50 protein-coding genes and 2 pseudogenes are annotated in these 57,671 nt (G+C 62.0%); 35 read left to right on the top strand and 17 right to left on the bottom strand.

What is annotated here, in order from left to right:
* The first annotated feature begins 69 nt into the window (after nucleotides 1–69).
* Both K7H91_RS18590 and K7H91_RS18585 read left to right on the top strand, forming a co-directional pair.
* Nucleotides 70–306: a helix-turn-helix domain-containing protein gene (locus K7H91_RS18590; RefSeq protein WP_230721730.1), complete on the top strand. Its 237-nt coding sequence runs from the start codon at nucleotides 70–72 to the stop codon at nucleotides 304–306.
* A 329-nt stretch (nucleotides 307–635) separates the two neighbouring features.
* Complete coding sequence (locus K7H91_RS18585) at nucleotides 636–1,055, top strand: hypothetical protein (RefSeq protein ID WP_230721725.1); 420 nt, start codon at nucleotides 636–638, stop codon at nucleotides 1,053–1,055.
* Between the two features lie 28 nt (nucleotides 1,056–1,083).
* Here the strand turns inward: K7H91_RS18585 and K7H91_RS18580 are convergent, their stop codons facing one another.
* Entirely contained in the window at nucleotides 1,084–2,001 is a 918-nt protein-coding gene (locus tag K7H91_RS18580) for a LysR family transcriptional regulator (RefSeq protein ID WP_230721724.1), read from the bottom strand.
* 116 nt (nucleotides 2,002–2,117) lie between these two features.
* Here K7H91_RS18580 and K7H91_RS18575 point away from each other — a divergent pair, with 116 nt between their 5' ends.
* From K7H91_RS18575 to K7H91_RS18540, 8 genes are all read left to right on the top strand, one after another.
* Nucleotides 2,118–3,143: a D-cysteine desulfhydrase gene (locus K7H91_RS18575; protein WP_230721723.1), complete on the top strand. Its 1,026-nt coding sequence runs from the start codon at nucleotides 2,118–2,120 to the stop codon at nucleotides 3,141–3,143.
* Between the two features lie 15 nt (nucleotides 3,144–3,158).
* A complete protein-coding gene (locus tag K7H91_RS18570) occupies nucleotides 3,159–4,361 on the top strand; it encodes a DegT/DnrJ/EryC1/StrS family aminotransferase (protein WP_230721722.1) in 1,203 nt (400 codons plus the stop codon).
* Nucleotide 4,362: 1 nt separating this feature from the next.
* On the top strand, nucleotides 4,363–5,058 hold the full coding sequence (locus tag K7H91_RS18565; protein ID WP_230721721.1) for an aspartate/glutamate racemase family protein: 696 nt from the start codon (nucleotides 4,363–4,365) through the stop codon (nucleotides 5,056–5,058).
* A 104-nt stretch (nucleotides 5,059–5,162) separates the two neighbouring features.
* Nucleotides 5,163–6,134: a taurine ABC transporter substrate-binding protein gene (gene tauA / locus K7H91_RS18560; protein ID WP_230721720.1), complete on the top strand. Its 972-nt coding sequence runs from the start codon at nucleotides 5,163–5,165 to the stop codon at nucleotides 6,132–6,134.
* A gap of 62 nt (nucleotides 6,135–6,196) precedes the next feature.
* On the top strand, nucleotides 6,197–6,985 hold the full coding sequence (locus K7H91_RS18555) for a taurine ABC transporter ATP-binding protein (RefSeq protein ID WP_230721719.1): 789 nt from the start codon (nucleotides 6,197–6,199) through the stop codon (nucleotides 6,983–6,985).
* Nucleotides 6,986–7,050: 65 nt separating this feature from the next.
* On the top strand, nucleotides 7,051–7,878 hold the full coding sequence (locus K7H91_RS18550; RefSeq protein WP_230721729.1) for an ABC transporter permease subunit: 828 nt from the start codon (nucleotides 7,051–7,053) through the stop codon (nucleotides 7,876–7,878).
* Between the two features lie 54 nt (nucleotides 7,879–7,932).
* The gene (hisD, locus tag K7H91_RS18545; protein WP_230721718.1) at nucleotides 7,933–9,240 is read left to right on the top strand and encodes a histidinol dehydrogenase; all 1,308 of its coding nucleotides are present in this window, start codon (nucleotides 7,933–7,935) and stop codon (nucleotides 9,238–9,240) included.
* A 5-nt stretch (nucleotides 9,241–9,245) separates the two neighbouring features.
* On the top strand, nucleotides 9,246–10,007 hold the full coding sequence (locus K7H91_RS18540; protein WP_230721717.1) for an alpha/beta fold hydrolase: 762 nt from the start codon (nucleotides 9,246–9,248) through the stop codon (nucleotides 10,005–10,007).
* A gap of 141 nt (nucleotides 10,008–10,148) precedes the next feature.
* Here K7H91_RS18540 and K7H91_RS18535 read toward each other — a convergent pair.
* From K7H91_RS18535 to K7H91_RS18505, 7 genes and pseudogenes are all read right to left on the bottom strand, one after another.
* Nucleotides 10,149–10,277, bottom strand: a pseudogene (locus K7H91_RS18535) (argininosuccinate synthase); the annotation flags it as partial.
* Nucleotides 10,278–10,758: 481 nt separating this feature from the next.
* Entirely contained in the window at nucleotides 10,759–13,854 is a 3,096-nt protein-coding gene (locus K7H91_RS18530; RefSeq protein WP_230721716.1) for an alpha-mannosidase, read from the bottom strand.
* 66 nt (nucleotides 13,855–13,920) lie between these two features.
* On the bottom strand, nucleotides 13,921–15,360 hold the full coding sequence (locus K7H91_RS18525) for a CehA/McbA family metallohydrolase (RefSeq protein WP_230721715.1): 1,440 nt from the start codon (nucleotides 15,358–15,360) through the stop codon (nucleotides 13,921–13,923).
* Nucleotides 15,347–16,453, bottom strand: a complete 1,107-nt coding sequence (locus K7H91_RS18520; RefSeq protein ID WP_230721714.1) for an ABC transporter ATP-binding protein — start codon at nucleotides 16,451–16,453, stop codon at nucleotides 15,347–15,349. Before K7H91_RS18520 ends, K7H91_RS18525 begins: the two co-directional genes overlap by 14 nt.
* Nucleotides 16,454–16,468: 15 nt before the next feature.
* Nucleotides 16,469–17,299 carry a carbohydrate ABC transporter permease gene (locus K7H91_RS18515; RefSeq protein ID WP_230721713.1) on the bottom strand — a complete coding sequence of 277 codons (831 nt, stop codon included), beginning with the start codon at nucleotides 17,297–17,299 and terminating at the stop codon, nucleotides 16,469–16,471.
* A complete protein-coding gene (locus K7H91_RS18510; protein WP_230721712.1) occupies nucleotides 17,296–18,207 on the bottom strand; it encodes a carbohydrate ABC transporter permease in 912 nt (303 codons plus the stop codon). Before K7H91_RS18510 ends, K7H91_RS18515 begins: the two co-directional genes overlap by 4 nt.
* Before the next feature lie 64 nt (nucleotides 18,208–18,271).
* Nucleotides 18,272–19,633: an extracellular solute-binding protein gene (locus tag K7H91_RS18505; protein WP_230721711.1), complete on the bottom strand. Its 1,362-nt coding sequence runs from the start codon at nucleotides 19,631–19,633 to the stop codon at nucleotides 18,272–18,274.
* A gap of 296 nt (nucleotides 19,634–19,929) precedes the next feature.
* Here K7H91_RS18505 and K7H91_RS18500 point away from each other — a divergent pair, with 296 nt between their 5' ends.
* The 7 genes from K7H91_RS18500 to K7H91_RS18470 all read left to right on the top strand — a co-directional run bounded on the left by K7H91_RS18500 (nucleotide 19,930) and on the right by K7H91_RS18470 (nucleotide 28,133).
* The gene (locus tag K7H91_RS18500) at nucleotides 19,930–20,979 is read left to right on the top strand and encodes a LacI family DNA-binding transcriptional regulator (protein ID WP_230721710.1); all 1,050 of its coding nucleotides are present in this window, start codon (nucleotides 19,930–19,932) and stop codon (nucleotides 20,977–20,979) included.
* A 37-nt stretch (nucleotides 20,980–21,016) separates the two neighbouring features.
* Entirely contained in the window at nucleotides 21,017–22,966 is a 1,950-nt protein-coding gene (locus K7H91_RS18495) for a DUF5054 domain-containing protein (protein ID WP_230721709.1), read from the top strand.
* 671 nt (nucleotides 22,967–23,637) lie between these two features.
* Nucleotides 23,638–24,843, top strand: a complete 1,206-nt coding sequence (gene repA / locus K7H91_RS18490; protein WP_230721708.1) for a plasmid partitioning protein RepA — start codon at nucleotides 23,638–23,640, stop codon at nucleotides 24,841–24,843.
* Nucleotides 24,844–24,916: 73 nt separating this feature from the next.
* A complete protein-coding gene (gene repB / locus K7H91_RS18485; RefSeq protein ID WP_230721707.1) occupies nucleotides 24,917–25,903 on the top strand; it encodes a plasmid partitioning protein RepB in 987 nt (328 codons plus the stop codon).
* A gap of 157 nt (nucleotides 25,904–26,060) precedes the next feature.
* Complete coding sequence (gene repC / locus K7H91_RS18480) at nucleotides 26,061–27,377, top strand: plasmid replication protein RepC (protein WP_230721706.1); 1,317 nt, start codon at nucleotides 26,061–26,063, stop codon at nucleotides 27,375–27,377.
* Nucleotides 27,378–27,459: 82 nt separating this feature from the next.
* On the top strand, nucleotides 27,460–27,702 hold the full coding sequence (locus K7H91_RS18475) for a type II toxin-antitoxin system Phd/YefM family antitoxin (RefSeq protein WP_230721705.1): 243 nt from the start codon (nucleotides 27,460–27,462) through the stop codon (nucleotides 27,700–27,702).
* Nucleotides 27,702–28,133 carry a type II toxin-antitoxin system VapC family toxin gene (locus K7H91_RS18470; RefSeq protein WP_230721704.1) on the top strand — a complete coding sequence of 144 codons (432 nt, stop codon included), beginning with the start codon at nucleotides 27,702–27,704 and terminating at the stop codon, nucleotides 28,131–28,133. Before K7H91_RS18475 ends, K7H91_RS18470 begins: the two co-directional genes overlap by 1 nt.
* A gap of 216 nt (nucleotides 28,134–28,349) precedes the next feature.
* On the opposite strand, the gene K7H91_RS18465 is transcribed toward K7H91_RS18470, so the two are convergent.
* The gene (locus tag K7H91_RS18465) at nucleotides 28,350–29,429 is read right to left on the bottom strand and encodes a tyrosine-type recombinase/integrase (protein ID WP_230721703.1); all 1,080 of its coding nucleotides are present in this window, start codon (nucleotides 29,427–29,429) and stop codon (nucleotides 28,350–28,352) included.
* Nucleotides 29,430–29,575: 146 nt separating this feature from the next.
* On the opposite strand from K7H91_RS18465, the gene K7H91_RS18460 reads away from it, so the two are divergent.
* From K7H91_RS18460 to K7H91_RS25880, 3 genes and pseudogenes are all read left to right on the top strand, one after another.
* Nucleotides 29,576–30,529 carry a DUF1403 family protein gene (locus K7H91_RS18460; protein WP_230721702.1) on the top strand — a complete coding sequence of 318 codons (954 nt, stop codon included), beginning with the start codon at nucleotides 29,576–29,578 and terminating at the stop codon, nucleotides 30,527–30,529.
* Between the two features lie 2 nt (nucleotides 30,530–30,531).
* Complete coding sequence (scpB, locus tag K7H91_RS18455; protein WP_230721701.1) at nucleotides 30,532–31,251, top strand: SMC-Scp complex subunit ScpB; 720 nt, start codon at nucleotides 30,532–30,534, stop codon at nucleotides 31,249–31,251.
* A 39-nt stretch (nucleotides 31,252–31,290) separates the two neighbouring features.
* Nucleotides 31,291–31,531, top strand: a pseudogene (locus K7H91_RS25880) (transposase); the annotation flags it as partial.
* 194 nt (nucleotides 31,532–31,725) lie between these two features.
* Here the strand turns inward: K7H91_RS25880 and K7H91_RS18450 are convergent.
* On the bottom strand, nucleotides 31,726–33,882 hold the full coding sequence (locus K7H91_RS18450; RefSeq protein ID WP_230721700.1) for an acetate--CoA ligase family protein: 2,157 nt from the start codon (nucleotides 33,880–33,882) through the stop codon (nucleotides 31,726–31,728).
* Nucleotides 33,883–33,955: 73 nt separating this feature from the next.
* Nucleotides 33,956–34,936 (bottom strand): Bug family tripartite tricarboxylate transporter substrate binding protein, encoded by a 981-nt coding sequence (locus K7H91_RS18445; protein WP_230721699.1) that lies wholly within the window; start codon nucleotides 34,934–34,936, stop codon nucleotides 33,956–33,958.
* 254 nt (nucleotides 34,937–35,190) lie between these two features.
* Between K7H91_RS18445 and K7H91_RS18440 the strand changes: the two genes are divergently transcribed.
* Genes K7H91_RS18440 through K7H91_RS18415 form a run of 6 tightly spaced genes read left to right on the top strand, consistent with a single transcriptional unit; the run spans nucleotide 35,191 to nucleotide 44,138 of the window.
* Nucleotides 35,191–38,487, top strand: coding sequence for an acetyl-CoA carboxylase family protein (locus tag K7H91_RS18440; RefSeq protein WP_230721698.1), 3,297 nt, complete (start codon nucleotides 35,191–35,193; stop codon nucleotides 38,485–38,487).
* Between the two features lie 24 nt (nucleotides 38,488–38,511).
* A complete protein-coding gene (locus tag K7H91_RS18435; RefSeq protein ID WP_230721697.1) occupies nucleotides 38,512–38,958 on the top strand; it encodes a tripartite tricarboxylate transporter TctB family protein in 447 nt (148 codons plus the stop codon).
* Nucleotides 38,959–38,967: 9 nt separating this feature from the next.
* Nucleotides 38,968–40,509: a tripartite tricarboxylate transporter permease gene (locus K7H91_RS18430; protein WP_230721696.1), complete on the top strand. Its 1,542-nt coding sequence runs from the start codon at nucleotides 38,968–38,970 to the stop codon at nucleotides 40,507–40,509.
* Nucleotides 40,502–42,571, top strand: a complete 2,070-nt coding sequence (locus tag K7H91_RS18425; RefSeq protein ID WP_230721695.1) for a 3-hydroxyacyl-CoA dehydrogenase NAD-binding domain-containing protein — start codon at nucleotides 40,502–40,504, stop codon at nucleotides 42,569–42,571. Before K7H91_RS18430 ends, K7H91_RS18425 begins: the two co-directional genes overlap by 8 nt.
* 5 nt (nucleotides 42,572–42,576) lie before the next feature.
* Entirely contained in the window at nucleotides 42,577–43,743 is a 1,167-nt protein-coding gene (locus tag K7H91_RS18420; RefSeq protein ID WP_230721694.1) for an acetyl-CoA acetyltransferase, read from the top strand.
* The gene (locus K7H91_RS18415; RefSeq protein WP_230721693.1) at nucleotides 43,740–44,138 is read left to right on the top strand and encodes a Zn-ribbon domain-containing OB-fold protein; all 399 of its coding nucleotides are present in this window, start codon (nucleotides 43,740–43,742) and stop codon (nucleotides 44,136–44,138) included. The genes K7H91_RS18420 and K7H91_RS18415 overlap by 4 nt, the downstream gene beginning before the upstream one ends.
* Before the next feature lie 60 nt (nucleotides 44,139–44,198).
* On the opposite strand, the gene tcuB is transcribed toward K7H91_RS18415, so the two are convergent.
* Genes tcuB through K7H91_RS18395 form a run of 4 tightly spaced genes read right to left on the bottom strand, consistent with a single transcriptional unit; the run spans nucleotide 44,199 to nucleotide 48,516 of the window.
* A complete protein-coding gene (gene tcuB, locus K7H91_RS18410; protein WP_230721692.1) occupies nucleotides 44,199–45,299 on the bottom strand; it encodes a tricarballylate utilization 4Fe-4S protein TcuB in 1,101 nt (366 codons plus the stop codon).
* Nucleotides 45,289–46,674, bottom strand: a complete 1,386-nt coding sequence (gene tcuA / locus K7H91_RS18405; protein WP_230721691.1) for an FAD-dependent tricarballylate dehydrogenase TcuA — start codon at nucleotides 46,672–46,674, stop codon at nucleotides 45,289–45,291. The genes tcuB and tcuA overlap by 11 nt, the downstream gene beginning before the upstream one ends.
* A 4-nt stretch (nucleotides 46,675–46,678) precedes the next feature.
* The gene (locus K7H91_RS18400) at nucleotides 46,679–47,560 is read right to left on the bottom strand and encodes an NAD(P)-dependent oxidoreductase (protein ID WP_230721690.1); all 882 of its coding nucleotides are present in this window, start codon (nucleotides 47,558–47,560) and stop codon (nucleotides 46,679–46,681) included.
* Nucleotides 47,557–48,516, bottom strand: coding sequence for an SMP-30/gluconolactonase/LRE family protein (locus K7H91_RS18395; RefSeq protein ID WP_230721689.1), 960 nt, complete (start codon nucleotides 48,514–48,516; stop codon nucleotides 47,557–47,559). The genes K7H91_RS18400 and K7H91_RS18395 overlap by 4 nt, the downstream gene beginning before the upstream one ends.
* A gap of 118 nt (nucleotides 48,517–48,634) precedes the next feature.
* On the opposite strand from K7H91_RS18395, the gene K7H91_RS18390 reads away from it, so the two are divergent.
* Genes K7H91_RS18390 through K7H91_RS18355 form a run of 8 tightly spaced genes read left to right on the top strand, consistent with a single transcriptional unit; the run spans nucleotide 48,635 to nucleotide 55,926 of the window.
* Entirely contained in the window at nucleotides 48,635–49,009 is a 375-nt protein-coding gene (locus K7H91_RS18390; RefSeq protein WP_230721688.1) for a hypothetical protein, read from the top strand.
* Nucleotides 49,006–49,863: an alpha/beta fold hydrolase gene (locus tag K7H91_RS18385; RefSeq protein ID WP_230721687.1), complete on the top strand. Its 858-nt coding sequence runs from the start codon at nucleotides 49,006–49,008 to the stop codon at nucleotides 49,861–49,863. Before K7H91_RS18390 ends, K7H91_RS18385 begins: the two co-directional genes overlap by 4 nt.
* 33 nt (nucleotides 49,864–49,896) lie before the next feature.
* Complete coding sequence (locus tag K7H91_RS18380; RefSeq protein WP_230721686.1) at nucleotides 49,897–51,066, top strand: ABC transporter substrate-binding protein; 1,170 nt, start codon at nucleotides 49,897–49,899, stop codon at nucleotides 51,064–51,066.
* Nucleotides 51,067–51,124: 58 nt separating this feature from the next.
* On the top strand, nucleotides 51,125–51,988 hold the full coding sequence (locus tag K7H91_RS18375) for a branched-chain amino acid ABC transporter permease (RefSeq protein WP_230721685.1): 864 nt from the start codon (nucleotides 51,125–51,127) through the stop codon (nucleotides 51,986–51,988).
* Nucleotides 51,985–52,959 carry a branched-chain amino acid ABC transporter permease gene (locus tag K7H91_RS18370; RefSeq protein ID WP_230721684.1) on the top strand — a complete coding sequence of 325 codons (975 nt, stop codon included), beginning with the start codon at nucleotides 51,985–51,987 and terminating at the stop codon, nucleotides 52,957–52,959. Before K7H91_RS18375 ends, K7H91_RS18370 begins: the two co-directional genes overlap by 4 nt.
* The gene (locus K7H91_RS18365; protein WP_230721683.1) at nucleotides 52,956–53,732 is read left to right on the top strand and encodes an ABC transporter ATP-binding protein; all 777 of its coding nucleotides are present in this window, start codon (nucleotides 52,956–52,958) and stop codon (nucleotides 53,730–53,732) included. The genes K7H91_RS18370 and K7H91_RS18365 overlap by 4 nt, the downstream gene beginning before the upstream one ends.
* Nucleotides 53,722–54,435, top strand: a complete 714-nt coding sequence (locus tag K7H91_RS18360; RefSeq protein WP_230721682.1) for an ABC transporter ATP-binding protein — start codon at nucleotides 53,722–53,724, stop codon at nucleotides 54,433–54,435. The genes K7H91_RS18365 and K7H91_RS18360 overlap by 11 nt, the downstream gene beginning before the upstream one ends.
* A 15-nt stretch (nucleotides 54,436–54,450) precedes the next feature.
* Nucleotides 54,451–55,926 carry an aldehyde dehydrogenase family protein gene (locus K7H91_RS18355; protein ID WP_230721681.1) on the top strand — a complete coding sequence of 492 codons (1,476 nt, stop codon included), beginning with the start codon at nucleotides 54,451–54,453 and terminating at the stop codon, nucleotides 55,924–55,926.
* Nucleotides 55,927–56,034: 108 nt separating this feature from the next.
* On the opposite strand, the gene K7H91_RS18350 is transcribed toward K7H91_RS18355, so the two are convergent.
* Together K7H91_RS18350 and K7H91_RS18345 are read right to left on the bottom strand one after the other, a co-directional pair.
* Nucleotides 56,035–56,772 (bottom strand): IclR family transcriptional regulator, encoded by a 738-nt coding sequence (locus tag K7H91_RS18350; RefSeq protein ID WP_230721680.1) that lies wholly within the window; start codon nucleotides 56,770–56,772, stop codon nucleotides 56,035–56,037.
* Nucleotides 56,773–56,854: 82 nt separating this feature from the next.
* Entirely contained in the window at nucleotides 56,855–57,172 is a 318-nt protein-coding gene (locus K7H91_RS18345; protein ID WP_230721679.1) for a hypothetical protein, read from the bottom strand.
* A gap of 16 nt (nucleotides 57,173–57,188) precedes the next feature.
* Here K7H91_RS18345 and K7H91_RS18340 point away from each other — a divergent pair, with 16 nt between their 5' ends.
* Entirely contained in the window at nucleotides 57,189–57,638 is a 450-nt protein-coding gene (locus tag K7H91_RS18340) for a hypothetical protein (protein WP_230721678.1), read from the top strand.
* Nucleotides 57,639–57,671 lie beyond the last annotated feature (33 nt).

Raw genomic sequence — 57,671 nt, 5'->3', positions numbered from 1 at the left:
GCGAAATCGCCGCCATATGATGAGTATACTCCGTGGAAATATACTCATCAAGTCTCGAATGTCCAGATCATGGACATCAGGGAGCTCTTTGCGAAAAACCTAAGGCAAGCCCGAAAGGAAAAGGGGCTGTCGCAGGAGGAGCTTGCGCACCTTGCGGAAGTCGACCGAACCTATGTCGGCGCACTGGAGCGTCGTCGCTATAGCGTGTCTATTGATGTGCTGGATCGTCTCGCAACTGTGCTCGAGGTCGAGGCTTGGCAATTGCTCTTGCCCGCCAAAACTGCAGACGACTTCAACCGCCCCTGAAGGCTGCCACAAAAGCGTGCGTGTCTATACCGCGCACAACGTCCGTGATGACATGTTCAGGAGCGTGTGAGTGTCGTCGCCTGGTGGCTGTTTAGACTTGGGCAATTCGCTGGAACGTGGTGATTGCGATACGAGCGCGACTTCCACTTCATGCACGAATTACGGACAGCAGGAGGATCGGAAATGCGCTAGGAATGTCATTGGCACACATTAAAATTTGAGCTGTCTGTGGCCATTCCGGTTTCCTCAAAGCGTCATAATAAGGGTATTGAGCGCCTTACCCCTTATTATAACGCCTGAAAAAACCAATCGTCGGTGAAAGCTTACAAATGAACTTCACCCAGCAGGAGACGGTCAAAGGTCATGATTGGTCGCGGTTCTGGCGGTGGACAGTGCACATCATAAAGGCACAGATAATGCATCTGGGGACCGATTTCCGCAAAGCTATAGAATTGCTGAATACCGGCGTTGAAGGGGTCGAAATCGAAAGTGAAGCAGGCGCCGATGAGATTTCCGCGGCGCTTCATGCGGAAATGCCTTGGATGGCGCCGGCGACAGTGGTTTTCTGCCAGGCGATGCAACAGTTTGTGGGGTCCGGCATGCTGGTTTCCGTCTTCCGGAGGGTTCAGCATAGCGCGTTTTGGGGAAACAAGCGTTTGGCACGAGGCAGCCTGGATGAGCTAACGAATAGCTGTGTGCGAAAAAAACAGTGTTCAAATCCTGCCCTGGGACCCGGCGTGAGATTCTGACTGCAGTCGTCCGGCCAAGCAAGACGAGTCAATTACGATCGTCCTGCTTTGGCCAGCGCATAGCATTGATCTCCTCCCACAACAGGTTCTGCACTTCGGTGTGCGCGCCGGCAATGCGGACGGCTACCACCGTCAGCATCGTGTAGGGCAGCACGTTGCGGAGGTCAAAAATCAGGCCTGAGCGGATCGCGTCTTTCGCTATGCTTTCCGGAACCCAGGCAACGCCGACACCGCTGATGGCAAATTGCAGCGCGGCGAGCGTCAGGGCGGTTTCGACCTTGCGATGGACGAATTCGCCGCTCTGAATGGAAGGCATCACCTCCTCGTTGAAGATGCGACCGAGAAATGCGTCGCTTGGGTATGCGATCACCGGCAGCTCGCCGCGCCCGTAGCTTTCGTTCAAAAGCTCGAGCCTATGCGAGGCGAACACCGGTATGAAGGCCTCCGTGCCTAGATTGATGCGTTCCAGATAGTCTTCGGAGTCCGAACTGGCTTCGCCGCCGGACTGATAATTCAACAACAGGTCGGCCTGTTTGGTCATCAGCAGCGCCAGACATTCGTCGCGATTGGCCGAGCGCAGGCGCACGCTGACATCGATCGCGTTCGAAAATGTCTCGATGATGGCCGGCGCGCGCGACGTGGTGATCGCGTGCTGGCTGACGATCACGATCCGGTTGTTGGCCTCCCTGCCCTGCCTTCGCAGTTCGTAGAGAAGATCCTTCATCTCGGATACCAGCCGCTTGATCTCCTCCTGCTCCGCTGAGATGGACGGCTTGAGGCCGACGGGCTTGCGGTCCCGATCGAACAATTCGGCGCCGACATAATCCTCGATCGCACGGATGCGGCGCGAGAAGGCCGGCTGGGTGACGTTACGCCGCGCGGCGGCCGCATTGAACGAGCCGGTCTCCACCACCGCCAGGATATCCTCAAGCCATTCCAGCCGCACGTTGAGCCCCCCCTAATATGCAATATTTGCATTTTATCGCGCGAAAACGGCATTTGATCAATGAAAAGAAATGCGCAAGATTTGAAATCACGCAATTTGATCAAGGTTGGTTTTCCATGCATCTCGCCCGTTTTCCCCGCGTTCATCTGGCCCACCTGCCGACGCCTCTGGAGCGGCTCGACCGCCTGACGGCGGAACTCGGCGGCCCCGAAATCTGGATCAAGCGCGACGACTGCACCGGGCTTTCGACCGGCGGCAACAAGACCCGCAAACTCGAATTCCTGATGGCCGAAGCAGCGGCGATGAAGGCCGATGTGGTCATGACCCAGGGTGCCACCCAGTCCAACCACGCCCGTCAGACGGCAGCCGCTGGCGCGAAGCTCGGCATGGCCTGCCACATTCTGCTGGAGGACCGCACCGGCTCCAACGATCCGAACTACAATGAAAACGGCAACGTCTTCCTCGATTACCTCCACGGCGCGACCGCCGAAAAGCGTCCCGGCGGGCTCGACATGAACGCCGAGATGGAAGCGGTCGCCGACGAAGTCCGCAAGACCGGCAAGACCGTCTACACCATCCCGGGCGGCGGCTCGAACCCCACCGGCGCGCTCGGCTATGCCAATTGCGCGCTGGAACTGGTCTACCAGGCCAATGAGCGCGATCTCGAGATCGACCATCTGGTGCACGCCACCGGCAGCGCCGGCACCCAGGCGGGCCTGATCGTCGGCATGAAGGCAATCAATGCGCAAATCCCGCTGCTCGGCATCGGCGTGCGCGCGCCGAAGCCGAAGCAGGAGGAAAACGTCTACAAGCTTGCCATTGCGACCGCCGAAAAGCTCGGCTGCCCGGGCGTCGTCGCCCGCGAGGATGTGATCGCCAACACCGATTATGTCGGCGAGGGCTACGGTATCCCCGCCCCTTCCACGATCGAGGCGATCGAGATGTTTGCCCAGATCGAAGGCATCCTTCTGGACCCGGTCTATTCGGGCAAGGGCGCTGCCGGCCTGATCGATCTGATCCGCAAGGGCATGTTCAAGAAAGGCGAAAAGATCGTTTTTCTCCATACCGGCGGTTCGGCGGGATTGTTTGGCTATACAAGCGCGTTCGCCTTCGATCATACTGCCACCGTCGCCGCCGAATAGAAGGTTATTTCCTTTATGGCACCGAAACCGTTTGCGGGCACGTTTACCCAGCAGGAACCGCTTGGCGAGGCGGCGATTACCGCGGCTATCCGCGTGCTCGAAAGCGGCAGGCTGCATCGCTACAACACGGTTGCCGGCGAAACAGCGGAGGCGGCGCTGTTCGAGGCGGATTACGCCGGCTTTCAGGGCGTGGATTACTGCCTCGCCTGCGCCTCCGGCGGCTATGCCATGCATATCGCGCTGATGGCGGCGGGTCTGAAGCACGGTGAGGCGGTGCTGACCAACGCCTTCACCCTGTCGCCTGTGCCCGGCGCGATCGTGAACGCCGGCGGGCGTCCTCTGCTGGTCGAATGCACGCGCGATCTGGTGATCGATCTTGACGATCTGGAGCAAAAGGCCGGGAGCGCCCGCTTCCTGCTCCTCTCCCACATGCGCGGCCATATCGCCGACATGGACCGGCTGATAGCGATCGCAAACCGCCACGGCATTCAGGTGATCGAGGATTGCGCTCACACGATGGGGGCAGACTGGAACGGCACGAAAAGCGGCAATTTCGGCCTCGCCGCCTGTTTCAGCACCCAGACCTACAAGCACATGAATTCCGGCGAGGGTGGGTTGCTCACCTCCAACGACCCGGCCTTCATGGCCCGGGCCATCATTCTCTCCGGCTCCTACATGCTCTATGAGCGCCATGGCGCGGCGCCCGACAAGAGCCATTTCGAAAAGGCGCGGCTTGAAACGCCCAATTGCTCGGGCCGGATGGACAATCTTCGCGCCGCGATTTTGCGCCCGCAGCTTGCCGGGCTCAAGACCAATATCGAACGCTGGAACGAGCGCTATAGGACCATCGAAACCGCGCTGAAGGCCTCCGGCCTGTTTTACCTGCCAGAGCGCCCGGCGGCCGAGCATCCCGTCGGCAGCTCGATCCAGTTTCTGATCGAGGGCATCGCGCCCGACGCGGCCCGCGCCTTCGTGGCCAGTGCAAAGGCGCTCGGCGTCGAGCTCAAATGGTTCGGCGATGCCGATCCCGTGGCCTTCACCAGCAACCACCACAGTTGGAATTTCATCGCCGATCAGGCGCTGCCGAAGACCGATCAGGTGCTTTCCGGCCTTTTCGACATGCGCATTCCGCTGACCTTCAGCATCGATGACTGCGCTCATATCGCCGCGATCATCATCCATTGCGGTGAGCAACTCCGCCTGAAGGGAGCTGCCTGACATGCGTCGGATCGGGATTATCGGCGGCATGGGGCCGGAAGCGACGGTGCTTCTGATGAGCCGCATCATCGCCGCCACGCCGGCCAGGGACGATGCCGATCATGTGCCGATGATCGTCGACAACAACCCGCAGGTCCCTTCGCGCATCAAGGCGCTGATCGAGGGCGATGGGGAGGACCCCGGCCCGGTGATTGCCGGCATGGCGCAAAAGCTCGAGGCCTTCGGCGCGGAGGCGCTAGCCATGCCCTGCAACACCGCCCATCATTATGCCGATGGCATTCGCAACGCCGTTGCCATTCCCTTCATCGATATGGTGAGGCTGACAGTCGAGGCGATCATTTCGGAGACGCGGCCCGGCGCGAAGATCGGCATGCTGGCCTCGCCCGCCGTGCGCATCACCGGCGTTTTCACCAACGCCTTTGCGGACACCGGGCGCGGTCCGCTTTACCTTGCCAACGACGCGCCGCTTCTGGAGCTGATCCGCCACATCAAGACCCGCGGCGCCGACGACAATGCCCGCGCTCAGATGACGGCGGTCTCCCACGCGCTGATGTCCGAAGGCGCTGACATGCTGCTGATAGCCTGCTCGGAATTGTCGCTGGTCTCCAACGCCGTCGATCCGGCGGCCCATGCCATCGATACGATCGATCTTCTGGCCGGAGCATGTATCTCATTTTCAACCGGGCAGGAGAAGTGACAGAATAACGGCTGAACATGCAATGCGGGAAGCGGTCTCAGCCTCAACAACAAGAACAATCCCCGCCTAAACCAAATCTGGAGAGTGGAATGTTGAAAACTTTGATGACTGGCGTAATCGCTGGCTCGGTCACCGTGCTAATGTCAGGCGCCGCATTCGCGGAAACGGTGATTATCGGCCATTTCGGCAACCCGACGCCGATGCAGCTTCTGGCCTCGTCCGACGCCGTTGAACAGGCGACCGGCTGGGATGTCGAGTGGCGCAAATTCGCCGCCGGCACGGATGTGATCGCTGCCATGGCCTCGGGCGACGTGGTTCTGTCCGAACTCGGCTCCTCGCCGCTCGCAATTGCCGCGAGCCAGGGCGTGGATCTGCAGATGATCGCGTTCTCGGATGTGATCGGCAAGGCCGAATCCCTGATCGTTTCCAAGGATTCCGGCATCGAGACGCTGGCCGATCTCAAGGGCAAGCGGATTGCCGTGCCGGTCGGCTCGACCGCGCATTTCTCGCTGATGGGCGCGCTGAAGCATGAGGGCATCGCCGAGGGCGACGTCACCATCATGAACATGCCGCCGGATCAGATTGCCGCCGCCTGGGAACAGAACGCCATCGACGCCGCCTGGATCTGGCAGCCCGTGCAGGCCCAGATTTCCGAAACCGGAACGCTACTGATCGGCGCGGATGAAACCGCCGCCTGGGGTTATCCGACCTTCGACGCCTGGGTGGTCAACACCGAATTCGGCGAAGAGAACAAGGAACAGATCGTTGCCTTCCTGAAGGAAGTCGACAGGGTCAACAAGGAATATCTCGCCGATCCGTCGAAGTGGACGGCCGACAGCGAGCCGGTAAAGACGCTTGCCGAGGCGACCGGCGCCGATCCGTCACAGGTTCCCGGCATCCTCGAAGGCTTTGCCTTCCTGCCGCTGTCGGAACAGGTGACCGACACCTGGCTCGGCGGCGCGGCCGAAACCATCAAGGGCACGTCCGAATTCCTGAAGTCCGCAGGCCGCATCGATAATGTTGCCGACGACTACACGCCCTTCGTCAACGCCGATTACGCCGAAGCCGCGAAGTAAGCCTGGCAATCTCAATATGACGCCCCCGGCCGAAAGGTCCGGGGGCAGATGGGACCACGATCATGGTGTTGGAAATCAACAGGGCTTCCGTCGTCTATCCATCCGCCAGCGGTAACGCACCGGTTGAGGCGCTCCGGGAGATAGACCTTTCGCTCGGCGAGGGCGATTTCGTCGTGGCGCTCGGCGCGTCCGGCTGCGGAAAATCGACGCTCCTCAATCTCATCGCGGGTTTCCTGTCGCCGACCAGCGGCGAGATCCTGCTCGACGGCCACAAGGTCGAGGGCCCCGGCGCCGACCGCTCGGTGGTGTTTCAGAAACACGCGCTGATGCCTTGGCTCACGGTGCGTGAAAACGTCGCCTTCGGGCTGAAGCTGCAGGGCCGGCCCAAGGCCGAGCGCGACCAGATCGCCGAAAAATTCATAGCGCTTCTCGGCCTGACGGGTTTCGAGGATTCGCCGATCTATGCGCTTTCGGGCGGCATGCAGCAGCGCATCGGCATTGCCAGGGCGCTGACCTGCGACCCGCGCGTGCTGCTGATGGACGAGCCGCTGGGCGCGCTCGACGCGCTGACGCGCGAAAAGGCCCAGGAACTCATTCTCAAAATCTGGGACAACACCAGAAAAACTGTGTTCTTCATTACCCACAGCGTCGAGGAAGCGCTCTTCATGGGCACGAAGCTTATCGTGATGTCGCCGCGCCCCGGCCGCATCACCCATCGCTTCGACCTGTCCTTTTCACGCCAGTTCATCGAGGGTGCCAAAGCGCGCGAGGTCAAGGCTTCGCCGGAATTCATCAAACTGCGCGAGGAGGTGCTGTCCATCATCTTCGCCGACGAGGAAGACGCGGCATGAGCGATATCACCAAGACCAAGCCGGCGGAGACGGAAGCACCCGCGCCGCGCAATAAGAGCGGCGGCCTGCTCTCGCGCCTTTCCAAGGGCCGGGCGACGCGGCCGGGCGAAACCTATGGCGTGCCGGGTTATGGCGATACCATGATCCTCAGCGTCGTCACCATCGTCCTGCTGATCGCGATCTGGTGGGGCGTGACCGCGCTCGGTCTGGTCAAGCCTCTGTTCGTGCCCTCCCCCGTCGCGATCGTGGCGAAGTTCTTCGACACGATGCAGAACGGCTTCACCGGTACGCCGCTCTACGTCCATATCCTGATTTCGGCGGCGCGCGTGTTCAGCGCCTTTCTGCTGGCCTGCCTGATCGGCATACCGCTCGGGCTTGCCATGGGCATGAGCCCCATGGTGCGCGGCATTTTCGATCCGCCGATCGAGTTCTACCGGCCGATCCCGCCGCTTGCGTATCTGCCGCTGATGATCATCTGGTTCGGCATTGGCGAGACCTCGAAGGTGCTGCTGATCTTCCTGTCGGTGTTCGCGCCGGTGGCGCTCGGCGCCCGCTCCGGGGTCAAATCGGCGGCGATCGAGCAGATCCACGCCGCCTATTCCTTTGGCGCCAGCCGCTGGAAGGTGATGCGCTACGTGATCCTGCCGTCTGCCCTGCCGGAAATCCTGACCGCCATGCGCATCGGCATCGGCTTTGGCTGGACGACGCTGGTGGCCGCCGAAATGGTCGCCGCCACCAAGGGCATCGGCTACATGGTTCTGTCGGCCTCGCAGTTTCTGCAGACCCCGACGGTGATCATGGGCATTATCGTGATTGCCGCGATCGCCTATGCCTTCGACATGCTGATGCGCTTTCTCGAGCGCAAGCTGGTGCCGTGGAAGGGCAAGGCGTAGACCGCCTGCCCGCTTTCCGTTTCCTGTATTATCCCGAAGTGAGGGGGGTGTTTCGTGCCGCGTACATATCTGAAAAAGGCTCTCAGGACCGCTGAAAGCGATGCGGCCTCCGTCACCGGGATCGTCCAGGGCATTCTTGACGAGATAGAAGCCGGTGGCGAGGAAACGGCAAAAGCCTACGCCGCAAAATTCGACCGTTACGAGGGCGATATCGTCGTCACCCGCGCCGAGGTCGAAGCGGTGTCTGCCAGCCTGCCGCAAAAGCTCAAGGACGATATCCGCTTCGCCCACGACAATATCCGCCGGTTCGCCGAGGCCCAGAAGGCGACGATCGGCGAAACCGAAATCGAGATCGCGCCCGGCTTCATCGCCGGCCAGAAGATCATCCCCTGCCAGACCGCCGGCTGCTATGTGCCGGGCGGTCGCTACAGCCATGTCGCCTCGGCGATCATGACGGTGACGACGGCGAAGGTTGCGGGCTGCGACCATGTTACGGTCGCGTCCCCGCCCCGACCCGAAACCGGCGTACATCCGGCAATCCTCTACACCGCCGATCTCTGCGGCGCAGACAGCATTCTCGCCATGGGCGGCGTGCAGGGCGTGGCATCAATGGCCTTCGGTCTGTTCGGCCAGCCGAAAGCCGACATCCTCGTCGGCCCCGGCAACCAGTTCGTGGCGGAAGCCAAGCGCATCCTGTTCGGCCGCGTCGGCATCGACATGTTCGCAGGCCCCACCGACAGCCTCGTGATCGCCGACGCCGGCGCCGATCCCGAAATCGTCGCAGCCGATCTCGTTGGCCAGGCCGAGCACGGCTACAACTCCCCGGTCTGGCTGGTGACCGACAGCGCTGTACTCGGGGAACAGGTGATGGCGATCGTGCCGAACCTCATCAACAGTCTGCCGGAGCCGAACCGGGCAAGCGCCGAGGCCGCCTGGCGCGATTATGCCGAGGTGATCGTCTGCGATACCCGCGAGGAGGTTGCCGCAACCGCCGACGACTACGCGCCGGAACATCTGAGCGTGCAGGCGGAAGACCTCGACTGGTGGCTCGCCCGACTGAAATGCTACGGCTCGCTGTTCCTCGGCGAGGAAACCACAGTGGCTTACGGCGACAAGGCTTCAGGCACCAACCACGTCCTGCCGACATCGGGAGCCGCGCGCTATACCGGCGGGCTTTCGGTGCACAAGTTCATGAAGGTGGTGACCTGGCAGCGATCCAGCCGGGACGCCTCGAAGCCTGTAGCTGTTGCCACCGCCCGCATCTCGCGCCTTGAAGGCATGGAAGGCCACGCCCGCACCGCCGATATCCGGTTGGCGAAATATTTCCCCGGTGAGAATTTCGACCTCTCGGCGGTCGAGTGAACGCAGTGGGTCCACTCATCTGCCGAGAAGAGGGTGAAGGCCCGCCGCTGGTGCTGGTCCACGGCTATCTCGGCGGCGCTGGCATGTGGGACGCACAGTTTGCGACCTTCTCCAAACGCTTCCGCTGCATCGCGCCGAACCTTGCGGGCTTCGGCTCGAGCTGCCATCTCGAAACGCCCGAAAGTATCGAGGGGCATGCCCGGCTGGTCTTCGAGACGCTGGATGCGCTCGGCATCTACACGTTCCTCCTCCTCGGCCATTCCATGGGCGGCATGGTGGTCCAGCAGATGGCGGCGATGGCGCCGGAGCGGATCGAAAAGCTCGTTCTCTACGGCACGGGTCCGGTTGGCATGTTGCCGAACCGGTTCGAGACGATCGAGACATCCCGGCAGCGCATCCGATCCGAGGGGCTGACGGCAACCGCCGCTCGGATCGCCGCCACATGGTTCATGAAAGGAGCCGACGCTGAAGACTACGCCGCCTGCCTTGCCGAGGGCTCACGCGCCAGCCTGCAGGCAGCGCTTGCCAGCCTCACTGCCTGGGAGCACTGGGACGGCACAGCGGCGCTCCAGCATTTCCCGATGCCGACGCTCGTCGTCTGGGGCGATGGCGACCGTTCCTATGGCTGGAGCCAGCCGGAGACGCTGTGGAAGACTATCCCCGGCTGCCGCCTCGCTGTTGTGCCCGGTTGCGCGCATAATGTGCATATGGAAAAGCCCGACATCTTCAACCTTGTCGTTTCCGATTTTCTGCAATCGGAGACCTGAAGGCGGCATGACCGGAAAACCCTTTACGGCCTCCCCACGATCGGCGTCGAAGTGGATGGAGATCCGGGACGCATCGATAAGAGTCTGATCAGTGGTCCGCGGCACAAGAGGCAATGATCGCCGCCGATCTCGGCGAAATCTGGCTCGAAGCGGCGCGGTCGATTCAATCCCGTGATGAGCAGCAAGCAAGATCGTGCCGCCGGGCGTTTCAAAGTCAATACGGGATTTCATCCCGACGAACCGGTTCTCAACCAGATCACCCCTGCCGAGGATGACTTTCTGGTAGCGGAGGATCTTCTGAGGGAGCTTTCACGTGATCGCCTCAAGGATCCAACGTTGAGCTACGAGCACGCACCTGACTACCAGTTCGAGCGGGACCCACATTGATGCGGTTAAACGTGCATCTGCAGTCGCCGTGTCGGACGCCATCAGGCTTGATCGCAAAGGGGTGCTGCAGGTCCCCCCCATTGGCAATTCCCATTGTCCAATAAAATCAAGCTTTCGCGGTCAAAAGTGGTGGTTCACACCTGCCCGGACATTGAGGTCGGTCTGGAGGATATGAGGGACGTATCCAAGGCCCCTTCCCTCAAACTCCCTTAGCCGACGCGAGCTCGCGCCCGCTTCCGGGGCCAACTTTTGCACCGCCAATCTCAGGTTTTTATAAGTCCGTCCTCAATGGGCTGCTCTCTAATCGAACCCGTGGCAGGTCGCCTGCCACTTGTCCATGACGGTAAATCCTTGCTCAACCCCTTCAGGATGTGGGCACAAGCCTTAGCGTCTTGATCTCGAAAGCCGAAAACGCGAGTTCAACCTGATCGCCTTGCGGTTCCAGCGCTACGATCGGTTCTTCGAGAAGATCGGTTTCTGCAAAGGCTGTGAGACCCGAAGCTATTTTGAGCCGCGCCCGCTGGCGCGCGCCGAGACGTTCCCACAGCCGCACGATCAGTCCATTGCCGTCTTCGGCGCGCTTGACCGCTTCGACAGCAATCGCGGGATTGTCGATGACGAACGGCGATGAGAGCGTATGCGCTGCCTTCTCGCCCTCGCCTTCGAGGGCCACAAGCGGATGATTGAAACGCTCGGCCATCGCCGAAACTGAGGACGTATCTAGCCCCGCATGCGGCGCGAGCGCATAGCGGAAGCGATGCTCGCCCTGATCGGCCGCCGGCCAAGGATAGGTGGGCGAGCGCAACAATGTGAGGCGCACTGTGGTGTCGCGCGCGTCATAGCCATATTTGCAATCGTTGAGGAAGGCGACGCCGAAGCCAGGCTCGGACATCGAAACCCAGCGATGCATCGGGCTTTCGAACCGCGCCTCGTCCCAGCTCGTGTTGACGTGCGAAGGGCGGCTAACGTGCCCGAACTGGATTTCGGCCTCGGTTGACGATGCGTGGATGGCGAGCGGAAACGCCGCCTTCACCATGGTATTGTGCTCGCGCCAGTCGATGAAAGTGTCGAATTCCAGCAGACGACCATCCGCTTCCAGCGAGACGACCTGCACGATACGCGAAGCCTCATAGACCCATTCGAACCGGATCGCCGCCCGCCACGGACCGGTTTCAACGACTTCGGCGCTCACCAGATGGTCGATCTCGTAAAACTGGTCCTCGAATGTCCTGTCTATTTCCCAGGCATCGTAGGCCTCGGGCAGATCGCGGAAGGCTTGGAGGCGGTTGCCGGTATGATTGAGGCATTCACGTTCCGCCGTCTTGTCGTAGAGCGAGACAAGACGGCCTGCGTCATCGAAGCGCGCACAGATGTAATCGTTTTCCAGCCGGTCGGCGCGCACGGTGAGTGGCGAAGGCGCTTCCGGCAATGCACCCGCTTCCGACACCGCAAGGCGCACGGCGCCAAGGCCCGGAACTTCAGCGACCGGAACCGCCTGCCGGCGTGACCCATCGGGGAGAATAAGGGTCTGCGAGGTGCGGCCGGCAATTGCAATGGCCGTGTCCCTGTCGAAATGCACCAGCCCGGTCGTCGCCTGCGCGAAGGGATTGACCACCAGCACTTCTCCCGCGCCGGCAAGACCCTCGACTATGCTCCGCCGCAGCATTTCCGCGCGGGCGAAAAAGGTCGCGTAGTCCTCGTCGCTGTCGTCATAGACGAGGCCGATCGAGGAGCCGGGCAGGATGTCGTGGAACTGGTTCAGCAACGCGATATCCCAGAGCGCGGCAAGTTCTTCGGCCGGGTAGGCCTGCCCAGCCTCGAGCCAGGCGAGACTTGCGAGCAGTTCGAGTTCGCGCAGCATCGCCTCTCCGCGGCGGTTGTTGCGCTTGACCTTTGCGACCGAGGTGAAGGTGCCGCGGTGGAATTCCAGATAGAGCTCGCCGACCCAGACCTGATAGGCGGAGGGATTTTCGTGCATGCGCGTGACGATCCGCTCAAGCGCCGGCCCCATATGGCCTTGCGACACGCGCGGGCAGCCCGGAATGCCGCGCTCCATCCGCCGGATATGCTCCAGCATTTCGCGCGTCGGCCCGCCGCCGCCATCGCCGAAACCGTAGACGAGAAACAGCTCGTCATTGGTTTCCTTCTTCGCATAGCGCCGCCATGCGCCCATAACGTCGCTGGCCCTTAGGTCCGGACAGTACGAGGTCTCGATCGTGGTGGCGTCGGCGGGCTGGGTGGTGAGGAAATAGGTTGGCGCCCTTGTACCGTCGATCCCCTGCCAGAAGAAGGTTTCGCTCGGCATCCGGTTGGTGTCGCTCCACGACATCTTGTGGGTGACGAACACCGAAAGCCCCGCAAGCTTCATGATTTGCGGGAACGCGGCGCTGTAGCCGAACGTATCGGGAAGCCACAATACCCGAGGACGGACGCCGAATTTCTGCTGATGGTAGCGGACGCCGCGCAGGACGTGGCGCACCAGCGATTCCCCGCCCGTAATGTTGGCATCCGGTTCCAGCCAGAGCGCGCCCTCGATCTCGAACGCGCCGGCGCGATGCTGGTCCCTGATCCTTTCGAACAACACAGGATAATCCTGCTCAAGATAGTCAAGCAGAATACCCTGATTATACATGAAGCGGTATTCGGGATATTCCGACATCAGACGAAGCGCGGTCGCCATCGAGCGCGCCATCTTCTGCCGGGTTTCGCGAATGCGCCAAAGCCATGCAACATCGATATGCGTATGGCCCGTGACTGTGATATGCGGGGCAAGCTCGGTATCGGCGGCCTCATAGATGCGGGCTGCGATCGCACGGGCGCGGCTGAGGCTTTCGCTATACCGCCGCTCGTTTCCGGGACGGTAATCGACGGCCTTGATGGCCTCGCGCACCGTTTTCAGGATGAAGTCGCGTCTATGGTCATTGACGTCGAGATGTTTCGCCACGTCGAGCGGCGTTCTGAGATCGTAGTAGAGCGCCTCGGCCTCGATGTCATGGATGAGAAGCCGCGCGCCGAAACCGAGCTGGCGGCGGTCCTCGATGGTGCCCGCCTCGATCATGATCTCGAAGGTCTCGCCGGCGCGGGCCGCCTTCGTCAGCAGGATCTCGCGGTGGTTATAGTCCGCGCCCTGCACAATCTCGCCATTGATCCGCACCAGACATTGCGGATCGGAACGCCCCATCACCTGACCAAACATCGCCTCGATGCCGAGATAGACCCTTCTGCCCTCAAGCGCCGGCGGAATGGAAATGCTGCCGTGGAACCAGAAATAGCTCTGCGGCTCGCCCCAGACCGTGTGGGCGTCAACCGGCGCCCAGTCCGTTTCCGGCCCCGCGAGCATCGCGGCCCGGTCTGCCGGCGGCGCCTGTTTGAAGACGAAGTCGACCGTGGTTTCGGTCGCCACGAAGATGCGATCGCGCAGTATCTCCACGAAATGCATGAGTTTGGAGAATTCTTTCATCGCGACCTCCCATATCTGGTCCGACCGCCGGGACCACTCCACCAATCCAAATCAAAAGCCGTCTAATCAGCGCGTACCGGAACGGTCGGCTATGCCCAGATAGATCGGATTGGACAATGCACGGCGGAAAGGCTGCGCGGCGATCGCCGCCTCGTCGACACCGCCCGGCCACGGTTTCTCGCCGACAGCTTGCCTGAAGGCTTCCATCAGATCCGGCCTGCTTTTGTCCGCTATGATTTCCGCGCGCACGAAGCCGTTGGCGGAACCGCTATAGCCGCCCCGCCATTCATCGGCGGCAATCTCCTGTCGCGCAATCTCGCCTGTGGCGTCAAACCAGACGAGGCAATCGCCCTTTGCGCCGCGAATAATGGCCTCGGCGTCGAAGGATCGCTGCAGCACCGTGCCGCCCATCGGCGTGTCGCCGATCGTGATTTCGAGATGCGGCCCGGTCGGGCTTTCGGTGACATAGCCCCTCCCCGCCTTCATGGCTTTGAGGATATTGTCTTCGCAAAGCCCATCCATCCAGAGCACCGTGGTCGGGCGTGCGAGCACCAGCGGCCCTTCCGGCAGCAACCACTCCGGCTGATGATAGTCGCTGCCGCCGATCGCCGCGATCCGCAGCCCGGATGCCAGCCGTTCCTGCCAGCGCGAAAGCGAGATCCAGTTCCACAGCGGCCAGGCCGATTGCCAGACCTCCATCAGCTCGACCTGCGGCAGCGGATAGTCCCAGGGGATGGTCGGCTTGTCGTGGTTGATCGACAGCAGACCGCCGCGCCGATGTACGGCGGCGGCCATCTTGTGGGCATCTTCCGGCTTTTCCATCCGGAAATCGATCCAGTCGTCGACGCCAAAGACATTGGCATGACCGATCGCCGTGGTGACTTCCATGGCACGGACGAAGACGAGGTCCGGCGAACTCTCGCGATGGAAATAGCGCCGCTGGGTGATGGTGTTGTGGTCGGCAACGGCGAGGAAATCGAGCCCGGCCTGGCGCGCTGCCGCGTGAAGCACCTCCGGCGCGCCGCGCGCATCGGAGTGAAACGTATGGCAATGCAGGTCGCCGCGAAACCATCCGGTGCCTTCCCTCACGGGGAAGCTTCGCGCGGGCTGCGGCGCGAGCGGTCGTTCTGTATTGTCGAGGCTCACCGTGATCCTGATGTCCGCGCCCGACTCGGGCAGCTTGTAAAGACCGAGCATGACTTGCCACCGCCCCGGCGGAATTTCGCCGTGGATATAGCCGGGCGTCGCATCATCGGTCGCTATGAAGAACCGGTCGCGCGCGCCGCCGCTCCAGCCGCGAAAACCGCGATCGGCGGGAAACGGCGCGATCCGAGGATCGACGCAGCCGAGATCGATGACGCAGTCCTCGGCCTTTGGATAGTCGAGCGTCACATCGATCCGCGTGGTGCCATCCGGCACGTCAAACGGCACATAGGCATAGGGCGAGCGCGCCTGGTCGGCGGGCATCAGCTTCAGCGCGATGTCCTGCATGTCACGCCGTTTCATCGTCATGCTTCAGCCGGTAGCCTTCGGCGTCGAACAGCGTGATGTGCTCGGCCTTCATGTTGAGCGTCACGGTCTTGCCCAGCATGATCTCGTCATCGGTGAAGATGCGGGCGGTGAAACGCGCCGCGTCCTCGCGTTCGAGCGTCACGAGCTTTTCCGGGCCCATATTCTCATTGGCAAACAGTTCGCCGGTAATCGTGCTAGGTCCGGTGTCGCCGATGGCCAGATGCTCGGGCCGGACGCCAAGCGTCAGGCGGTTGCCGGTCTTCAGGGCCTCGGCAAAGGAGGCGTGAACGGCAAGCGGTTCGATCGCGATCCCATCGGCGCTGAGATGCAGCTTTCCGTCGTCAATCATCGCCTCCACCGGCAAAAGGTTCATCGGCGGATTGCCAACGAAATTGGCGACGAAGGTGTTGGCCGGGCGACGATAGATCTCGATCGGCGGCGCATATTGCACGATCTGTCCCCGGTCCATCACCGCAACGCGGGTCGCAAGCGCCATGGCTTCGGCCTGGTCGTGCGTCACATAGACCGCCGTCATGCCGAGATCGTGCTGGAGATGGTTCAGGAAGCCGCGCGCCTCGAGCCGCAGCTTGGCGTCGAGGTTGGAAAGCGGTTCGTCGAACAGATAGACCCGGCTTGGATAGACGAGCGCGCGGGCAAGCGATGTGCGCTGCTGCTGGCCGCCGGAAATCTGGCTTGGCAGGCGCTTCATCAGATCGCCGATCTTCAGCACGTCCGCCACTTCCTTGGCGCGGGCATGGCGCTTGTCGGTAGCCTCGCCCCGCACCTTCAGCGGGTAGGCGATATTGTCCTCGAGGTTCATATGCGGATAGAGCGCATAGTCCTGGAACACCATCGATATCTGCCGGTCCTTGGGATGGAGATAGGTGACGTCCCTGCCGTCGATCAGCACCTGGCCGGAGGTCGGAAACTCCAGACCCGCCATCATCCTGAGGCTGGTGGTCTTGCCGCAGCCGGAGGGGCCGAGCAGGCAGACGAATTCACCATCGCCGATCTCGATATTGAGGTCCGAGGCGGCGGTGAAGGCGCCGAACTTCTTGGTTACGTTCTTGAATTCAACCGATGCCATGTAACTTTGGTCCGTTTAGGCCTTGATCCCGCCGAAGAACCGGAAGCCGAACTTCCAGCTGACGAACAGGTAAAGGGCGATGACAGGAAGCGAGTAGATCAGCGCATAGGCTGCAAGCAGTGTGACGACAGGCGTGCCCGCTTCCGAATAGAAGGAATAGATCGCGACGGATGCCGGCATCAGATCCTCCGAGCGAAGCAGGATGAAGGGGATCAGGAAGCTGCCCCAGATATTGACGAAGGCCCAGACGACCACGACGACGATGCCGGGCCGGATAACCGGCAGCGCGACATCGAAGAAGGCCTGCACCGGCGATGCGCCGGCGACCATTGCGCTTTCTTCGTAAGAACGCGGAATGCCGTCGATGAAGTCGCGCAGGATGAACATCCCCGTCGGCAGCAGCCCGCCTGCGAAAACGAGGATCACGGCGAGATGGCTGTCGATCAGGCCCATCGCGGAGATGATCAGGAAGATCGGAACCATTGCCGCTGAACCCGAAACCACCGAGGAAAACAGCAACAGCACATAGGTGACCGCGCCCTTGCCGGGCATGGCCGAACGGGAGAGTGCATAGGCCGCAAGCGTCGCCGCCCCGCCGACTAGCACAACGCCACCGACGCTCTGGATAAGCGAATTGAGGAGCGCGCGGATGGCAAAGCTGTTTTCGAACACCGTCGCGAAATTCTGCAGCGTGAACGGGTCGGGAATGGCCAACCCCAGTTCGGCGCGCGCATTGAAGGGCGCGAACAGGAACCAGATCAGCGGCAGCGCGAAGACAGCGCCGAGAATGGCCGCGAAGGCGGAGAACCCGATGCGGGAGACGTACTGGCGGAAACCGAGCTTCATTGCGCTTCTCCCGCAGCCTTCTTGCGTGCAACGCGCAGGTAGATCAGCGCGAAGGCAAGATTGATGAACATGATGACCACGCCGACGGCGGCCCCCTTGCCGAATTCGAAATCGCGGAAGGCGATGCGATAGGTGTAGATCGACAGAACCTCGGTCCGGTAGGACGGCCCGCCCTTGGTAAGCAGGTAGGGCGTGAACACGTTGAAGGTCCACATCGTGATCAGGATCAGATCGGTGACGACATGGCCGCGCACCAGCGGCAGCGCGATATCGCGGAACTTCTGCCACGAGGATGCGCCGGCAACATCGGCCGCCTGGAAATAGCTTGGCGGGATCGACGAGAAGGCCGAGTTGAACAGCATCATCGAGAAGGCGGCGCCGCGCCATGTGTTGAAGAACACGATCACCCAGAACGGATAGTCGAGCAGCCAGTCGCCGCGCGGCAGGCCAAGGCTCGTCAGTATCTCGTTCATCGTGCCGTTGTCATAGTCGAGAAAGGCAAACCACGCGAAGCCGATCACAACTTCCGGCAGGATCCACGCGCCGATGACTGCCGTCTCCGTCAGGCTCTTTACCGGTTTCGGAACCGCCTGCATCAGCCACGCCAGCAGCAGGCCAAGCACGGCCTGACCGATGATGGCGGAAAACAGCACGAACTGGATCGTCAGGATGAGCGAAAAGCCGAACTGGCCGCGGGTGAAGAAGTTCGAGGGATCGAACAGCGCGATATAGTTATCGAGGCCCACGAATTCCGGATTGACGGCCGTCTTGCCGAGCAGCGTCCGGTTCGTGAACGAAACGAAGATGATCCAGAAGAACGGCGCGATCACGAAGGCGCCGACAAGCGCCGCCGCGGGCGCCATGAACAGCGACCCCGCCCTGTTGGATAGAAGCGTGAACTTTTTCAATTTTTGGCTCCGCGCGGGAATGCGGATGCCGCATGGCCAGAGCCATGCGGCATCCCCGAAAGACTTACTGAAGGCTTACAGTGTTTTCGGCGCCGACAATCTCGGTCACCGCAGACTTGTACTGCTCCATCGCTTCCTCGGGCGACATCTCGCCGGAAACGACGGCCTCGGTCATGCGCTGAACTTCGGCGGAGACCTTGTTGTAGTCGGCATCGTTCGGACGGGCCGTTGTCAGGGGCAGAAGCTCCTGCGAGGTTTCCGACAGGAACGGAGAGTCCGGAATGCCGACATCGTCGCGCAGGCGAATACGGGCCTGGTAGGTCTGGAAGGCTTCAAGCTGCTCCTTGCTGTTCATATAGGCAAGCAAGTCCCATGCTTCCTCGGGCGCATCCGTGTTCGGATTGAGCACAAAGCCCGTGCCGCCGGAAATCGTCACGAAATCCTGGCCGCTGAAGCCGGCGCCCGGTTCACGGGCCGGCATCTTCTTCCAGGTCATCAGATTGTCGCGATCCTTCAGTTCGAATTCCGAGCCGGGGGCCGTGACGGCACGATAGAACCAGTCGCCCTCCACCAGCATGGCGGTCTTGCCATCGCGGAAATTGGCGAAGGTGCGGTTGCGGCCATCACCCAGAAGCTGGGCACGACGGTCTCCGAGCTCCTCATCGAGATAGACGGTCTTGTAGAAATTCAGCGTGTCGAGGATGCCGGGGCTGGAAATGATCCACTTGCCGTCTTCATCCTTGAGTCCGGAATCGGCGCCGAGCACGAGCATGTAATAGCCCTGCATCGTGGTCGCCTCGCCCATCGAAACACCGGCATTGATCTGCAGCGGCGAAGAATCCGGCACGGCTTCCTTGATCTTGCGCGCAGCGTCGAGCAGATCGTCCCAGGAGGTCGGCTGCCAGCTGTCGGCATCGATGCCGGCCTGCTCGAACAGATCCTTGCGGATAAAGATCATGCGCACATCAGTGCCGAGCGCGATCCCGTAGACCTTGCCGTCGAACGACATCAGCTGCTTGGAGCCATCGGAAATATGTTCCCAGCCTTCCCACTCATCGACGGCCGGGCCTGCAAGTTCGTCAAGCGGCTTCAAGAGGCCGGCTTCCACGAAGCTCGGAATAAGAAAGCCATCGAAACCGTTGACGTCGGCGCCAGCTCCGGTCGAGAAGTCGAGCGCCTGCTGCTGCGTGAGCTGCTCGTCCTGCCCGGCAAATTCCTTCAGCGTGACGGTGACGTCCTCACCGCTTTCCGACTTCATCTTCTCGAAGCCGGGAATGACGCTCTGCTTGATCCACTCGGCCATCTGGCTGTTGGCGCCGCCTTCTACGCAGCGGCATGTAATGCTGAGATCGGTCGCAAACGCCGGTGCGGCCATCGCGCTGGCGCCGGCAAGGGCGATCATTAGGGTTTTCAAACGTCCGACCATCACGAAACTCCTCCCTGTTTGGATGTCGCCGACTTCCCGGCGCACGTTACGAACTGCGCGGATACCTCCACACACCGCTGCTTCAAAAATGAACACGTTTTCATTTTCTCGTCAACATGACTCATCGAAATTCATCTCCCCTTCCGTGGCTGGCTGAAACGAGAACCTCTATTACCACTGATTTAATGGGGGTTTTATGACAATCGCAGTGAAGTCGAGCTTGACTTCTCCCCAAGGTCCGGGGATAAATCCCACAGATATTATTGCAAACGCTTTCATATTTGTGAGGCATTAACTTGTCGGATCGACCGATCAGAAACGGAGAAAGAGCAACGGCCAACATGGTGGCCGAGGCGGCGAACGTATCGCGCGCGGCGGTCTCCCGCGCATTCAATCCGAATGCCTCGCTGAAACCCGAAAAGCGCCAGCGTATTCTCAAGATCGCACAGGAACTGAACTATACGCCCGATATGGCGGCCCGCGCGCTGGTGACGCGCCGCTCGCATCTTGTGGGCGTTATCGTGCCTGCGGTGTGCAGCCCGTGGGAGAGCCAGGAAATCGATGCGCTGACGACGGCATTGCAGGACAAGGGTTTTGCCACCCTGCTATTCAAGACGCGGGCCGACCGGGCCATGGATAGCCGGCTGCTCACTTATATGAAGGGTTTCAATCTCGACTCGATCGTCGCCTTTGCCGAAAATGTGCGGCCCGACACGCTCGCCCGCTATCTCGACCGGGCGGTCCCGATCTATCTCAGCTATCCGCGCGAGGACGGCGAGCTGCCGCCACCGTTTCGCGAAAGCAAGGCCCATTTCGATCGTGTCGAGGTCTTGCAGCGCGATGGGATCGAAAAGGCGGTGGCGCTCGTGCAGGGCTATGGCGGAAAGCGCTTCGCCTATCTCGCCGGCGACACCAATACGCTGGCCAATGCCGAGCGCAGCCAGACCTTTGTCGAAATCCTGCAGTCAAGAGGGCTGGGCGAGCCCGTCATCATCCCCGGCGACTTCACCTACGAAACCGCCTTTGCGGCCACGATCGACCTGTTCCGCTACGGCAGTGACGTCGATGCCATTTTCGCCGCCAACGACGTCAGCGCCTTTGGCGCGATCGATGCGCTGCGCCACGAACTAGGCCTGCGGGTGCCCGAGGATGTCAAGGTCGTCGGCTTCGATGACATCGACCAGTCGGCCTGGCGGAGCTACAACCTCACGACCGTCAAGGTCGACCTTTCCGAGCGCGTCGCGACGATCATCCGCCTGATCCTGCGGCGGCTGGACGACCCGGCAGCGCCCGCCATGTCCGAGACCATCCGCACGCGCCTCGTGGTGCGCGGCACTGTCGGCTGAAAAGTCCCTACCCTCCAAACGCAGAAAAGCCCGACCGATGCGCCAGCCGACCATTCACCTTGTCTTCAAGACTCATCTCGATATCGGTTTCACAGACCACGCCGAAAGGGTTCGCCGCCAGTACCACGAGGTCTTCATCCCCCAGGCGCTGACGACGGCGGAGCATTTCTACCGCGAAGACCCCGAGCGCCCGGCATTTGTCTGGACCACCGGGGCCTGGCTGATCTGGGATCACCTGGCGACCCGGTCGGCTGCCGAGGTCGAGCGGCTGGAGCGTGCAATCAGGAACGGCCTGATACGCTGGCACGGTCTGCCCTTCACGACCCATTCGGAACTGATGTCGCCGGCGCTGTTTCGCGCCGGCGTTTCCTATTCGCAAATGCTCGACGCCCGTTTTGGGTTCAGGACACATGCCGCCAAGATGACCGATGTGCCGGGCCACACGCTCGGCATCGTGCCGCTGATGGCAGCGGCCGACATTCGCTTTTTCCACATCGGCGTCAACACTGCTTCACCTGTCCCCGCCTTTCCGCCGCTTTCGCGCTGGCGCGCGCCGGATGGATCGGAGGTCGTTGTGATGTACGAGGATTCCTATGGCGGGGTTCAGTTCCCGGACGGTCTGTCGGATGGACTCGGCTTTGCCCACACCCACGACAATATCGGGCCGCAGACGGTGTCGCAGACGACCGAGGTCTATCGCGCGCTCCGCCACGACCATCCCGACGCCGACATCCGGGCCGCGACACTGGAGACCTATGGCGCAATTCTGTGGGAGTGCAGGGAAAGCCTGCCCGTGGTTGACATCGAACCGGGTGACAGCTGGATCCACGGCGCCGGCGCAGATCCTGTGAAGATGGCCCGGTTTCGCAGCCTCCAGCGGCTTTACGACGCCTTCGAGACGGAGGGCCTGACGGAGACGCGCGCCGCATTCGGGCGCGATCTTGCGATGCTTGCAGAACACACCTGCGGCGTGGACATAAAGACCTATCTGCGCGACGACCTTGCCTGGGACCGAACCGATTTCGATGCGGCGCGCAAGACGGATTACCGCTTCATCTACAGCGAAGCCTCCTGGGCGGAGCAGCGCGGCTTGATCGACAAGGCCATTGAAAATCTCTCCGGAGAAGACCGGTCACGCGCTGATGGCGCGCTTGCCGATGCCACCCCGCCGCAGCTCAAATTGACGCCACCGCTCGCCCCGGCAAACACGTTCACGGTCGCCGGCTGGTCGGGTGAGCTCGACCCTCGGACCGGTGATATCATCCGCCTCACCGCGCCTGACGGCCGGATACTGACAGACAACACCCTGATCGGCTATCGCCACGAAAGCTATGACTCAGGCGATGTCGCGGCGCATATGGATACCTACATCACGCATCGCGAGGAATGGGCGATCCTCGACCATGACAAGCCGGGCCTGTCACACGCGAAAACCGCGCGCTCGGCTGTCTTCGCGCCTCGATATCTCGGGCTGCAAACTGACGGCGAACAGGTTATCATCCACCACGAAATGCCGCTCGATGCGCACCTTGACCTTGGCGCGCCGCAAACCACCGAACTCCGGGTGTGGGGCGACGGTCACTCGCTTCATTTTTCGCTCGTTCTGCGCGAAAAGCCCGCCAACCGCATGCCGGAAGCCGGCTTCCTCGCCTTCGCGCTCGGAGGTTTCAGCCAATGGTCGTTCCTCAAAACAGGGTTGTGGCATGATGCCGGGCGCACAGCGCATAATGGCGGCGGTCAGCTGCAGGCCATATTCGCAGCGCGCAGCCGCCACCCCGACGGCACGGAAGTCGAGCTCACGCCGCTCGATACCGCGCTCGTCGCGCCGATAGGCCAGCCATTCATGCCCTATTCGAAGCAACCCTCAAGCTTCGACCGCGGCATACGCTTCAACCTCTACAACAACAAATGGGGCACCAATTTCCCGATGTGGTGGGAAGGCGACGCGCAGGCCCGGTTTCAGCTGTCGTTCAACCAATCCCTATGAACCAGCACGGCGCGCGAGATCCCGGTGACGCTATCATCGGCGACAAGAATTCTGGAAGCCCTGCCTTCGAACGTCCGGGGCAATGAGCTGGAGGAGAGTATCCTTCTGCCCGGCCATCGCGGCCGGTCCGGACGACCGGAGCCCCCTCAAAGGCCCCCTCCCCTCCCCCGCCGCGGACGGGCTACGCCGTCTTGACCTTTACAGGGGTTTGACTGTCACGACGCCCTTGGCGTGGGGTGCTGATGCGCGGCCGGACCCCGCCTTTCCGGGAGGTCAACGTATCGAGTGCTCCCGTACCTCCCTGTGCAGGCCTTGCGCAGCACGGCCGGTCAGGGTCGCTCAAGCTATGCCTCTTCGCGTTTGCTATTTGATGGCGAAGTTGCCAGCCGTAAGGAATCGGATTATTTCTATATAAAATAGTGAGTTACCGGAATTCTGTCGTTTTGTTTCGGGTGCATGTCTGACGGAGATTTTACATAGTTCGATCCGCGGCGGGCGGTGCTGAGCCAAGTGGTATTCAAGCCGTATCCGGCCTAGCGATGCATTAACCTCTCGTTAACTAAAAATACCTTGCACGCTCAACGAATCGGTCCATACTAATAACGCTTTTTGACCGTTGTTCGTATAAAAAGCGTTCTTAGAGAATTAACCGAGTCGATGGCAGTGATTCCTTGACGACACAATCTGTTGCAAACACCGGCAAAACCGATTTTGCCGACGAGATCCTTGATCAGGGGAAGCTTATCTCGGATAAGCTCGATCTGCTGCGCATCGAGCAATTCCCGCCGAATGCACAGAAGGGACTGCGGCTCTTCGGTATCGCCGAGGTCGCGGAGTTTCTCGGCGTCACCCAGAACCATATCAAGAAACTGCATCTGGAGGGCAAGGGCCCCTCGCCCGTCGTTTCAGCCTCCGGCCGCCGCTCGTATTCGGCCGAGCAAATCCTGGAGCTGCGCCGGTTTCTGGACAAGAACGGTCGCTCCGACAAGTTTTATGTGCCTCATCGTCGACCAGGTGACGATCTGCAAATTCTCTCTGTGGTCAACTTCAAAGGCGGCAGCGGCAAGACCACCACGACGGCCCACCTTGCCCAGTATCTCGCCCTCACCGGCCATCGCGTTCTGGCGATTGATCTCGATCCGCAGGCTTCGCTGACTGCGCTGCACGGCATCCAGCCGGAGCTCGACAATTCGCCCTCTCTATTTGAGGCGTTGCGGTATGATGACCAGATCAAGCCGATCAGCGAGATCATCCGCCCTACCAACTTTCCCGGGCTCGATATCGTACCGGCCAATCTCGAGCTGCAGGAATATGAATATGAGACACCGCTTGCCGCCACCGACCGGTCTTCCCAAGAGGGCCGACTTTTTTTCACCCGCCTCACCAGGGCGCTGAAGGAAGTTGAGGCCGATTATGATGTCGTGGTGATCGATTGCCCGCCCCAACTGGGCTATCTTACCTTGACGGCGCTGACTGCTTCCACCTCGGTGCTGATTACCGTGCATCCGCAAATGCTCGATATTCTGTCCATGAGCCAGTTCCTGCTGATGCTGGGCGGTATTCTTGATTCAATTCGCGGCGTGGGCGCCAGCGTCAAGCTTAACTGGTTCCGCTACCTGGTGACCCGCTATGAGCCGACGGACGGACCGCAGGCGCAGATGGTTGGCTTCATGCAGGCGATGTTCGGGAGCAGAATGCTCAAGAACCACATGGTCAAGTCCACGGCCATTTCCGACGCAGGCATTACCAAGCAGACGCTCTACGAGGTCGAGCGCGTACAGTTCACGCGAACGACCTATGACCGTGCGATTGGCTGCCTAAACGACGTCAATGGCGAGATTGCCGAACTCATCCACCAGGCATGGGGACGCAAGTGATGTTGCCAGCCGTACGAGCAGAAGATTTTTGTCGCATATTCAAACGCTTGTCACGTGATCGGGGGGGGCTGATATGGCACGCAAGCACCTTTTGAACCATATCATAAACCCGAAAGAGGCCAGCGATAAGCCCGAGGCCGGGCACGACGGGCGCTCGGCATATGCCTTGCGCGGCGCATCGCGGTCGATGTTGCTGTCGCTTGAGGAAATGGCGGAGAATTCGCTGCGCGTCCAGGACGGCGAGACGATCGTCATGCTGGACCCGAACGATATCGATCCATCGCCCTATGTCGATCGCATCGAGGAAGATGGCGAAGCCTTGAATGTGCTCGTTGAAGCCATTCGCGAGGCTGGGCAGATTTCGCCGATCCTTGTGCGACCCAATCCGGACGTCGCCGGTCGTTTCATCCTCGTCTATGGTCATCGCCGCACCCGGGCGGCAAAGATGCTTGGCATCAAGGTCCGTGCGATTATTCGCGATCTTGAGGATCTTGCCCATATCGTGGCCCAGGGACAAGAGAACACGGCGCGTGCGGATCTCTCCTTCATCGAAAAAGCGTTGTTTGCCAGCCGCCTGCAGCAATCCGGCATCGACAGGCAAGCCATTCGTCAGGCGCTCAGCATTGATAACGCCATGCTTTCGCGCATGCTTTCGATCGCGGAAGGCATCCCGACGGACATTCTCGAGCAGATCGGCGCGGCCAAAGGGATCGGCCGCGATCGTTGGGATGAGCTAAAGCGTTTGCTGCTGCCGCCAGCAAAGCTGGAGCAGGCGCGTCAGTTTGTGGCGGAAGCACGTTTTCAGGAGCTCGGCTCGCCGGAGCGGTGTCTGGCGCTGCTTGAGGAGCTGAAGCGCAAGGGAAGGCGTGCGAGGCCGAAGAATGTCAGCGAAAAGAAGTGGTCGCTGGCTGACAACAAGATGAGCGTGACAACGAAGCACGCCGCAAACGGTTTTTCTCTTTCGCTCAAGGCTGCGGATGCGGATGCCTTCGGCACCTATCTTTCCGCCCAGTTGGAAGAGCTCTACGACGAATTTCAACGTCAGCAGAAGAAAGGATAACGCGCAAAAGAAAAAAGGCCCCCAAACGACGAGCGTCCGGAAGCCGATTTTGTAACTAGCACCTACTGATTCGCATTTCCGACCGTTTCCGTCAAGAGGCTTTCCTGCATTCGACGTGGGGAGGGGTGGATTCTTTTGCCTTTTTGAAAGGTGAACCATGGACAATGCGATGACAACGACGCCCTTTGGGCGGCGGCCGATGTCGCTCGCGATGCTTTCAAGCCAGAAAGTGGCGCGGGAGGCCCCAAAGGGGGCGCGGCTGAACAAATGGAAGCTGTTTCACACCGTGCGTGAGGCACGGGCAGCGCTCGGCGCCAGCGATCGCGGCCTTGCGATCCTGAACGCGCTTCTGACCTTCTATCCCGAAAACGAGCTTTCGGAGGAAACCGGCTTCGTGGTCTGGCCCTCCAATGAACAGCTGATCGCCCGCGCCAACGGCATTTCGCCGGCGACGCTGCGCCGTCATCTGGCGGTTCTGGTCGAGTGCGGCCTGATTATCCGGCGTGACAGTCCGAACGGCAAGCGCTTCGCCCGAAAGGGCAGGGGAGGGCAGGTGGAGCAGGCCTATGGCTTCGACCTGTCGCCGCTCGTTGCGCGGGCGGCCGAGTTTGCGGCGATGGCCGAGAGGATCGCCGAAGAGCGCCGCGCGCTCAAATGCGCGCGTGAACGGCTGACGCTGCTGCGCCGGGATATCGTCAAGATGATCGAGGCCGGGCTGGAAGAGGGCGTTGCCGGCGACTGGTCACGGATCAGCCAGGTCTATCGCGGGATCATCGACCGATTGCCGCGCACGCCGGATCTGGCAACGGCAGAGGATCTCTGCGACGCGCTTTCGCTCTTGCATGAGGAGGTGCGTGACACATTGGAATTGCACGTGAATTCACAAAATAAGAGCGCCAATGAGTCTCATGCTGAGCGCCACAAACAGAATTCAAACCCAGACTCCCAATTTGAATCTAAATATGGCTCTAGAAATAAATCAGAAGCGAGCGGCAGCGCCGACGAAACCGACAACCTGCACAGCCTGCCGAAGCGCGAATTGCCATTGGCACTGGTGCTGGATGCCTGCGAAGGCTGGCGGGACCTCGCCAAGGGAGGGGCTATCCGCAACTGGCGGGACTTCCTGAGCGTCGCCGAAATCGCGCGGCCGATGCTGGGGGTCAGCCCCAGCGCCTGGCGCGAGGCGGCCGAGGTCATGGGCGACAAACAGGCCGCAATCACCCTTGCCGCGATCTATCAGCGCGGCGAAGCCGTCGTCAGCCCCGGCGGTTATCTGCGCAACCTGACGGAAAGGGCCCGCGACGGGCAATTCTCGGTCTGGCCGATGGTCATGGCGCTGCTCAGGGCAAGGATCGAGGCCGGAAAGGCCACGCAGACGCCAAGTTCTGCTGACGACACGACAGGCAAGGGCGACCACGGTGACGGGCTCTCGGTCTCGCCGGCGCTGACCCGATCATTGAAGAGGCCGAGGTGATGATCAACGGTAGCGTCGCTTGTGAAAACGCTGGTGACGAACTATATATGACTACAGTGGTTACGAAAACAGGATTGCGATGATGAGGGAAATTCAGCTCAGAGATGCCAAGGCAACATTTTCTGCTGTTGTCGATCAGGCCGTGCACGGCACGCCGTCGGTGATCACGCGGCGCGGGCGCAGGGAAGTGGTCGTCCTGTCCTATGAGGAATACGAAAAACTAGCGCATGTACCCAGTTTCGGCCGGCTTCTGGCTGCCTATCCTGGCGATGAAGACACGCTTGCCGAGCGCAGTGACAAGCCCGGCAGGACCGTGGCGTTCTGATGTATCTTGTCGATACCAATGTCATTTCAGCGCTCGCGCCCTCGAAACATCGTCGTGAGACAGCATTGATCGACTGGCTTGATCGCGCAAGCGACTCTCTTTTCCTGTCGGCCGTTACGGCTGCCGAGGTTCATGCCGGCATTGCAAAGGCCGAACGGGAGCAATCGAAAACGAAGGCTGAAAGTTTGCAGGCGTGGTGGCAGAGCATCGAATATCTCTACGGACAAAAGATTCTGCCCTTCGATCTTCGCTGCGCCCATGCAGCCGGCGAGATCATGGACGCGGCCCGCGCCCATCAGCCCGGCTTCGCCGATATAGCCATCGCGGCGACGGCAAAAGCCCACGGGCTGACGATCCTCACCCGCAATATCCGCCATTTCGCGCCGCTTGGTGTTCCGGTGCACGATCCGTTTCAGTCTGTGCCGGGTTGAAATGCCTTTGTTGCAGGCGTGAGCAGAAGGCGACCATTGTCCAGGCCGATGCGCGCTCATCAGCGGTTCCGGATTGATGGTCCCAGCGCGCACGATGACGGCTGGTCAAGCAGTGAAATCAACGCGCTTCTTCCGCGATACCTCCAAACCTCAATATGTTCGGAGTGCCGCCTACGCTGGATATGATCTCGTTATGGAACTCTTGAACAGAGCAGCCTACAACCCCGCAGCCTTGGTGAGATTAACCCTGAACCGGTCACGCCTGCGCTGATAGCGGCGGGTCATTTCGGCCGACGCATGGCCGAGCTGTTTCTGGACATAACGCTCGTCGACCTCGGCCGAGGAGGCGAGGCCGGCTCTCAAGGAGTGACCGGAGAACAGTTTTATCCGTTCAGCCTCGGACAGTTCGCCGCGAATGCCGGCGGCAAGAACGGTCTTCTTGATGAGGCGGGCGATCTCTTGATCCTTCAGCCGTTCGGGGCCGACGGCCTTGCCCTTGTCGGTAACCCGGCGGAACAGCGGGCCATGGCCTATCTTGCCGAGTTTCAGCCAGGTTTCGACCGCGGCGACCGGGCAAGTGAGATCCGAGGAGCCGCGGCCAATTTCCACCTCGCGCCAACCGGTCTTGCCGCGCAGCGTTACCAGCATGCCCTTGTCGAGGATTTCGATCCAGCCGTTGCCGTCTTCCGTCTGGTCGCGGCCGCAATCGAGCGCGACGATTTCCGAACGGCGCAGACCGCCGGCAAACCCCGCCAGCAGCATGGCGCGGTCGCGCAGACCCCGGAGTGTTCCGCGGTGGAGCGTTTCGACCATGGCGATCAGCTCCTCGGGCAGGATCGCCTCCTTCTGACGCGGGGGCGCGGCATGGCGATTGCGGATGCCGGCCAGCACCGTGGCGATATGGCGGTCGCGGCGATCGAGCGTGAGACCGCGCTGCGCATAGTTCCACGCGATCGACGACAGCCGCCGCTCGATGGTGGAGACCGCGTTCGGCTTGGCCCGTGGCGCGGCTTCGCCTGCGGCAAGCGCCGTGATGTAGAGCCCGACGGTTTGCGCATCGGGGGGCAGGGGCGCAAGCCCCTTGCGCCGGCACCAGCTCGAAAAATGCGCCCAGTCGGCGGCATAGGCGCGCCTTGTATTGGCCGAACGCGAGGCGTCGACATAACCGCGGGCGCGCTCGACCAGCGGCGCAAGATGGCTCGTCAGCGCGTCCGACGACCCGGACGGCTGCACTTCATAGGCGGCCGCTGTGCCGAGAGACGGGCTGGCGTGCGGATCGGCGTCGTTTTCGGGCATTGAGGGCCTCAAAATGGCGGCTTTCTCTATAATGAGCATTATGAACGATAATGCAAGATTATCAATCATTATAGAGAAAAGACAAGCTGTGCGCTTTATGTCAATTTCTCTGGAAGTAACCGCACGTATCGTGTAGCCTCAGCGCCATGGATTCGCTCGCCACGCCACACGCCAAAGCCGCCGTGACAACCACGCCCATGCCGGGCTGGACCCGCCCGCGCGGGCCCAACCTCACCGAATCCGATGCCGCCTTCTCCACCGGTATCGCTCTGAAATCGCTGGATGATCTTGTTCGATCGGAACCAGCCTGGGCCGGTTGCTGGCGCGAACGGCAGGCCCTGAAATGCGCCGCCGCCGCCGTCCGCCTGACCGGCCGCAACGAGGACGAGGCGGCGCTGCGCGACGCCGTCCTGCTCACCGCCGCCGGCGACGATCCCGGCCCCGCTGGCAAGATGGTTTTGGCCTACAAAAGGCTCGCCGCTCGAAAACCCGGCTTCTCCACAAAGCAGGTCCAAGATCTTACCGACCTGATGGGGTTCGCCTTTGACGACCACCTCGCCGCCATCCCGGAGCTGGCGGAAACCGCGCTCCAGTCCGGTCGCGCCGTTCCCTTCGTGGTCGCCGACCTTGTGACCGCAATCCTCGCCATCCGCTCGGATGCCGAACCTTTGGCCTGGGCGATGGCCGACATGATGATCGCAACCCTGTTGAAGTGGGACCGGCCCGTGCCTTTGACGATGGCGGAGCGTTACGGCCCTGCGTTTCGGACCATCGGGGGCAGGGGGCGTGTGCGGCCGGGTGAACCGGCGTTCGCCCGTGCTGTCTGCCTCGCACTTGCTGATGGAGCCGGGGCCGCATTGCGGACAGCCGACGCGATCGCGCGTCGGGCGGATGTTCTGGTGGCCGTGGCGCCGAAGGTGCGGACCAAGGGCGCGGGCCCCGTCATCCAGAAACTGCTGGACGAGGACGCCATGCCGGCGAGCGCGCCCGGCAGCAACCTGTCCCGTTGGGCCGCATCACGCCTGTTCGAACGCCTCGAAAGTTTCGGCGCCGTGCGCGAATTGTCGGGCCGTCCCGCCTTCCGGATTTACGGGTTGTGACCATGACCGGATCCCCTGCCGCCAAAACAAGCCGCCGGAAAGCGAAAGCTGGAGCCGAATATAAGGGGGCGCATGCCGCAGACGAAAAGCCGGGAGGCGAACGCCTCTTTGATCGTGAACTGGATCAGTTCCCGCCCGATCTGCGCTGGCGCGAATGGATGCTCAGGGTCGAGGCGGTGATCTTCGCCGCCGCCGAGCCGGTCACCCGCGAGACGCTTGCCCGCGTCGTCGGCAAGGACTGCAGCATCGACCTTCTGATCGACGATCTCCGCGAAGAACTCACCGGCCGGCCCTACGAGATCGTCCCGGTCGCCGGCGGCTGGCAGCACCGCAGCCGCCCGGCCTATGCCGATGCGATCCGCGCCTCCGCGGCGCCGACCCGGGGCGGGGTGTCAGCCCTTTCCGAGTTCGAATCCATGGTGCTGATGGCCGTCGCCTACTTCCAGCCCATCACCCGCGCCGAACTGTCAAAAATCTTCGGCAAGGAGGTCAGCCGCGACACGATCGGGTCCCTGCGCAACGCCGCCCTCATCGCCTCCGGCCCCCGCAGCCCGACACCCGGCGCGCCTTATACTTACGTCACAACCAGGCACTTCCTCTCCGCATTCGGGATGGAGACGCTCCGCGATCTGCCCGATATCGAAGCGCTGGAGGATGCCGGATTGCTCAGCAGAGCCGCCGTGCAGGAGGAGGCGATGGTGGCCGTGGGCGAGGAGGAATAAGGCTGTTGCCGCAGGGCTCGCGCGACGCCTTGATCCTTCCTGACGGCATCGAAGTTTTCGGACGTGCAGAAGACGGCTATTTTGAAGCAGGGCGTTGATGCTGTGCTGGTAGCCGATATCTGCCGCAAGGCCGGGGACTTGGGCCGGTCGTATTTCAAATGGATAAAAATCCGCGGGCCTGGTGCCAGTCGAGATGCGCCAACTGAAAGCATTTGAAGATGAGAATGAGAAGCCGAGACGGATCGTGGCGGATCTGACGCCCGACCGCGCGATACTTCAAGGCATGACATCCGCTGAAAGCTCTGAGGCCTGCCCGAACGCAAGCTGGCATATAACCTCGGCGGATGCGCGCGAAACGTCGAAGGATTGGTGTAAGCTCCAGGCGAAGATGATTCTAGTTCGGCGATCGGATAGAGCGTCCCGATCGCGTTGCGCAATTCCGGCGGCGCTGCCAGTCCCAAACGAAAAGGCTGCTCAACTCCGTTTCAACACGATCAGTGCATCCGCCGCGATGATGTTGCTGCCGTGGCAGATGACGGGGTTGATATCCAGTTCGACGATCTGATCAGCGTGATCGGCGGCGAATTCGGAGACGCGCACGACGATCTCGGCCAACGTCTCGCGGTCCACCGGCGGCATGTTGCGAAAGCCGTCGAGCAATTTTGCGCCGCGCAATTTTCGAAGCATGTCGAGCGCCTGTGGCTGTGTAACGGGAGCGGGCGCAGTAACGCTATCGGCCATCAGTTCGACCAGCACGCCGCCGAGACCGACCAGGACGAGCGGTCCGAATGCCGGATCGATGCGCGCGCCGATGACGATTTCCACGCCTTCCGGCACCATGTGCTGAAGGATGACGCCGTCAATCCGGGCATCGGGAGCGGCCTTGGCAACCGCGTCGATCATCCGCTCATAGGCGGCAACCGCAGCGTCGGGCGTTTCCAGACCAAGGATGATGCCGCCAACTTCGGTTTTGTGGGCGATGTCGGGGCTGTCGATCTTCATCACCAGCCGGCCACCCATTTCGCGCGCGCAATGTCGCACCGCCTCACCGTCTGCCGCGCGGCGATCTTCGGTCACCGGCACGCCATAGGTCGCAAGCAGAGCCTTGGCCTCCCGTTCAGCAATCACGGCGCCGTCCGACTTCAACAGGACATCCGCCGCCCGGCTGCGGACGCGCGCGTCCGTAAGGGGGGCGGGTGGATCCCGTTCGATCGCAGCGCGGCGGCGATCCCAGTCAATCCATGTGCGGATCGCGCTGAAGCAGCCTTCCATCGAGCGGAACATCGCCAGATTGCGGGCCGCTTCGATCTCGCCGGAGCCGGGACCTTCGAGCCATCCGGAAAGCCAGACCATGGAGATGACCTTCCCGGCCTCGCCGGCCAGCCGGTCAAGCAGGGCAATGCGCGGATAGGCGGTGTCGTAGGCGAGCGGATGCGGAATGACGAGAGCCGCAAAGTCATCCCTGGCAAGCACGGCCTCCACGCAGGCGGTCAGCGACTCGATATTGTTCACCACTTCGGCGGTCACATCGGCGGGGTTTCTGACGCTGCCGAAGGCGGGAATATGGGCACCGAGCGTTTCCAGCACGGAGCCGTCAGGCTGGGGTAGCGGAACGTGCTGGGCTTCGGCGGCGTCGGCGGCAAGAATAGCCGCGCCGCCGGAGGTGGCGATGACCATGGCGCCGTTGCCGCTTGGCTTGCCGACCTTTGAAAGAAATGTGGCGGTTTCGATCAACTCCTCGAACCGTTCGATCATGATGCCGCCCGCGCGTTCGATCATGGTTTTGTAGGCGGCATGCGAGCCGGCGAGGCTGCCGGTGTGGGAGGCGGCGGCCTGCGCGCCATGGTCGCCGCGGGCCATCTTGCACAGAATGATCGGTTTGCCGGCAAGGGTGGCGCGACGTGCGACCTGTTCCAGGCGGCGCGGATCACTGAGCCCTTCCAGCAGACAGACGATTACCTGGCAGTTCGGGTCATCAACGAGATAATTGGCGCAATCCGCCAGATCGATATCGGCGGAATTTCCGCAGGACAGGACATGGCTGAAATAGACTTCGCGGTTCATCGATTGCGCCAGCGAAAGGCCAAGCGCGCCGGACTGGCTGACCAGGCCGATCGTGCGGCGCTCGGGCGGGCAATCATAACCGCGTTCAAGGTCGAGACCGGTGAGGAATGTTGCGCCGGCGCGCGTTGCGAAATTCACAAAGCCGATCGTGTTCGGACCGACCAGCGGCACGCCGCTTTCTTTCGCCCGCGCGGCCAGCCTGTCTTGAACCGCGGCCGTTTCGCTATCGCCGGTTTCGGCGAAGCCGGACGCAATCAGGACAATCCCGCCGACGCGGAGCGCGATCGCCTCTTCGAAGATGGCTTCTACCGTTTTCAGGCCGCTGGCCACCAATACGCAATCGGGCACTTCCGGCAGGGCGGACAGCGACGGTGCGCAGGGTTTCCCCGCAATCTCCTCATAGCGCGGGTTCACGAGGTATATCTTCCCCTCAAAACCAGCGAGATTTGTCATGAACCGGCCGCCGAAGGAGTTCGGATTGGCGGAAGCGCCGACAATTGCGATAGAGCGCGGATTGAATAGCCTCGCCAGCGCGTCTGCCGGGCGAACTGCGTGCATGCTCGTCATGGGGTGTCCTGTGAAATGCGCAATCAGGCCCTGCCCGGCATGAAGGAAGAAGAATGCCGGGCAGGACGTCGTCTTACTGGGAGATCACGATGCCAGCGGCTTCGATGGTTTCGGCCGCCGTGGCGGTCTCCTGCTCGATCTCGGCGCGGAACTGTTCCGGCGTCGGCACGACCGGCCGCCCCTGAAGCTCAAGCTTGGCACGGGTTGCAGGATCCTCGGTCGCTGCAACAATCGCCTCGTAGAAGGTGTCCACGATTTCGGGATCGGTGCCGGCCGGCATGAACACGCCGGTCCAGAAGGTCACGTCGAATTCTTCGATGCCCGCTTCCATCATCGTCGGCGTATCGGGCAGGCCCGGCCAGCGATCCGGGCCGGAAACGGCCAGCGGCGTCAATTTGCCGGCCTCGATCTGGGGCATGCCGGACGGGGTATCGAAGGCGAGGTCGATCTCGCCGCTCAGCAGGCCGACCTCCATGGGCGCCGCTCCCTTGTAGGGGATATGGGTCATCTCCACGTCGGTCTTCTGGGACAGAAGCTCCGTCGCGATGTGAATGAGGTTGCCGATGCCGGCGGAGCCATACGACAGATCGCCCGGGTTCGCGCGCGCAACCTCGATCAGCGAGGCGACATCCGTCACGTTTTCGGTTCGTTCGTTGTCAGGGTTCGTCACCAGAATGAACGGCGTGGCGACGACCTTGGTGATCGGCGCGAAGTCTTCAAGCGGCTGATACTGGATATCCTTGAACAGGGTGGGATTGACGGTGATCGAGCTCGAGTTCGAAAACAGCACGGTGTAACCGTCCGGCTCTGCCTGCGCGACCGCGGTGGCGGCCAGCATGCCGTTCGCGCCCGTGCGATTTTCAACGATCACGGGCTGGCCCAGCGATTTGGTCAAATTCTCCGATATGATCCGCGCGACGGTGTCGATCGAGCTCCCTGCGCTGAAGCCGACGATGATCTTGATCGGTTCACTCGGATAGTCTGCAGCGCTTGCGAGTGGTCCCATGGCCAGTCCCATAGCCACGCCCAACGTCAGCGTTTTAGCCTTGATCATTCTCTGTCCTCCCAAAAATTCGGCTGCCGTTCGGTCTGTTCAGCAGTCCATAAGTTCTATTTTTACGGAAGATTATTATCTTGGCAAGCCTTTCTTGATGGCCGGGGCGCTGGCCCGGCCCGCCGCACGCGTGAGATTGTAAAAAAAGTCCTTGATTAACAATCAGAACATATGTTCTATCAAGAAGAACAATCGAGGAGGGCTGACATGACCAAGAATACGTTCCCCTGGCCCGAAAAGCGGTGGGGCGCGCAGTGATCAGCGCATTTGCAGAACATAAGCTTCTCATCGCCAATCGCGGTGAGATATCGATACGCATTGCCCGCGCTTGCGCGGAGCTGGGCCTGACATCAGTCGCGATCTATCCCCATGACGATGCATCGGGCCGTCATGTCGTGAGCGCAAGCGAGGCGGTGGAAATTCCCGGTCGTGGTCCAGCAGCCTATCTCGACATCGAGGCGGTGCTGGCGGCAGCCAAATCGGCTGGCTGTTCAATGATTCATCCGGGCTATGGGTTTCTATCGGAAAACGCTGCCTTTGCGGCGCGATGCGCGAAAGAAGGGATACTCTTTATCGGGCCTGACGCCGACGCATTGACCACCCTTGGCGACAAGGCACGTGCTCGCTCGCTCGCAAAGCGGCTCGGCGTTCCCGTTGTCGAAGGGCTTGAAACCCTGACCTCGAGTGAGCAGGCGCAGGCGTTTTTCGAGGCGCAGCCTGAAGGCACGGCGGTTATGGTGAAGGCTGTCGCGGGCGGCGGCGGGCGCGGCATACGGATCGTCCGCGCCGTGGACGAACTGCCGGCCGCGATCGAAAGTTGCCGCAACGAGGCGCGCGCCGCCTTCGGAGATGACGCGCTTTATATCGAGCGGATGATCGAGCGCGCCCGGCACGTGGAAGTGCAGGTGCTGGGCGACGGGCAGGGCGGCGTCATCCACCTGTGGAACAGGGAGTGCACGCTTCAAAGACGCAATCAGAAGCTGATCGAAATCGCCCCGAGCCCGTGGATTGACGATGCGCTGCGCGATGCCATGCTTGCCGATGCGATCGCCCTTGCCGCCGATGTGGGCTATCGCGGTCTGGCGACGATGGAGTTCCTGGTCGACATCGATCGCGGCAACTATGCCTTTATCGAGGTCAATCCGCGCGTTCAGGTCGAGCATACAGTCACCGAGGAGGTCACCGGCATTGATCTCGTCGCGACACAGATCAGGCTCTGCGCGGGAGAAACGCTTGCCGAACTGGGGCTTTCTCAGAAGACGATACGGGCGCCTGCCGGCTTTGCTGTGCAGGCGCGCGTCAATGCCGAGATCATGGAGGCCGATGGCAGCGCGCGTATGGCGTCAGGCCGGATCACTGCCTACGAGGTGCCGACCGGGCCGCGTTTGCGCGTGGATGGCGCCGGCTATGCGGGGCTCACGCTGTCTCCCTATTACGATTCACTGCTGGCAAAGGTCATTTTGCGCGGCGATAGCGGCTGGCCGAAGCTGTGTGAAGGGCTCGATCGCGCGCTTTCGGAGTTTCGGATTGACGGTCCGCCAACAAATATCGGTTTCCTCCGAAAGCTGCTTGGTCGCGACGAAGTCAAACGGGGCGAGATCACGACCCGATTTGTCGATCAGCATATCGACGCTCTTGTTGAAGCAGAGGCGCCGGCGCAGCGTTATGCCGGTGACGGAGGGGCGCAGGCGGCCGCTACCGGCGGAGGCGCGGATATTGCCGAGGGCATGAAGGCCGTTGCCGCGCCCATGAGTGGCGTGTTGATCAAGCTTTTCGTTTGCGAGGGCGATGCCGTGGCCGAGGGTGCGCCGGTCGCGATCCTGGAGGCCATGAAGATGGAGCATGTGGTGAAGGCGGAAACCGCCGGCCATGTGCGCGCCATTGCCGAGGAAGGCTCTATCGTGGGCGAGGGTGACGCGCTCGTCGTCCTCGAGCCGGCAGACGTCGCGGCCCGGACGGACGCTGAGGAGGACGTGTTCGATCCCGACCACATTCGCCCCGATCTCGCGGAAGCGCTCGCAAGGCGTAATGAAGGTCTCGATGCGGCCAGACCCGATGCGGTGGCGCGCCGACACGCAAAAGGCAAACGCACCGCGCGTGAAAATATCGCTGACCTCTGCGATCCCGACAGTTTTGTTGAATATGGCGCGCTTGGCGTTGCTGCCCAGCGCAGCCGCCACCCGGAGGAGCATCTGCGCAAGATCAGCCCGGCCGATGGTCTGGTCGCCGGGCTTGCAAGCATAAACGGCGCGGAGTTCGGCCCTGACAAGGCCCGCGCGGCCGTCATATCTTATGATTACACTGTCTTTGCCGGCACGCAGGGCAATATCGGCCACCGCAAGACCGACCGGCTTCTAAGGGTCGCGGAGCGCGCCAGCCTGCCGGTCGTGATCTATGCCGAAGGCGGCGGCGGCCGGCCCGGCGACACCGACAACCGGCCCGGTGTGAACCTTGCCAATCCAACCTTCTGGCAGCTTGCGCGCATGTCGGGCGTAGCCCCGATGGTTGGGATTGTCTCAGGGCGCTGTTTCGCCGGAAACGCAGCCGTGCTCGGCGTCTGCGATGTCGTGATTGCGACCGAGGACGCCAATATCGGAATGGGCGGCCCCGCGATGATCGAGGGCGCCGGTCTCGGCGTGTTCCGCCCCGAGGATGTCGGTCCGACTTCGGTACAGGGCCGCAACGGCGTCATAGACGTGCTCGTTGCGGATGAGGCCGAGGCGACCAGGGCGGCGCGCAAATACCTGTCCTATTTCCAGGGCGCGACCAGCGTGTGGAAAGCGCCCGATCAGCGCTTGTTGCGCGGGTGCGTGCCGGAAGACCGCAAACGCGCCTATGATGTCCGTCCCCTGATCGAAACGCTGGCCGACGAGGACAGCGTGCTGGAACTGCGCGCCGGCTTCGGACCGGCGCTGGTGACCGCGTTGATCCGCCTTGAGGGGCGTGCCTGCGGGGTGATGGCCAATGTCGCGGCGGTAAACGGCGGCGCGCTTGATCGCGATGAGGCCGACAAGGCAGCGCGCTTCATGCAATTGTGCGATGCCTATGATCTGCCGATCATAAGCCTGATCGATACGCCCGGCTTCATGGTCGGGCCGGACGCCGAAACGCGCGCGAACGTCCGCCATTTCAGCCGGATGTTCCTTGTCGGCGCAAGCCTCAATACCCCCTATCTCTCGGTCATCCTGCGCAAGGCCTATGGGTTGGGCGCGATGGCGATGGCGGGCGGGAGCTTCCACGAAAGCAGCCAGATGACGCTGAGCTGGCCATCTGGCGAATTCGGCGCCATGGGCCTTGAAGGCGCGGCGCGTCTGGGCTTTCGCAAGGAGCTTGAGGCGATCGAGGATTTGGACGCGCGCGAGGCGCGCTACCGCGAGATCGTCGACGGCATGTATGAGGCGGGCAAGGCGGTCAATATCGCGCCGTTCCTGAGCATCGATTCCGTGATCGATCCGGCCGAAACGCGGGCCATGCTCGTTGCGGGACTTTCCGCGATCCCGCAGGCGCATCTTCCGAAGAGTTCGAAGCGACCGATGATAGACGCCTGGTAACGTTGAAATCGCAGGGAGGGCGATATGGAATCCAGAAGAATAAATTGGGCCGAAACCTGTGCGGCCCTGGCGGTGATGGCCATCGGTGCACTCCTTGCCTTTGAGGGCAGCGATTATCCGATGGGGTCGCTGCGCCGAATGGGTGCAGGCTTCATGCCCGTCGCGATCGGGGTCATCCTGATGCTGTTTTCGGTAGGCCTACTGTTCGAAAACATGTTTGCGGAGCGCGAAGCGCTTCCGCTGCGGTTGCGCCCGATTCTCGCGGTGAGCGCTTCGATCCTGTTCTTCGCCTTGACCGTACGCTCTGCCGGCCTGATCCCGTCGACGGTGGGAACAATCGTGCTGGCAGCCATCGCCGATGCGCCGTTTCGTCCCCTGCGCGCGGCGATGACGGGTCTGGTGATCGGCGCGCTCGGCTATCTGGTTTTCGTGTTGGGGCTCGGGCTGTCGCTCGACCCGTTCTGGTGGTGACGCGTGGACATGCTTTCCAATCTCGCAAACGGGTTCTCCGCGGCGCTGAGCTTCCAGGCCCTGATGTTCTGCTTCATCGGCGTTTCCGTCGGCACCTTTGTCGGCGTTCTGCCAGGCATCGGCGCCCTTGCCGCAATCTCGATGCTTTTGCCCTTGACCTATTATCTCGACCCGATGGTCGGGCTGATCATGCTGGCCGGCATCTTCTACGGTGCGCAATACGGCAGTTCCACCGCTGCGATCCTGCTGAATATTCCCGGCACGGCAACGGCCGCCATTACCTGCCTCGACGGCTACCCGATGGCAAAGAACGGCCGTGCGGGCGTTGCGCTGTTCATGACATCGATCGCGAGCTTTGCCGGCGGCATCTTTGCGATCTGCATGCTGATGTTCTTTACGCCTGCGCTGGCGAGCCTTGCCCTCAGCTTCAACTCCGCGGAGTATTTTTCGGCAATGTTCCTTGGGCTGATTGCCGCCTCGACGCTGAGCGTGGGCTCGCCGCTCAAGGGCATGGCCATGGTCGTGCTTGGTCTCGCGCTCGCCATACCTGGCACGGATATCAACTCCGGCCTGATGCGCTTCACCTACGGTCACTACGAGATGGCGGAAGGGTTCCAGCTCGTCGCCATCGCCATGGGCCTGTTCGGGATATCGGAGATTCTGACAATGCTGGTGCGCCGCGAAAAACCGCGCGTGCTGGCGCGAGATATCACCTTCCGCTCCATGCTGCCGACGCGCGATGACTGGAGCCGGTTTTCCTGGCCCGCTGCCCGCGGTGCGGTGATCGGATCGATTGTCGGCGCATTGCCGGGTTCCGGCCCCTCCATGGCGACCTTCGTTTCCTACGCGGTCGAGCGCCGGGCGGCCAAGGATCCTTCCCGTTTCGGCAAAGGCGCGGTCGAAGGGATCGTCGCGCCGGAATCGGCCAATAATGCCTCGGTGCAGGCGGCGTTCATTCCGACTTTGAGCCTCGGCGTGCCCGGCGATGCCGTCATGGCGATCCTGCTGGGTGCGCTTATGATCCATGGTATCATCCCCGGACCGGAATTCATCCAGCAGCAGCCGACCCTGTTCTGGGGACTGGTGGCCAGTTTCTGGATCGGCAATATCGTGCTGCTGATCCTGAACGTGCCGCTGATCGGGCTTTGGGTGCGATTGCTGACAGTGCCGTATCGGGTGCTCTATCCGACGATGCTGTTCCTGATCTGCATCGGCGTCTATTCGGTGCGTTCCAACGGTTTCGATGTGGGCGTTGCCCTGGCGTTCGGTCTGCTCGGCATGTTGATGAACCTGCTGCGCTATCCAACAGCGCCGGTGCTACTCGGCTTCATCCTCGGACCGCTCATCGAAGAGCATTTCAAGCGCGCGCTGCTGGTGTCGCGCGGGGACATGATGATTTTCATCGACCGGCCGATCAGCGCGACCCTGCTCGCTATTGCCGGTCTGCTTCTTCTTCTGTCGGCCTGGCAAACGATTCACATGCGGCGCAAGGCGCGTCGTGATGCAGTTGAAGGTGAAACGGCTGCCACTCGGGAGTTCTTTGATGAATAGCAACACCGTCACTTTGACGCGTGACGGCGAGGTCGCCGTTCTCGTGATCGACAACCCTCCGGTCAATGCGCTGAGTGAGCATATGCGGGTTTCGCTCAAGGATTGTCTGGACCGTGCGGCGAGCGATGAGGGCATCCGCGCCCTGGTGCTGGCGGGCGAGGGACGGACGCTTTGCGCGGGCGCCGATATTCGGCAATTCGGCGCACCGCCGAAGGGGCCTTTATCGCCCGATATATTCATGCAGATCGCGGCCATGAAAAAGCCTGTGGTCGCCGCGATCCACGGCCCGACGCTGGGCGGCGGTTTCGAAATGGCGCTTGCCTGTCACGCACGGGTGGCATTGCCGGATGCGGAGATGGGCCTGCCGGAACTCAAGCTCGGCCTGATACCGGGCGCGGGCGGCACCTACCGTCTGCCGCGTCTGATCGGCGCCGTCCCCGCGCTGGAGCTGATCGGGTCATCGCGACGCTTGAGCGCTGCCGAGGCACTGGAACTGGGCGTCATCGATGCCATTGCAGAAGATGTCCGCGCCAAGGCTGCCGAGCTGGCCCGCGCGCTGGCGGATCGGGAACAAGCAAGAACAGCATCGGGGTTGGGCGCTTGGGCGGATTTCGATGCCGCCGCGAAGAAGCTGCTTCGCCGCGCGCGTGGTGCTATGGCCCCCGCGACGCTCGTGAAAGCGATCGGCAATGCCTTCGATATGGAAGACGCAGAGGCGCAGCGCGCCGAGCAGGTCCTGTTCCAGGAATTGCGGACTGGCCCGCAATCGGCGGCGATGCGGCATCTCTTCTTTGCCGAACGTCAGGCTGGACACCTTGGCGAGGGCGTCACGGGCAATGCCGGTCCGCTCCACCGTGCCGCGGTCATCGGGGCCGGAACAATGGGCGGCGGCATCGCCATGTGCTTTGCCGATGCCGGTCTGCCGGTCACCCTGATCGATGCCAGTGCTGACGGGCTTGAAGCGGGGCTGGCGCGCATCCGCAGGAACTACGGGATCTCGGTCTCCCGTGGACGGATCGATGCGAGAGAGCAGGAACGGCGCATGGCGTTGATCACACCGGCGACGTCGCTTTCCGCCGCGTCCGGCGTGGATATCGTCATCGAGGCGGTCTTCGAGGACATGGCGCTCAAGCGCAGGCTGTTTGCCGAACTGGACCGGCTTCTGCCGGATCATGCGGTGCTGGCGACCAACACCTCTTCGCTGGATATCGACGAGATGGCGGCGGCAACGAACCGTCCGTTCCAGGTGGTCGGCCTGCACTTCTTTTCACCCGCAAACGTGATGAAGCTTCTGGAGACTGTCCGTGGCGCTGAGACAGGCGGGGCAACGCTTGCGACCGCACTGAAGCTTGCGAAACGTCTTGGCAAACAGCCTGCGATCGTCGGCAATTGTCCCGGTTTTGTCGGCAACCGCATTCTGCGCCAACGTCACCATCAGGCGGAACTGCTTCTGGAGCAGGGCGCAAGCCCGCAGGATGTCGATCGTGCGGTCACCGATTTCGGGATGGCGATGGGGCCGTTCCAGATGAACGATCTGGCCGGGCTCGATGTTTCCGCGCTGGTGCGCAAGAGCCAGGGTTATCAGCTACCGGTCGCCGACGCGCTGTGCGCGATGGGCCGCCTGGGCCAGAAAACCGGCAAGGGCTATTATCGCTATGAAGACGGACGCACGCCGATCCCGGATCCCGAGGTCGATGCCGTGATTGCGGGCGTTGCGGAACGGCTGGGCGTGCGTCAGCGCAGCTTCAGCCAGGACGAAATTCGCGAGCGCCTGTTTTACCCGATGGTCAACGAGGGCGCGCGTATTCTGGAAGAGGGTATTGCCGCCCGCTCTTCCGATATCGACGTCATCTATGTGCATGGCTACGGTTTTCCCGCTTGGCGCGGCGGGTTGATGTACTGGGCCGACGCCGAGGGGCTCGACCGGATCGTTGCCGCGCTCGACGGCTTTGCGCAAGAGTCCGGCGAAAGCCGTCTGGAGCCCGCGCCATTGCTGCGGCGGCTGGCAGAGACTGGCCAGAGTTTCGCCGACCTTCAATCGAACGGAAAGACGGAGGACTGACCAAGGTGGGAGCCAATTTCAGGGATGCGGTGGCGATTGCGGGGGTGGCCGAAAGCGAAGTCGGCGTTCTTCCGCATCGCACCGAAATGCAATTGCACGCGCAGGCAGCCAAACGGGCGCTGGACGATGCCGGCATCGGCCTGGCTGACGTTGACGGCGTTTTGTCGATCGGCTCCTCGCGGGGCACGCGCATGCCGTCCGTGCAGGTTGCGGAATATCTCGGCATCATGCCGAGCTACAGCGACTCCACCTCGTTGGGCGGCTGCTCGTTCGAGGCCTATGTGCAGCATGCCGCACTCGCGATCGATGCGGGGCTTTGCAACACCTGCCTGATCACCTACGGCTCGACCCAGCGCAGCGGCGGCGCCGGATTTGGCGGCGGCACTGACCCATGGCTTGCCGCCTCGCAGTTCGAGACACCCTTCGGACTGCCGATGATGACGGGTGCCTATGCGCTTGCGGCCTCGCGGCACATGCATCTTTACGGCACAACCCGCGCGCAACTGGCCGAGATCGCCGTGGCCGCGCGCAAATGGGCGCAACTGAACCCCGCAGCGCCGCGACACGAGGCTCTCACCGTCGAGGACGTTCTTTCCGCCCCGATGATCGCCAGCCCTCTCGGCAAGTTCGATTGCTGCCTTGTGACCGATGGCGGCGGCGCGGTTGTCGTCACGCGGGCCGACCGGGCGCGCGATGCGCGCAAGCCGCCCGTCTGGCTGTGGGGCTCGGCGGAGACCCACACCCACTCATCCATTGCCAATATGCCCGATCTCACCGTGACGCCCGCTGCCCGCACGGGGCCTGCGGCATTCAAAAGCGCGGGGCTCAGGCCCGGCGACGTGGATCTCGCCATGATCTACGACAGTTTCACCATCACCGCCTTGATGACGCTCGAGGATCTCGGCTTTTGTGGCAAGGGCGAGGGCGGCGATTTCGTGTCCGGCGGACGCATAGCGCCAAAGGGCGACTTCCCGATGAATACGCAGGGCGGCGGCCTCAGCTACACCCATCCCGGCATGTACGGCATATTCCTGATCGTCGAGGCCGTTCGCCAGCTTCGAGGCGAGGCGGATGCGCGTCAGGTCAGCGCCGATCTGGCGCTTGTGCATGGAACCGGCGGGGCGCTCTCTGCCGGATCCACATTAATCCTTGGAAAGGAGCCGCGCCGATGAGCAGCAAGCCGGTACCCACGCCCGACGCCGAAACCGCGCCCTTCTGGGAAGCGGCCGCCGAGGGCGTTCTGAAAATCCAGAAATGCACCGGATGCGGCGAGCATATCTTCTATCCGCGCATGGTCTGTCCGCACTGCATGTCGGATGAACTTGACTGGGTCTCGGTATCCGGTCGTGCGCGCATTCATGCGTTGACCGTCGTTCATCGCTCGAGCGCGCCCTTCCGCGACGACCTGCCTTTCGCCGTCGCGATCGTGGAGCTGGAGGAGGGGCCTCGCATGATGACGCGGGTGCTGACCGATACGCCGGAAACCTTGCGGATCGATGATCCGGTCAAGGTGCATTTCGCGCCGCAGGGAGACGGTCCGCCATTGCCGTTCTTTGAGTCGGCATAGTTTTCCGGGAAGGAAAAGGCAGCAGGGACGGGTAAACCGCCCCTGCTTTTTTTGTTGTCTTCAACCGAGACCGATTTCACGCTTGTCGCGCGCATATCGCGAAAGCGCGAGATAGCGGTAGAGACCGTGGACGAACTTGCCGTAGGGCATGGTCAGGAAGAAGGTCAGCACCGCGCCGAGATGAAGGGCGAGGAGAAGCCCCAGAAGCGGCGTTTCACCGAGGAGCCGGAGCGCGAGCCCGGTTGCCCCGGTTATCAGGAGGATCACGAGGAAGCCGTATTCCATGCTCTTGAAGCCCGGCGTGCGCAGTTCCTCGAGCCGGGTCAGCTTGGCATGGATCAGGCCGATCGGCCCGATCACCAGACCAATGCCGCCGGCAATGCCGAGAAGGGCGGGAATGTCGTACCAGGCATAGGGCGCTTCGCGGCCCAGCAGGTAGTGATAGAGCGTGGCAAGCGAGGTGGACGCCAGGCACAGCAGGAAGCCGTAGAAGGTGAAGTGGTGCCAGAGCCTGCGCCGGTCGGTGGGTTTGTCATCCTCGTTGAAACAGCCCTGCCCACCGCCGTCAAGATAGGTGAGTTTCGCCGCATTCACTGACGCTTCCAGGTGATCGCCGGCATGAAGATCCGGCGCGCCGGCATCCCGCCAGAAGGCCCGCGCACCCATGAAGATCGCCAACAGCATGTAGAGGAAGGCAGTGCCGAACAGCGCGACCATCGCATTATGGGGCATCAGAGCATAAAAGCGGCTGTCATCAAGATGGGCCGTCCACAATGCGCCCGGATTGTTGGCGGCAACGAAGCCGAGCAGGAACAGCGCGAAGCTCACCGTCAACCCCAGCGCCAGCGCCAGCCCATGACGGGCAAACAGCGGGCGCGCCGCGGCAGGCCAGGCATAATGCGCATAGCTTTCGGTCCGCACCTGCGCCAGAACCTTCGGCACGTTGACATTAAATTCGTGCGGCGGGGAGAACTGGCAATCATGAAAGCAGGCACCGCAGCCATGGCAGAGATTGGCGAGATGGTTCAGATCGCCATCACTGAAGGACCGCTTCATTTCCATGGCCGGAAAGACCGCGCAAAGCCCTTCGCAATAGCGACAGGAATTGCAGACGGTCATCAGCCTGTCGGCTTCGGTGAGCGCCGGGGATTCATGCGACATGTCGTGCGGCCTCCTCGCCCGCGATACGTCCGAAAACCGCGCCGATGGTCATGCCGATGCCCGCGGCATAGCCCTGGCCGAGCACGTTGCCGGCCATAATCTCGCCGGCGGCGAACAGATTTTCGGAAGGCGCGCCATCGGCCATCACCATGCGCGCGTCATGGTCGACCTTCACGCCGAGATAGGTGAAGGTAATGCCCGGGCGCACCGGATAGGCATAATAGGGCGGGGTCTCGATCCGCTGCGCCCAGTTGGTCTTGTTGATCGCCAGCCCTTCGGTGGCGTTGCCGTCCTTGGCATTGGTATCGAAGGGTTTGCCGCCGATAACGGCCTTGTTGAACTCGTTGATGGTCCGCTCGAAGACATCAGGATCGAGTTCAAGCTTTGACGCCAGTTCCCGAAGGGAGGGGGCCGAGATTGGCGGGTAAAGTGATGGCATGAAACGCGGTATGTTCGGTGCGTCGAAGATAATGAAGGCCTTCTGGTCCGGCTGGTTCGCCACCAGCCGGCCCCAGATCGCATAGCGCTTCGGCCAGATATCCTCGCCCTCGTCGTAGAAGCGTTCGGCGGCGGTGTTCACCACCACCCCCAGCACCACGCAATCGAGCCGGGTGATGATGCCGCCGTCATAGCGCGGCGCGCGTGCATCGATGGCGACAGCATGGCACTGGCTGGCATCGCCGATCTGCATTACGCCGCTGTCGATCAGCATCCGCGTGACAGTGCCGCGATTATAGGGCGTGCCGCGAATGAGGAAGTTCTCGGCCTTTTCGCCCCAGCCCTGCTTGAGCCAGTCGATATCCGCCTGAAATCCGCCGCAGGCGGCAACAAAGGCGCTCGCGCGGACAACCTCCTCGCCATTCGGATTGCGCACCCTTGCGGCCTGAAAGCGCCGGTCGCTGATATCGAGACCGATCACCTCATGCTCATAGCGGATCTCGACGCCGAGCTTTTCGGCTGTGCGGTAGAGCGCATTCAACATGGACCGGCCGCCGCCCAGAAAGAAGGAGTTGGTGCGGCCGAGACTGATGGTCCCGCCGAGCGAGGGCTGGAACCGCACGCCCTGCTGCTGAATCCAGCCGAGCATCGGCTTGGACTTCGCGATCATCATCCGCGACAGCGCTTCGTCGGTGTTGCCATCGGTCACGCGCATCAGGTCTTCGAAGAACTCGTCTTCGGTATAGGGACCCGTGAGCGTGCTGGTCGCCTCGTCATGGGCGCAGCGCATGTTGCGGGTGTGGCGGGTATTACCGCCCCGGTAGAATTTCGGCGCGGCCTCCACGACCAGCGCCCGTCGGCCTTGTCGTGCCGCGGCGATCGCGGCGCAAAGCGCCGCATTGCCGCCGCCCGCGACCAGGACATCCCAGTCCGCCATCGGCTCAGACCTTGTCCGTCAGGCGGGAAAGGACAGGAAAATATTCCTGAGCGAAGCCGGCATCGCGCGCCTTTTCCATTCGCGCCTGCGCCAGTTCCGCGCCATGGGCCCGAAAGCCGGTGAACGCGGCGAGATCGAGCGCGTAGCTGACGTCCTTCAGGGCATAGTCGGTCGGGAAGGCGCCCTTGGGGAAGCTATCCTTGAGCATCGCCTTCATGCCGTGGTTGCGCAGCGCGAAACTGTCGGCGGAGCCTTTCGACATGGTGTCGAACAAGAGGTCCGGATCGACCCCCGCGGCCTTGCCGAGCGCAAGCGCCTCGGACAGGGCGACAACGGTTTCGAACAGCACCATGTTGTTGAGGATCTTCACCACCTGTCCACAGCCGACCGGGCCGCAATGAGTGATGTCGGTTGCGGCATGGGCGAGCAGCGGGCGTATCCTGTCAAACACCGCGTCGCTACCGCCGACCATGATCGAAAGCGTTCCGTCTTCCGCTGCCTGGCGGGTACGCGCGACCGGGGCATCGGCGAAGTCGATTCCGCGTTCGGCAAGCTTGCTGTCGATCGTACGCGTCAGGCTCACCGGCGCGGTCGACATGTCGACGACCGTCAGGCCCTTTCGGCCGTGTTCCAGAACGCCATCCTTGCCGAGAATGACGGATTCGACCTGAGGACCGCCGGGCAGAGAGAGGAAGAGGGTGTCCACTTCGGCCGCGAGCGCCGCGACGCTCTCGGCCTTTTTTGCGCCAAGCGCGACGAGCCTGTCGACGGGCGCGTCCGCGAGATCGAACACGCGGACCTCCGCGCCGGATTTTTGAAGCATGTTGCGGCAGATGGGTTCGCCCATCACGCCGAGGCCGGCAAAGCCGATCAGGGGCGCAGTCATTGTCGGGATCCTTGTCTTGTCGGTATTGAAACGATCGATGTTCCGCACAGCGAACCGAGATAGGCGGTATTGCCATCGGCGGAAAAATCGATGCTGGCGATGTTGCCGAGACGGCTGTTGCCGGCCTCGTAGAAGTGTTCGCGGCCCATCCGGCCTTGTGAAAGCGCGGTCTCGACCGTGTCGACCCAGCCGGCATCGCAGTCTTCGAGAACGAGCGTCTTTTGTCCGTCCGGTGCGATCCGCCACAGACGGTTGCTGACGATGCAGGTGACCCAGAGATGCCCTTGCGAATCGAACCGGATGCCATCCGGAAAGTCACCGCGTCCGAAGGCGGCAAAGGTTCTGCGGTTGCTTAAGCCGGAAGGCCCGAGATCGAATTGCGTGATGGTGCGCGAGAAGGTCTCCGACACCATCAGGCCGCTGCCATCAGGCGTCAGCCGGCATTCGTTGGAAAAGCAGATGTCGTCCGCGAGAATTCGAGCGCCGTGTTCGTCTTTGATGATGACGAGTCCGTCGCGCACCTTGTCGGTATAGGCGGCGAAGCGCGGGCGGCTGACCGTGCTGACGGTGATGAAGCATCGGCCCTTTTCGTCCGTCATCACGAAATTTGCGGCTGCGAGAAAAACGCCATCGACCTCCATCAGATACGGGGTCAGATCGCCATCCGCGGACAGCTTCCAGATGCCGCCGCCCTCGCCGATATTGGCGATCAGGAAACTGCCATCGGGCTGAGGAGCAATGCCATTCGGAATCAGCTCCTCGCCACCGGCAAGCGCGGGTTCTGGGCCGCGCGTGGTGACTTCGCCATCAGGCGTAACGAAGCTGACGCCTCTGCCGCGATGCGAAACGGCAAGTCGTCCATCGCCAAGCACCTGGACCGATTCCGGGCGGTTGAGCCCGTCGCCGATCGGGCGGACGTCGCTAAAGGACAATTGCGGCGAATGGGTCGAGTCCATCATATCTCCTCTTCGATTTCAAAATAGACCGATAGTTCTGTCTAGCGCAACAAAAATGTCTTGACAAATGGTCTCTCCAATGGACTTATCGGTCCGTCAGGTGGAATTTGGAAGAGGCATGGGCAATATCGCTGACATCATCGAGCGGCTTCCGGCGCTGTTTGCCAACCAACCATCTCTGGTTCGGCGCGCGGCACGGGCGGAGATCACAATCCTGCTTGAGGCGGGCGATCAGGCGCGCCGTCTGATGCTGGATAGCGGAACGCTGCGCGTGGCGTCGGCTGATGGCCCGATGGATGGTTGGGACGTTGCCTTGAGAGGTGCCGAAGACGCATTTATGGATCACTGGCAGACGATGCCCGGCCCCGATGCCGCCGATATATTCGGCATGCGGCGTCACGGACGTCTGGTCATCGAGGGCAATTTCCTGCCGCTGATGCGGCATCTGCAGGTGGTGAAGGATATTCTGGCGCTGCCGAGGAGCGTGTCGTGACGCCTGCCTTTGATCCCATCACCGGGCGTTATCTCAGGCTCGAAATCGGAGGCCGCGCGCACCGCGTCTATATCGAGGAGGCGGGGGAGGGCATTCCGTTGCTCTGCCTGCATACGGCAGGCGCCGATGGACGCCAGTACCGCGATTTGCTGCTCGACGAGAGTGTGACCAACAGGTTTCGCGTCATCGCCTTCGACATGCCCTGGCATGGCAAGTCAAGCCCGCCCGAAGGGTTTCAAAATGAGGAATACAAGCTTTCCACCCGTGCCTATGTCGAACTCATCCTCGCCGTTTCCGAAGCGCTCGAACTCGACCGACCGGCCGTGCTCGGCTGCTCGATCGGCGGTCGGATCGTGCTGCAGCTTGCGGCCGCGTGTCCCGAGCGGTTTCGGGGTCTGATCGGCGCGCAGGGCGCGGCCTGGCAGGACCCCTGGTATGACACCGACTGGCTGCACCGCGCCGACGTGCATGGCGGCGAAGTCTGCGCCGCGCTGATCTCTGGGCTGATTGCGCCCGGCGGGCCCGAGGCCGACCGGCACGAGACCTTGTGGCACTACATGCAGGCCGGGCCGGGCATATTCAAGGGCGATCTGTGGTTCTACCGGGTCGATGGCGACCTTCGCGACACGATCGCGAAGATCGATACCGGAAAATGCCCGCTATGGCTGCTTTCGGGCGAGTACGACTATTCCTGCCGCCCGGAAGACACCCTTGCCACCGCCGACGCCATTCCCGGCTGCAAGGCCGTGGTGATGGAGCGGCTGGGACATTTTCCGATGAGCGAGCATTATGAGCAGTTCGCATCCTATCTGCGCCCTGTTCTGGACGAGATCGCAATGCCGGCAGACCGGTAATTGCACGTGATGATCAAAAAGGGAGGTTCAATCATGAGACTGACAGGAATTCTGGCCACCGTATCGGTGCTTGCCATGGTCGCATCGCCGGCAATGGCTGAGGAGCAGACGCTGAAGATCGGCGCGCTGGTCACGCAATCGGGTGCGGGCGCAAGCTGGGGCAACGGCATGTTGCGCGCAGCCGAACTGGCGGCCGAGGACGTCAACAAGGATGGCGGGCTCGATGTCGGCGGCACCAGATATCATGTCGAGGTGATCGCCTATGACGACGCCTACAAGGCGAACGAGGCCGTCACCGCCGCAAACCGCCTCGTGTTCGAGGACAAGGTGAAATACATCATCGGCACGGTCGGCTCCGCGCCGATCCTGGCGATCCAGCCGATCACCGAGGAAAACAAGGTCATCACCATGACGCTCGGCTTCACGGCGCAGGCCCTGTCGCCCGAAAAGCCCTATACGTTCCGGCCGAACCCGACGACGGCCGAAGTCGCACAGCCGCAGATCGACTGGCTGGTGGAAAACCAGAACATCAAGACCGTTGGCGCGCTGTTTCCGAACGATGAGACCGGCGAGGCGATCGCCGAGGATATCGCCGAAGCCTATAAGGCGGCGGGCGCCGAACTGACGGCCAAGGAATTCTTCGAGCGCGACCGGGTGGATTTCATCCCGCTTCTGACCCGCATCGTCGCCCAGGGCGTGGATGCGATCGAACTCGACGGCAACTCACCGGTGACCGCCGGTCAGATCGTGCAGCAGGCTCGCGACATTGGCTTTGACGGCGTGATCATCCGCACCGGCGGTCCCGCGACGCAGGAGATCGTGAATGTTGCCGGCGTGGCGGCCACAAACGGTATGTTCGTGCACTCGGCCTTCAACCCGAATATCGAATCGGCGACCGAATATCAGAAGCGCTACGTCGATACCTATGGCGATCAGATGAACGGCTTCTCGCCATTCTTCTATGACGGCACGAAAATGCTGTTCAAGGCTATGCAGGAGGCTGGTACCGTCGACGATACCGAAGCCGTCAAAACTGCACTCGAAAACATCTCCGACTATGAGGGCGTGCTCGGCACGATGAACTGGACCGGCGAGGACAGCTACGGCATCGCCCACCAGCTCGATTCGCCCTTCTATATCGCGCGCGTCGAGGATGGGAACGAGGAGATCGTTGCCTCCTGCACCACGTCCGGCTGTGAATAGCAAAAGCTTTCCGTGCGGCTAAACCGCCGCACGGGTCTCTTGACGAAAGGCCGCTTCCTTGAGCTTTCTTATCGCGCAATCGCTGATCAACGGCGTCATCCTAGGTACGCTCTACCTGATGATGGCCATCGGCTTCACACTGGTCTTCGGGGTGATGCGGGTCGTGAATTTCGCCCATGGCGAATTCTACATGATCGGCGCCTTCATGGCGTTGATCGGGGTGACCTGGCTCGGCCTGCCCTATGCCGTGACCCTCGCCCTGACGGTGGGGCTTGCCATACTGCTTGGCGCCTTGACCGAGCGGCTGGTGTTCCGTCCGTTCCGCTCCGACGAGCTGTCGGGCATGATCGCCTCGCTCGGTCTTGCGATGATCCTCCAGAACGGGGCGCTTCTGTTCTTCGGGCCGGATCCGCAGGCTTTCCCGTCGATGGTTTCCGGCGTGTTCCGCTGGGGCGCGTTGATCGTCCCAAAATCGCGTGCGCTGACCCTTGGCGTTGGCGTTGTGATCCTGATCGGCTTCTATTTCCTGCTGATGCATACAAGGTTTGGCCGTGGTCTCAGGGCCCTGGTCCAGGACCAGCAGGTGGCGATGCTTTACGGCGTGCGGCTTGAACTGATGTATCCCCTCGGCCTTGGTCTCGGCGTCGCGCTTGCCGCCGTTGCCGGCGGGCTTATGGCGCCGCTCTTCGGCGTATCGCCCTTCATCGGCGCAACGCCGCTCCTGAAGGCCTTTATCGTCGTCATTCTCGGCGGTCTCGGCTCGATCCCGGGCGCTGCACTCGCGGCCATGCTGCTGGGGCTGATCGAAAGCTTCGTCAGTTCCTTCATCAGCGCGTCCGCCGCCGATATCGTGACATTCGCGCTTGTGGTCGGCGTGTTGCTGCTGCGCCCCTCGGGTATTCTGGGTCGGGGTGAGGCATGACGGATATCGCCACCTCCAAACCTCAAGCAGTGTGGAACGCGGGCGGCATTGCCTTTGCCGTTGCCGTGATCGCGCTGGCGTCGATCCCGTGGTTCACAGGCAGCGTTTTCCACTTCCACATCGCCATCATGATCTGTCTCGGCGCCATGGCGGCGGCGGGCCTGGGGACGATCGCATGGGTCGGGCAGCTCTCGCTCGCGCATGGCGCTTTCGTCGGCATCGGCGCCTATACCTGCGTGCTGATGGTCGTGCGGCTTGGCGTGCCCTTCGTGGTCGGCCTGCCGCTTGCGGCGCTGGTTACGGGCGCAATCGCCTATGTCATCGGAACCCCGCTGTTGCGTCTGCGCGGCGTCTATTTCGTACTGATCACCTTCGCCTTGAACGAGCTTTTCCGCCTGGTGATGCTTGAATTCCCGACGGTTTCGGGCGGCTCGAGCGGCATTGCCGCCATTCCGAAGATATCGCTCTTCGGTCTGGTCCTGCGTGACCAGCAATCCGTTTATGTCTTCACGCTCGCCATGCTGGCGCTGGTGATGGCGCTTTTGTGGAGCATCAGGCGCGGGCCGCTCGGTCGGCGCTTCGCCGCCGTTGAGGAAAATCTCGAACTTGCGGAGGCTTCCGGCATTCCAACCGCGCGCACCCAGAATACCGCCTTCGTCATCGGCAGTGCGATTGCCGGCTTCACCGGCGCGATCATGGCGCATTATATCGGCTTCATTTCTCCCGAAAGCTTCGGATTTCAGCTCTCGGTTTCCTATGTGATCATTCTGGTGACCGGCGGACGGCTGGCGCTCGCTGGCCCGCTCGTCGGCGCGATCTTCCTCACGCCCCTGCCGGAATTTCTGCGCAGCGCACAGGAATACCAGCACATCATTTATGGCGTTGTCCTGATCGTCGTGCTGCGCTTCCTGCCTGAAGGGCTTGCAGGTCTGCCCAAGAGGCTTGCCGGAAAGGGGAGGGAACAGTCATGACTCCGATCCTGAAACTTGAAAACCTCTCCAAGCGCTTCGGCGGTCTGGCCGCGCTTTCCGAGGTCAATTTCGAGGCGGCGAAAGGCGAGATTACCGGACTGATCGGACCCAATGGCGCGGGCAAGACAACCTGCTTCAACCTGATCACCGGAACGTTTCCCGCAACCTCGGGCGCGGTGCTGTTCGAGGGCAGGGATGTCACCGGTCTGGCACCGCACAAGCTGGTCGAACTGGGCCTGGCGCGAACATTCCAGTCGGCGACGACCTTTCCGAAGGCGACGGTGCGCGAGAATATTCTTCGAAGCGCCCTGCTTCGCTATCCGCTCGGCGTCGTGCCGATGCTGTTTGGCGGCGCGCCGGCGCGGCGTGCGCTGGAATCCGCCGAGGCGGTCGTAACAGACGTCATGGATGCGCTCGAGCTCAGCCCGCATGCCGATCGGATTGCCGGCACGCTGGCCTATGGTCATCAGAAGCGGCTCGGCGTTGCGATCGGTCTTGCAACCCGTCCGGCGCTGCTGCTGCTGGATGAACCGGCCGCCGGCCTCAACCCCGAGGAGGTCGACCGTTTCGGCGGCATGCTCGACACGCTTACCGGGCACTTCGGGGTCTCGGTTCTGATCGTGGAACATCACATGCGCCTGATCATGCGGGTCTGCAACCATATCGTCGTGCTCGATCACGGCGAGAAGATCGCGGAGGGTACGCCGAACGCGGTGCAGAACGATCCGCGCGTCATCGAAGCCTATCTGGGAGCTGAAGATCATGTCGGGTGAGCTCTCCATCAAGGGTCTCAATGTCAGCTACGGGCCGGTCGAGGCGCTGCACGACGTCAGCTTCGACGTACCCGGCGGTCAGATCGCAGCGCTTGTCGGCTCCAATGGCGCCGGCAAGAGCACCGTCCTGAAATCGATCTGCGGTCTGGTGACGCCAACGGCCGGAACCATCAGCGTTGGCGGCGAGACCGTCGGTCCGCGACCCGGCGACGCGCTCAAGCGCGGGGTTGCCATGTCGCCCGAGGGACGGCGGCTGTTTGCGCGCCTGAGCGTGGAAGAAAACCTGCAGATGGGCGCCTACACGATCTCGAGCGCCAAGGCGAGCCGCGAGATGCTTGAGCGTGTCTATGGCTATTTCCCCCGGCTTCGCGAGCGTCATCGCCAGATGGCGGGTTCGCTTTCGGGCGGGGAACAGCAGATGGCCGCGATCGGCCGTGCGCTGATGGCGCAGCCCAAATTGCTGCTGCTCGACGAGCCGTCGCTCGGCATCGCGCCGATCATCGTGGCCGAACTCGGCAAGATCATCACCGAAATCAATCGCGATCTCGGCATGACCGTGCTGCTGGTCGAACAAAACGCCAATATGGCGCTGTCGCTCGCAGAAACCGGAATCGTCCTGGAAACCGGTCAGGTGACCATGACCGGAACCGGGCGCGAACTGCTCGACAGTCCTGCCATTCGCTCTGCCTATCTGGGCATATGAGAAAGGGAATACCTCATGCCGTTGCTGGATACCCCGGCCCGCCTGCCTGTCACCGATAAAATCGAACCCCTGCTGATTGGCGGCAAGGCCGTGATGGGAGACGGGCCCGTGCTGGACGTGATCAACCCGGCCGATGGCAGTGTCATCGGACGCGTTGCGACCTCGACGCCCGCACAGGTGCGCCAGACGGTTGCCGATGCGGGCGATGCGCTCCGCGCCACCGGCTGGGGCGGGCGGATGCCGCATGAACGCGCGCGGATCCTGTCGCGCGCGGCGGACGAGATCGAGCGTCAGGCCGATCATCTGGCCGAGTTGCAGATGATGGAAAACGGCAAGACCCGCAGCGAAAGCCGGGGGCAGGCGATGATGGCGGCAGGCATTTTCCGCTATTTCGCGGCCGTCTGCGAATGCAGCGAAGATACGATGCCCCCGGCAAGGGGCGACTATTTCACAATGACGGTGCAGGAGCCGGTCGGCGTGGTCGCGGCCCTGACGCCCTGGAATTCGCCGCTGACCATGGGCGCGCAGAAGATCGCGCCCGCGCTTGCGGCCGGCAATGCCGTGGTGCTGAAGGCGGCCGAGACGACGTCCTTCGTGTCGCTGGCGCTTGGCCAATGCGTGATCGCCGCCGGGCTTCCCGACGGGCTTTTGTCGGTGATCGCCGGCAAGGTGGAAACCGCCGTCGCGCTTGTCGAGGATCCCGGCATCGGGCTGATCTCGTTTACCGGCGGCACATCCACGGGGCAGAGCATCGCCCGCGGCGCGGCTGACCGCCTCGTGCCGCTGATCCTGGAGCTTGGCGGCAAGTCGCCGCATATCGTGTTTGCCGATTCCGATCTGAAGGCTGCCGCAAAGTCAGTCGCCTCGGGCATTTTCGGCGGGACCGGGCAATCCTGCGTGGCGGGGTCGCGGCTTTTTGTGGAAGGTAGCGTGGCGGAAGAGTTCAAACAGCTTCTGATCGCCGAAGCCGCGGCGATGCGGGTGGGGCGGCCATCCGACCCCGACAGCGTTCTCGGGCCGCTGGCCTCGTTCTCGCACCGCGAGCGAGTGGAAAGCTTTGTCAGGCGCGGGGTCGAGGCCGGCGGCGAAATCCTTCTCGGCGGCGCCCGTCCGGAAGGCGAAGCCTTTGAAAGCGGGGCCTATTACCTGCCGACGATCATTGGCGGCATCGACAACAGCGCAGCCATCGCGCAGGAGGAAATCTTCGGGCCGGTGCTCTGCTTCATGACCTTCGAGGATGAAGCGGACCTGATCGCTGCCGCCAATGACAGCGTCTACGGGCTGGCGGCCGGCATCTGGACCGGCGACTACAAGCGCGCCTGGCGCGTGGCGCGGGCGCTTGAGGCCGGAACCGTCTGGATCAATACCTACAAGCAGCTTTCCGTTGCGGCACCCTTCGGCGGCTACAAGCTGTCGGGGCTGGGTCGCGAGAAGGGCCTTCAGGGCATGCGCGCCTATCAGCAGAGCAAGAGCCTTTACTGGGCAGCCTGAGACCAATGCAAAATCGGGCGGTCAAGCTGATCCGCCCGATCTGACATGTTGCGTTTTGACCGCCGCAGGCTGATCGGTCGCCGGGCCACGTTTCGCAGAAGTTCTCTTTTATGAAGGAAAGTGACCGCCTAGCGCTTCGGAGATTTCCCGGGCGGCGTCCAGCATCTGCGGACGCATGCGGGCGATATCGTCCTCCTGAAACCGCTCTTTCGGTCCCGAAAACGAGAGCGCCCCGATCATTCGATTCGAACCGGTGAACACCGGCGCGGCGACACCGGCACAGAGCTTGTCGCGCTCGCCCAGCGATACGGCGAAGCATTCCGCGCGCACCTTGTCCATTTCAGCGCCCGGCTCGGGCGGATCACCGAAGGCGCGCAGGACCTTGCCGGCCGCGCCGCGGGTGATGGGAAGGCGATCGCCGGTATTGACCCGGTCGAGCGTGGAATGGTTGGAGTTCAGCCTGAACAGGCAAAGACGCTCCTCGGCTGTCTGGCGCACGTGAAAGGACGGGCTCTCCGTGCCCATGGCGACAAGCCGCTCGAACACCGGCAGTATTTGATGGCGCAGGGGATTGGTTTGCTCATAGGCGATGCCGAGCTGCATGATCGTCGGGCCGAGGGCATATTTGGAATCGTCCACCCGCACGACATAGCCGGCGTCCTGCAGGGATTCGAGAAGGCGAAGGATGGTGCTTTTATAAAGCCCGGTCGCCCGCGAAATCTCGGAAAGGTTTCGCGGCATTGTGCTTGCTTCCAGCGCCGCCACGATCTTCAGAGCACGGTCTACGGCGGCAACGCCGCGCGAGGTTTTTTCCTGTTCTCCGTCAACGTCGCTATGCGTTTCCAACGATACCTCTATTTCATGCACCCTGACCAGACATGCGGTTCGGTCCGGCAACCGGATCAAACGTTCTATATTCCTAACCTAATCAATTGGTGACTATTTTGAAAGCGGATAATTCACCCAGACGCTCATATGAAAAGTCTTGGAGCGTGAACATTGTCGTATGAATCGCCAGTCCTCCCGAAAGACGTTCGATCCCTGCCTCAAAGGCATCGATCACAAAAGCGACATGGATGCCCCGTTCGGCGGCTTCGGAATTCCGGCTATGGTCGTGATAACAGTCCTTCTGTGCTGTCCGAAATCTTGGAGGAACGTGCCCTGCAATTGCCGCAGGATGCCTGGCCGCGCAACTGCGCGTTCCTTCAGCGGAGGCCGGGTTGGCCGCGCCCAGCGCGGCGTACAACTGCCGGTCTTTGTGATTGCTCGATCGGCTCAGATCATCGCGCGGTAAATCTGAACCTCCCGATGCTGTGGCTCTTTGTTTTGACGCATCGGGTTATCGAAAAACCGGATTCCACTTTTCGCCCGATACTCTAGACACGGATGCCATGCACTTTATTCAACCCGCAATATGCGCGCGACGTCAATTCGCTGTTTATGCAGCCGGGCCGCCCCAGCGAACGATCGCGGCGCTGGACGGCAAGTATGCAAGGCAAGCACTCATGAAAATACTCTCCCTGTTGTTCGGCATCCTGCTCCTCATCGGAACATTCGTGTGGTTCTCCTATTTCGTGCCCCTGGGCTGCGGGATGAACCCCACCGGATGCCGTGAAGAATTCAGCGTCTGGAGCCAGATCGGCTTCATCCATTTCTGGGCACCGATGGCCGTGGCGGCAGCAGCCATAATTTATGGAATCAGGCGGACATAAGACCGGGGCTATCGCTCAGCACTGTCGAGGACC

This window comes from Martelella mediterranea, from assembly GCF_021021415.1.
GTDB lineage: Bacteria > Pseudomonadota > Alphaproteobacteria > Rhizobiales > Rhizobiaceae > Martelella > Martelella mediterranea_C.
This window is presented reverse-complemented; position numbering and strand designations above follow the sequence as displayed.

What these genes read in the sequence shown, in the direction of transcription:
- K7H91_RS18590 (WP_230721730.1), top strand. Translation starts at nt 70, where the DNA reads ATGGACATCAGGGAGCTCTTTGCGAAAAACCTAAGGCAAGCCCGAAAG.
- K7H91_RS18585 (WP_230721725.1), top strand. Translation starts at nt 636, where the DNA reads ATGAACTTCACCCAGCAGGAGACGGTCAAAGGTCATGATTGGTCGCGG.
- K7H91_RS18575 (WP_230721723.1), top strand. Translation starts at nt 2,118, where the DNA reads ATGCATCTCGCCCGTTTTCCCCGCGTTCATCTGGCCCACCTGCCGACG.
- K7H91_RS18570 (WP_230721722.1), top strand. Translation starts at nt 3,159, where the DNA reads ATGGCACCGAAACCGTTTGCGGGCACGTTTACCCAGCAGGAACCGCTT.
- K7H91_RS18565 (WP_230721721.1), top strand. Translation starts at nt 4,363, where the DNA reads ATGCGTCGGATCGGGATTATCGGCGGCATGGGGCCGGAAGCGACGGTG.
- tauA (WP_230721720.1), top strand. Translation starts at nt 5,163, where the DNA reads ATGACTGGCGTAATCGCTGGCTCGGTCACCGTGCTAATGTCAGGCGCC.
- K7H91_RS18555 (WP_230721719.1), top strand. Translation starts at nt 6,197, where the DNA reads ATGGTGTTGGAAATCAACAGGGCTTCCGTCGTCTATCCATCCGCCAGC.
- K7H91_RS18530 (WP_230721716.1), bottom strand. Translation starts at nt 13,854, where the DNA reads ATGAAAGAATTCTCCAAACTCATGCATTTCGTGGAGATACTGCGCGAT.
- K7H91_RS18525 (WP_230721715.1), bottom strand. Translation starts at nt 15,360, where the DNA reads ATGAAACGGCGTGACATGCAGGACATCGCGCTGAAGCTGATGCCCGCC.
- K7H91_RS18520 (WP_230721714.1), bottom strand. Translation starts at nt 16,453, where the DNA reads ATGGCATCGGTTGAATTCAAGAACGTAACCAAGAAGTTCGGCGCCTTC.
- K7H91_RS18515 (WP_230721713.1), bottom strand. Translation starts at nt 17,299, where the DNA reads ATGAAGCTCGGTTTCCGCCAGTACGTCTCCCGCATCGGGTTCTCCGCC.
- K7H91_RS18505 (WP_230721711.1), bottom strand. Translation starts at nt 19,633, where the DNA reads ATGGTCGGACGTTTGAAAACCCTAATGATCGCCCTTGCCGGCGCCAGC.
- K7H91_RS18495 (WP_230721709.1), top strand. Translation starts at nt 21,017, where the DNA reads ATGCGCCAGCCGACCATTCACCTTGTCTTCAAGACTCATCTCGATATC.
- repB (WP_230721707.1), top strand. Translation starts at nt 24,917, where the DNA reads ATGGCACGCAAGCACCTTTTGAACCATATCATAAACCCGAAAGAGGCC.
- repC (WP_230721706.1), top strand. Translation starts at nt 26,061, where the DNA reads ATGGACAATGCGATGACAACGACGCCCTTTGGGCGGCGGCCGATGTCG.
- K7H91_RS18475 (WP_230721705.1), top strand. Translation starts at nt 27,460, where the DNA reads ATGAGGGAAATTCAGCTCAGAGATGCCAAGGCAACATTTTCTGCTGTT.
- K7H91_RS18470 (WP_230721704.1), top strand. Translation starts at nt 27,702, where the DNA reads ATGTATCTTGTCGATACCAATGTCATTTCAGCGCTCGCGCCCTCGAAA.
- K7H91_RS18465 (WP_230721703.1), bottom strand. Translation starts at nt 29,429, where the DNA reads ATGCCCGAAAACGACGCCGATCCGCACGCCAGCCCGTCTCTCGGCACA.
- K7H91_RS18460 (WP_230721702.1), top strand. Translation starts at nt 29,576, where the DNA reads ATGGATTCGCTCGCCACGCCACACGCCAAAGCCGCCGTGACAACCACG.
- scpB (WP_230721701.1), top strand. Translation starts at nt 30,532, where the DNA reads ATGACCGGATCCCCTGCCGCCAAAACAAGCCGCCGGAAAGCGAAAGCT.
- K7H91_RS18450 (WP_230721700.1), bottom strand. Translation starts at nt 33,882, where the DNA reads ATGACGAGCATGCACGCAGTTCGCCCGGCAGACGCGCTGGCGAGGCTA.
- K7H91_RS18445 (WP_230721699.1), bottom strand. Translation starts at nt 34,936, where the DNA reads ATGATCAAGGCTAAAACGCTGACGTTGGGCGTGGCTATGGGACTGGCC.
- K7H91_RS18435 (WP_230721697.1), top strand. Translation starts at nt 38,512, where the DNA reads ATGGAATCCAGAAGAATAAATTGGGCCGAAACCTGTGCGGCCCTGGCG.
- K7H91_RS18430 (WP_230721696.1), top strand. Translation starts at nt 38,968, where the DNA reads ATGCTTTCCAATCTCGCAAACGGGTTCTCCGCGGCGCTGAGCTTCCAG.
- K7H91_RS18425 (WP_230721695.1), top strand. Translation starts at nt 40,502, where the DNA reads ATGAATAGCAACACCGTCACTTTGACGCGTGACGGCGAGGTCGCCGTT.
- K7H91_RS18415 (WP_230721693.1), top strand. Translation starts at nt 43,740, where the DNA reads ATGAGCAGCAAGCCGGTACCCACGCCCGACGCCGAAACCGCGCCCTTC.
- tcuB (WP_230721692.1), bottom strand. Translation starts at nt 45,299, where the DNA reads ATGTCGCATGAATCCCCGGCGCTCACCGAAGCCGACAGGCTGATGACC.
- tcuA (WP_230721691.1), bottom strand. Translation starts at nt 46,674, where the DNA reads ATGGCGGACTGGGATGTCCTGGTCGCGGGCGGCGGCAATGCGGCGCTT.
- K7H91_RS18400 (WP_230721690.1), bottom strand. Translation starts at nt 47,560, where the DNA reads ATGACTGCGCCCCTGATCGGCTTTGCCGGCCTCGGCGTGATGGGCGAA.
- K7H91_RS18395 (WP_230721689.1), bottom strand. Translation starts at nt 48,516, where the DNA reads ATGGACTCGACCCATTCGCCGCAATTGTCCTTTAGCGACGTCCGCCCG.
- K7H91_RS18390 (WP_230721688.1), top strand. Translation starts at nt 48,635, where the DNA reads ATGGGCAATATCGCTGACATCATCGAGCGGCTTCCGGCGCTGTTTGCC.
- K7H91_RS18380 (WP_230721686.1), top strand. Translation starts at nt 49,897, where the DNA reads ATGAGACTGACAGGAATTCTGGCCACCGTATCGGTGCTTGCCATGGTC.
- K7H91_RS18370 (WP_230721684.1), top strand. Translation starts at nt 51,985, where the DNA reads ATGACGGATATCGCCACCTCCAAACCTCAAGCAGTGTGGAACGCGGGC.
- K7H91_RS18365 (WP_230721683.1), top strand. Translation starts at nt 52,956, where the DNA reads ATGACTCCGATCCTGAAACTTGAAAACCTCTCCAAGCGCTTCGGCGGT.
- K7H91_RS18360 (WP_230721682.1), top strand. Translation starts at nt 53,722, where the DNA reads ATGTCGGGTGAGCTCTCCATCAAGGGTCTCAATGTCAGCTACGGGCCG.
- K7H91_RS18355 (WP_230721681.1), top strand. Translation starts at nt 54,451, where the DNA reads ATGCCGTTGCTGGATACCCCGGCCCGCCTGCCTGTCACCGATAAAATC.